The following is a 54112-nucleotide window of genomic DNA, read 5'->3' as shown; positions in this document are numbered from 1 at the left end:
CGCCACCACGACGGCGATCACGATTGCCGGCAAGACATTCATCGACAACAGTTTGAACATCCAGACCCCGGCATAAGACCCCGTGCCAAGAAACGCCGCGTGACCGAACGACAGATATCCGGTCAGTCCGAACAGAATGTTGAACCCGATGGCGAAGATCCCGAAGATCAGGAACCTTTGCATCAGATCGGGATAGCCCGCGTTGAACTGTGCCATCGGCGATGCGGCGGGAAACGGGTTCAGGATGAAAGGCGCGAAAACCACCATGGCGACGACAATCGCGAACAGGGCCGTGTCTCTTTTGGTCAGTCCGAGCATTGGTTTAGTCCTCCATCACGCCTTTGCGCCCCATCAGCCCGCGTGGCCGAACGAGCAGAATAACCATCGCCACCAGATAGATAATGACCTGATTGATCCCCGGGATTGCCTCAATCACCACGCTCATCGAGGCGAAACTTTGCAGGATTCCCAGCAGGAAACCGGCCAGTACCGCCCCCGGCAGCGACCCCATGCCGCCCACCACGACGACGACGAAGGACAGCACGAGAAAATCCATTCCCATATGATAATTCGGTGAAACAATCGGGGTATACATCACCCCGGCCAGACCGGCGACGGCGGCGGCGATGCCGAACATGATCGTGAATTTGCGGTCGATGTTGATGCCCAGCAACCCGACTGTCTCACGATCCGCCATACCTGCCCGGACAACCATGCCGAAGGTGGTGAATTGCAAAAAGGCAAAGACGGCGCCGATGACGATCATCGAGAACATGAAGTAGATCAACCGCCAGTACGGATAGAAGACGGTGAAGGGATCGAACCCCAGAAGAACTCCGAAATCGAAAGATCCGGCAAACATTTGTGGCGCGGCCGTAGGGATCGGATTGGCACCGAAGAACGCCTTGATGATCTCTTGCAAGACGATGGCCAGACCAAAGGTCACCAGAATCTGATCGGCATGGGGACGTTTATAGAAATGCTTGATCAGCCCCCGCTCCATGATCACACCAATCAGGATCATCACCGGAATGGTCACGATGATCGACAGTGGCACCGACCAGTCGATGATCGCTGCCCCCATGGTTTCACCCAGCCAGTCCTGAATATACGGCACCTCGATCTTTCTGGGGTTGCCCAGAAAATCGGTCTTGGTTTCGTCGAGAACCACATGTGAAACCTGCAACAGGCGGTTCAGGGTGACCGCGCAGAACGCGCCCAGCATGAACAGCGCGCCATGGGCAAAATTGACAACCCCGAGCGTGCCGAAAATCAGCGTCAGGCCTAGTGCGATCAACGCATAGGCCGCGCCCTTGTCCAGTCCATTGAGGATCTGGAGGATGAAGGATTCCATGGGTTATGTCCCCGGTGCTCTGATGATTTTCAGAAGGATGGACCGCGCGCCAGAACGGCGCGCGGTCCTGTCATGATGCGAATGTCAGGCGCCCGGGTTGCACGTGCCCAGAGAGCCGCCCTGAAAATCGGGATGGTCGACTGGATAGGTCGCCGTATCGCGCGGCGTGATGTCGACAATTTCGACCAGATCGAATTCGTTCTCGGGCTCTTCCTTGCCCTTCACCACGACGACATCCTTGAAGCACTGGTGATCGTCGGCGCGGTACAGGGTGGGACCATTGCCCATCCCGTCGAATTCGAACCCTTCCAGCGCCTCGGCCACGGAACAGGGGTTGAACGATTTGCCCCGGGTGACCGCATCGGCGTAAAGCAGCGCCTGAACATAGCAGGTCTGGGCCGCCTGCGATGGTGGAAAGCCGTATTTGGTGCCGAACGACTGAACAAAGGCGTTGGTGCCCTTGTAACGGTCGCCCTTTTCGTTCTCCAACTTCCAGTCCCAGTTTTGCGAACCGAAAATACCCTTGATGTTGGCACCCGCACCGCGGGCCATCAATTCGGAATACAGCGGCACGACGATGGTGAAATCCTTGCCGTTGGCCTGCATATCCTTCAGCCCGAACTGCACCGCCTGGGTCAGCGAATTCACCATGTCCCCGCCGTAGTGGTTCAGGATCAGCACATCCGCGCCCGATTGCGCGACGGGGGTGATGTAGGATGAAAAATCGCCCGCGCCGACCGGAGTAAGCACCGTGTTGACGGTCTCCCAACCCATCGCCTCGGTATAGGTGCGCATGGACTTTTCCTGGCTCCAGCCCCAGGTATAATCGGCGGTCAGGTGGTATGCTTTGCGGTCCTTGCCATAGTTGGCCTCAAGGATCGGAGCCAGCGCGCGGCCCGACATTTCGGTGTTGAAGAAGTGCCGGAAGCCATTGGCGCGGCGGTCCTTGCCGGTGGTGTCGTTCGAGTGGGTCAGTCCGGCCATGAAGATCAGGCCGGCCTCCTGACACAGCGCCTGAACCCCGACGGCAACGCCCGAGGACGAACCGCCAGAAATCATGATCACGCCGTCCTTCTCGATCATCGAACGGGCCGAAGAACGCGCGGTATCGGTGTTGGTGGCTGTGTCGCCGGTGACGAACTCCACTTTTTTGCCAAGGATGCCGGTGCCGTCCAGATTTTTTTCCGAGAACGTCTGCAGCATCCCGCCGTCGCCTTCACCATTCAGGTGCTCGACCGCCAGTTGGAAGGCGCGCAGCTCGTCCGCGCCCTCATCGGCATAGGCGCCGGTCTGGGGCACGTTGAACCCCAGCGTGACGGTGCCGCCCTCGGGCGCGTTGGTATAGCCAGAATGTGCGGCCGACCACGCGGAGCCGGTAAAGATGGTGGGCAGGGCAAGCCCGGCGCCGGTTGCGGCCCCGGTGCGCAGCAGCCCGCGGCGTGTAAAGTTCGATCGTGTCATGAAAACCTCCCGTTGCGTCAGGTGTCCGTGGGTTCTGGCCCCCGGACCGTCCCTTTGTCAGGACTACTGGCAGAGTGTTCCAAGGTGGAAATCCACTCAACTCAGCACTCGGGTACCGGGCAAGATATGTAAAAAACTTGACAGGATTGAGTGAAAATCTGTAAATAAATTGATATTTCGGAGTGGTAATGGCTGATGCGAAAGGTTTTCTCGCTTGGAAGATATGGCACCAATCGGCAGCCGGATCCGCGCGCGGCGCATTGATCTGGGATTGCGGCAGGTCGAACTGTCCCGGCGCATCGGAATTTCAGCGGCCTATCTGAACCTGATCGAACACAACCGCCGTCCGATCGCGGGTAAGCGGATGGCAGATCTGGCGCGTGAACTGGACACCGACGTTCAGGTGCTGACCGGCGCGGCGTTTGCGCCACTGACCGGTGGATTGCGCGATGTTGCGGCGCGAAGCCGGGGGGCGACAGCCGATCCGGCCAGCGCCGAGGATCTGGCGACAAAGTTTCCCGATTGGGCCGCGCTGATGATCGCGCAGGACCGGCGCATCATCGGGCTTGAAAGGGCGGTCGACAACCTGAGCGATCGGCTCGCCAACGACCCGTGGCTGTCCGCCGCGCTGCATGACATCTTGTCCAGCGTGACGGCGATCCATTCGGCCAGTGGCATCCTTGTCGACGACCCGGGGATCGAACCGGACTGGCAGGCGCGGTTCCTGCGCAACCTGCACGAGGACAGCCAGCGTCTGGCCGACAGCGCCAAAGGTTTGGTCGGGTATCTTGAAACCGGGGATGGTTTGGAACGCGGGTTGGCATCGCCGCAGGAGGAACTTGAGGCGTGGCTGTGCACCCGAGACTGGCACCTCTGCGAGGCCGAGACCGGCGGCGACCCTGAATTGCCTCCGGGACTTTCGTCAGGTGCGCTGGCCTTGGCCCGGGCCCATGTGGCGCAATACCAGCGAGACGCCGAAACGCTGCCGCTGGCTGGGCTGCGGGCAGGTCTTGCCGCCTGTGACGGCGACACTGCCTTTGATCCCGGGGCGCTGATCGCCTTGGCGGGCGGTGATCTGCTGTGCCTGTTTCGGCGTCTGGCCAGCCTGCCGGAAGGCGTGGCAGGCCGCCCCGTCGGGCTGGCGGTCTGTGACGGTTCGGGCGCGTTGACCCTGCGCAAGCCGATTGAGGGACTGGCGATGCCGCATCCCGGCGTCACCTGCCCGCTCTGGCCGCTTTACACGGCGCTGTCGCGTCCGATGACCCCGATCCGTCAGCGCATTGCGCCGCCCGGACGGGACGCGCAGTGCTTTGCCACCTTCGCGGTGTCCGTTCCAGATCTGACGGGTGGATTCGATCGCCCGCCGGTGACCACGGCGGCCATGCTTGTCCTGCCCGACGACACCCCCGGTCCGGCGCTTGGTGTTGGTCCGTATTGCCGCATCTGTCCGCGCAACGCTTGTCCGGCCCGGCGTGAACCATCGATTCTGGCCGATACCGGTCTTGGCTGACTGTGCCCCGGTCTGCCCGCATGACTCTGTGCGGATCGAAATGTCCGCCACCCTTTGACACAAGCCGGGAGCGGGGTGCATAGTTGACTAAGCCAGCGCCGAAAGGCCGGTCGCATCATCGATCTCGGGGGGGGAAGGGTGGTCAGACGAATCCTGCTGATCGAGGACGAGCCCAATATAATTGAGGCAGTACGCTATATACTGACCCGTGAGGGCTGGGCGGTCGACACCCACTCCGACGGCGCAACCGCGCTGTCACAGGTGGCCCGTCGGCGGCCCGATGTGATCATTCTGGACGCGATGTTGCCCAACCGTTCTGGGTTCGACATCCTGCGCGATCTCAGGGCCGATGCCGCAACGGCCGAAATTCCCGTCCTGATGCTGACCGCCCGCGGCCAGCAGAAAGACCGCGATCTGGCCGAAAGGCTGGGCGCTGACCGATTCATGACAAAACCGTTTTCCAATGCCGAGGTATTGGCCTGCGTTCAGGCTCTGGCCGGGGCAGATTAAATGCCGTTCCGCGATCAGCATCCGCAGGTACCGCCGCGTGTGTCCGGCAGGCAAACCATTGAGCCGTTGTTTCTGGAACGCCGCAGTTATCGCCGCCGCCGCCTTGCAGATGCGGCGCGTCTTCTGCCGCTGCTGGGTGCGGCGCTGTTTCTGTCGCCGGTCCTGTGGTTTGCCGAAGACGGAGCCGGCCCGGGCACTGCAGCGGGCGGTATCTATCTTTTCGCAGTCTGGACCGCTCTGATCCTTGGTGCCGCTGTGATGTCGCGCGGTTTGACCCGCAACGAGGCACCGCACCGGGATCCGATGGATTCCGGGCAGGATTCCTGATGCTGTCGTTCAATGTTCTGGCGCTGGCCTGTGGAATTTACGTCATATTTCTGTTCACCGTCGCTTTTGTGGCCGAAAAGCGTGCCGAGCGCGGGCGGTTGGGCATCCTGCGCTCGCCTCTCGTCTATACCCTGTCGCTGTCGATCTATTGCACCGCCTGGACGTTTTATGGCGCGGTTGGCTATGCGGCGCGCTCGGGGCTGGAATTTGTAACGATCTATCTGGGTCCGACGCTGGTGATGGTGGGGTGGTGGGCGCTGCTGCGCAAACTGGTCAGGATCGCCCGCACCCAGCGCATCACCAGCATCGCCGACCTGATATCCTCGCGCTATGGCAAGTCGAACCTGCTGGGCGTGTTGGTGACCCTGCTGGCGGTGATCGGCACTACGCCCTATATCGCGCTGCAATTGCAGTCGGTGACCCTGTCGTTCTCGGTCTTTGCACCCGACACACCCAATGGGCTGGACCGTTCGGGCGCGCTGAATTCCACTGCGCTTTGGGTGGCGGCGGGATTGGCAGTGTTCACCATCCTGTTCGGCACCCGCAACCTTGACGTGAATGAACGCCATCACGGCGTCGTCACGGCCATCGCGGTCGAGGCGGTGGTCAAACTGGTCGCGCTGCTGGCGGTGGGGGTGTTCGTGGTTTGGGGCGTGGCGGGTGGCCCGACCGGGGTTTACGAGATGATCGAAACCAGCCCGATCGCCGATTGGCGGATGGAGCATGGGCGCTGGGTCACGCTGACCTTTCTGTCGGCGGCGGCCTTTGTCTGTCTGCCAAGGATGTTTCACGTTTTGGTTGTCGAGAATTCCGACGAAGGCCATTTGGCCACCGCCGCCTGGGCGTTTCCGCTATATATGTTCGCGATGAGCCTGTTTGTCGTGCCCATCGCCGTTGTCGGGCTGGCGATGCTGCCCGGCGATGCCGACCCCGATCTGTTCGTTCTGACCGTGCCGCTGTTCTTTGACCGCGAGGGGTTGGCGATGCTGTCGTTCCTTGGCGGGTTTTCCTCGGCCACATCGATGGTGATTGTCGCATCAATCGCGCTGTCGACGATGGTCAGCAATCATATCGTGATGCCAATCTGGCTGTCATCGCGCAAGGGCGGTGCGACGATGTCGGGCGACGTGCGCAGCGTTGTTTTGCGGGCGCGGCGGATTTCAATCGTCGGGGTTCTCGCGCTCGGCTATATTTACTATCGCGCGCAGGGCGGTGGCACGGCGCTGGCCGCCATCGGGCTGATCGCTTTTGCGGGGATCGCGCAAGTTTTGCCGGCGTTGTTGGGCGCGATATACTGGCGCGGCGGCACCCGGGCCGGGGCGGCCAGCGGGCTTATCGTGGGGTTCGCCATCTGGGCCTGGACACTGTTGCTTCCCGGTTTCGGTACTGGCGCGGTGATCAGCGCCACGGTTCTGGCTGAAGGGCCGTTCGGACTTGGCTGGCTGCGCCCGCAAGCCCTGTTCGGCATATCCGGGATCGATCCGGTGGTGCATGCGACCCTGTGGTCCATTGGGCTAAACACGCTGGTTTTTATCACGGTGTCGCTGCTCGGCTTTCCCGGTCCGCTTGAACGGTTGCAGGGCGCCGAATTCGTCAACATCTTTCGCCACTCGGCGGGCGCGCGGGGCTGGGCGCCTGCGGGGGTCGAGCCTGAGGATCTGCTGATGATGTCACAGCGGATCCTGGGCGCCGCCGAGGCACAGGCGCTGTTTCAGGCAGCGGCCGCGCGACAGGGAAAAAAGGGTTATCTGCCTGATCCCACGCCGGAATTTCTTGAGCGGTTGGAGCGTGAACTGTCCGGATCGGTGGGGGCTGCCACCGCCCATGCGATGCTCGGCCAGATCACCGGCGGCAGGGCTGTTTCGGTCGAGGAATTGATGCAGGTCGCGGATGAAACCGCGCAGATCATGGAGTACTCCAGTCAGCTTGAAGCGAAATCAGAAGAACTGGGCCGCACCGCGCGCCAGCTGCGCGAGGCGAACGAAAAGCTGACCGCGCTGTCGATCCAGAAAGATTCGTTTCTCAGCCAGATCAGCCACGAGTTGCGCACGCCGATGACATCAATCCGCGCGTTTTCCGAAATCCTGCGCGATGGGGCGGATCTGGACTCCGAAACGCGTGCCCGGTTTTCGACGATTATCCACGAAGAGGCCCGGCGACTGACGCGTTTGCTGGACGAACTGCTGGATCTGGGTACGTTGGAAAGTGGTCGGGTGACGCTGAACGAGAGCCTTGTGGTGGTCGGGGATGTGATCGATCGCGCGGTGTTGGCAACGGCGAACGATACCGTCAGGGCCGTCGGCACTGTCAACGGATTGCGGATTGACCGTGCGCCCGGCGACGAGCGGTTCGTGATCTTCACCGACCCCGACCGTCTGGCGCAGGTGTTCATCAACCTTATCTCGAACGCGCAGAAATATTGCGATGCCGATTCTCCGGTGCTGCGGATCATCCTGCGCGGCAGTGAGGATCGGCTGAGCGTGGATTTCATCGACAACGGCAGTGGTATTTCTCAGGGAAATCAGCCGGTGATCTTCGAGAAATTCTTGCGTCTTGCCAATACCCGCTCGGTGGATGGGGCGGGCTTGGGTCTCGCGATCTGTCGCGAAATCATGATCCGTCTTGGCGGGCAGATCACCTATGTGCCCGGGCAGGGCGGGGCGGCGTTTCGCGTGGCGTTGCCGCGGCGTTTGCGACAGGTGGCCGGGGATCAGGGCGTTGCGGATTTGGCCTGATCCCCGGCGCGTCTGAACGCTGGTTCAGGCATCTACGAGATGGCGCGTGGAGTGATCCGGGTTTGAGTTGAACCCCGTGAACACATTTGGCGGCAAATTCAGGATTTGGTAACTTTGCTGGTCCACAACCGGCCTATGCAGTCAGAAGGTCGGCATCTATGACGCAGGGCGCGCGGTCCTCAACAATTCGGCGTAAGGTGGCATCTGCGGCGGCACCTGCGCCCATCGGGGCGATGACCTTGGAACGGGCATGGCGTCTGGCGCTGGTGCACGGGTTGTCAGGCGCGGCCGGGCTGGCCGTGACACTGGACAGCCTGTCGGGACGGGACGTCGAGCCGATTGATATGGGCGCGCTGATGGATACCGGCGATCTTGCCATCCTTCTGGAAGGCCCGAACGGGTTTGGCGTGGCGCTGTTTGACGTGCAAATGATGGCCGGGCTGTTGGAAGCACAGACCATGGGCCGGATTCTGGCCCGCCCGGCGCAGCCACGCACGCCGACGCCGACCGATGGCGCGATGATTGCCAATCCGCTGGACCGCGTGCTGACCCTGTTTGAAACCCACGGTCAGGGTGTTGCCGGGGCTGATCTCTGTTTCGGTCTGCGCTATGCCACGATGCTGACGGACGGTCGCACAGTGATGCTGGCGCTGCCCGATGAACCCCACCTGCTGAGCGAATTTATACTGGTTCTTGGCGCCGGCGAGCGGCGTGGCCGACTGCGCCTGATCCTGCCTCGTGCACTGCCGCCCAAGGCTGATACGACGGACACCGGGCCGGAATGGAATGCACAGCTGGAACATAATCTGATGGGGGCCACGGCGACCTTGCAGGCGGTACTGATCCGGCTGCAACTGCCGATCGAGGTTATCACCCGTCTGTCCAAGGGCGATCTTGTGCCGGTCCCTGCAACCGCCCTTGGGCATGTGGCCTTGAGCACCTGCACCGGGACGGTGATTGCGCAGGGGCGGCTCGGCCAGAAATCAGGGATGAAAGCGATACTCCTTGACGGAATGCCCGAACCTCCGCCTGCCGCACTGCCTCTCCCCGAGGCCGGGGAATGAAGAACGCGACGTGCCCGCGCTGTTGCAGGCCAATTGGCAGGGCATTCACACCCATGCGAACCCAGAGCGTCGCGCGTCTCGGGCCACTGACAGCGGGTTCAACCGCGGGCTGCAGCCTCGATTTGGTGGCGCAGGCCCGACAGGTCGTATCCACCTGCGGCTGCGGCGGCGATCAAGTCGTCTGTCGGCATCTTGCCCGACTGACTCATCGTCCAGACCACGGACGACCGCATGCCCGAGCGGCAATAGGCCAGCACCGGGCCGGTGGCCGAAGCGATCGCATCACCCTGCAGCGTGACGTTCTGCGGAGTCAGTCCACCGTTCGAGACCGGGTTATAGGTGAAGGACAGGCCCGCTGCCTCAGCCGCCGCACGAATCGTCTCGGCGTTCTCTCCCGGCCCGATTTCTTCGTCCGGTCTGTTGCAGATGATCGCGGTAAACCCGGCCTGTTTCGCCGCCGCGACATCGTCCGGCGAAATCTGGCCCGCAACCGAATATTCGGGGGTCAGGGTGTTAATCTGCATGTGTCATCCTTTTGCGGAGTCGGCGTGTCGGCGCACCGGTACGGCGGCCCACATACCGAACGCCATGGCGGCGAGGAAAACAACCCCTCCGGCGCCGTTGGCCGACATCGCGGCAAGTGCCGGACCGGGACAGAGGCCCGACAGCCCCCAGCCGATGCCGAACATCACCGATCCGGCCGCCAGACGCAGATCAATCCCGGGATCGGGGCGGGTGGGAAAGTCACCGCCCAATCTGGGCCGGCGACCGCGCGCAAAAGCCCAGGCGCCTGCCATGGGCAAAATCGCACCGCCCATCACGAAAATCAGCGTCGGATCCCATGCGCCCGCGACGTCGAGAAAACCGCGCACACGCGCGGTGTCGGTCATTCCCGACACGACCAGCCCCACGCCGAACAGCGCCCCGGCCACCAAGGCAATCAACAGCCGCGTCATACCACACCCAATCCGTGCCGGAACAACGCCACCGATGCCACACCCGCGCCGACATAGAGCAGCGTCGCGATGATGCCGCGCGGCGACAGGCGCGAGATGCCGCAGACCCCGTGCCCCGAGGTGCAGCCGTTGGCGATGCGCGTTCCCAGCCCCACCAAAAACCCGGCGGCGATCAGCACTGTCCAATTGTCTGTCAGGTGGGTGTCGGGCACTCCGATCAGTGCGGGCAGGGCGACAAGTCCCAGCAGAAACGCCGCGTATTCCGGCGCGCGCCCCCCCGCCGATCCGTCGATCAGACCGCCGAAGATGCCCGACGCGCCCATGATCCGGCCGTTGAACAAAAGGAAGACGGCCCCGGCACAGCCGATCATCAATCCGCCGATCAACCCATAAATCCAGCTTGTTTCCATAATGTTTACAACTTGTTGATTGGCAGTTTCAGAAAGACGTCGCCCTGGGCGTCGGGCTCTGGCATGTGGCCTGCGCGCATGTTGACCTGAAGCGACGGCACGATCAGTTTCGGCATCGACAGTTTGGCGTCGCGTTCATTGCGCATCCGCACGAATTCTTCGCCCGTCTTGCCAGCTATATGAACGTTCTTCGCTTTTGCTTCGGCCACGGTGGTTTCCCATGCAAAGCTGTCGCGCCCCGGCGCCTTGTAATCGTGACAGACGAAAATCCGCGTTTTGTCGGGCAGGGTCAGGATGCGCTGGATCGAATCGTACAGGTCCTGCGCCGAGCCGCCTGGGAAATCGCAGCGCGCCGTGCCAAAATCGGGCATGAACAGGGTGTCACCGACAAATGCCGCATCCGAGATCACATAGGTCAGGCAGGCGGGCGTGTGCCCCGGCGTGTGCATGACATCGCCGCGCATTTGTCCGATGTGAAAGCTGTCACCATCCTTGAACAGGGCGTCGAACTGCGATCCGTCACGCTGAAACTCACTGCCTTCGTTGAACACCTTGCCGAATGTGTCCTGCACCAAGGTGATCTGGTCGCCGATGCCGATCTTGCCGCCCAGTCGTTGTTGAAGATAGGGCGCGGCGGACAGATGGTCGGCATGGACATGGGTTTCGAGGATCCACTGAACATCCAGCCCCGCATCCTGAACAAAGGTGACGATCCGGTCGGCTGACGCGGTGTCGGTGCGCCCCGATGCATGGTCAAAGTCAAGAACCGAGTCGATCACAGCTGCCGCTGTTCCAGCAGGGTCTCGGATGACATAGGAGATGGTGTTGGTTGCCTCGTCAAAAAACGCAGTGACGTCGGGGGTCATGGTGGGTTCCTATCGCTTGTTGGGCCGTGTCTAGGCCCGGGACGGGCGGTTTGCAATTTAGACCGAACCTCACACAGACATAAGCATGGATAGCGCGGATAGCCCGGATTCAATCGCACAATCTGTCCCGGGCAACCTGTGCCGCGAGCCGGTTTGACCCATGGAACCGACGCCGCTGCCAGCGTCAGGCCAAGCAGAGAAAGTTTGGATAGTATGTCTTATGACACAACCCTATGGCGAAACGCGTGCTAGTGTCTGCTCTCACGCGGTTGGGGGGATGTTGACAATGCTTCGTGGCATGATGACAAAAAACGACGATGAACCGGTTGTTCACCGTCCCGGAACTGCGCCGGTGAATGAGTCTAACAGCAAGATTCGGCGGAATGTGACCCGGATCAAGCTAGTTCTGGAAGAGAAGGATTATCCTGCTCCCGCCTCCAAGCGCGATGAATGACTTCGGCCGTGACCCCTATTATTCCGGCGGCGCATATTTTCGCAGTTCTGCCCGGGCGACCTGTCGGCGATGCACGGCGTCCGGGCCATCGGCCAATCTGAGCGTGCGCAGATTGCACCACTGACGGGCCAGCGGCGTGTCCTGACTTATCCCTTCCGCTCCGAACATCTGGATCGCCTGATCGGTGATTTTCAGCGCGATCTGCGGCGCGACCACCTTGATCTGCGATATCCACGGTGCAGCGGCGCGGGCATCGCCCCGGTCCATCATCCATGCGGTCTTGAGGCAAAGCAGCCGCGCCTGTTCAATCTCCATCCGGGCATCAGCGATATGGTCGAAATTCGCCCCAAGGTGTGCCAGCGGCTTACCGAAAGCGGTGCGTGACAGAGACCGTTGACACATCAGCTCCAATGCTTTTTCCGCCTGACCGATGGCGCGCATACAGTGGTGAATCCGCCCCGGCCCGAGACGCGCCTGAGCGATTTCGAACCCCCGCCCAACCCCCAGCAAAAGATTTTCGCGCGGCACCCGCACATTGGCGAACTGGATGTGAAAATGCCCGTGCGGCGCGTCGTCATGGCCGAAGACAGTCATTGCGCGCAGCTTTTCGATCCCCGGAGTGGCGGAGTCGACCACGATCATCGAGTGGCGCGCATGTTTTGGCGCATCATCGCCGTCGGTGCGGACCATCACGATATAGACCGCACAGCGCGGATCGCCGGCGCCCGTCGCCCACCATTTTTCGCCGTTAAGCACGAAATCGTCACCATCGGCGACGCAAGACATGGCGATATTGGTGGCATCGGAACTGGCCACATCGGGTTCGGTCATTAGATAGGCGGATCGAATTTTGCCGTTCAGCAGCGGCGTCAGCCAGCGGTCTTTCATCTGCGGTGTCCCGTGGCGGCCCAATACCTCCATGTTGCCGGTGTCAGGGGCGTTGCAGTTGAAAACCTCGGCGGCAAGGTGGGATTTGCCCATCTCTTCCGCAAGATAGGCATATTCGACAGTGTTCAATTCCGGTCCATCGTCGCGGGACCACAGGTTCCACAGCCCCTGTTCGCGGGCGCGTTCCTTCAACCCCTCCAGAATTCGGGTCTGAAGCGGGGTAAACCGCCAGCGGTTGCCTTTTGGAACCTCGGACAGAAAATCGGCGTCCTGCGGCGCAATTTCATCGCGGATCATCGTGCGGACCCGGTCAAGCAGCGGCAGCAGGCGGTCGGATGGACCTAGGGACATGGTCATGTCGGGCGCCTTTCGTTTGCACCACTCTGTCAAGGAAAGCGGACCGGTTCAATCAAGGGATTGCGTGACGGCCCATGGTAGATACAAATTGCGCCATGACTTTGGGGCAGGCCGATGACATCTCCACGCTGAAGGACTGGCTGGGCGCCCATGTGCCCGGGCTGGGCGTTGTCACGCGGATCGACAAGTTTTCCGGTGGGCAATCGAATCCGACATATCTGGTCACCGGTACGCGCCGCGTCGTGCTGCGGTGCAAGCCGCCCGGAACATTACTCCCCTCCGCGCATATGGTCGAACGTGAATTCGCCGTGATGCAGGCGCTGGAGGGCAGCGGTGTGCCGGTGCCGAAAGTGGTTCTGCTGGCGCGCGACGATGACTCGCCACTGGGCCGGGCCTTTTTCGTGATGGAGCATCTGGACGGGCGGATCTTCTGGGATCCGGCACTGCCCGAACTGGCGCACGAGACAAGGGCGGTGGTGTATGACGGGATGAACGCGGTGCTGGCGGCGCTGCATTCGGTCGATCCGGTTGCCGTGGGTCTGGCCGATTTCGGTAAACCCGGAAGTTACTTTGCCCGCCAGACCGACCGCTGGACGCGGCAATATCTGGCGACGGCGGACACGCCGCTGGCGGATATGATCTATCTGGCGCGCTGGCTGGCAGATCATATGCCCGGCGATGACGGACAGACGGCCATCGTCCATGGGGATTTCCGGCTTGATAACATGATCTTTGAGTCCGGCGGATCGCGCATTCTGGGGTTGCTGGACTGGGAGTTGAGCACTCTGGGTCACCCGCTGGCCGATCTCGCCTATCAGTGCATGCAATGGCGTTTGCCATATGACGGTGGACCCCAGGGAATGCGCGGGCTGGGCGGTCTGGACCGTGCCGCGCTGGGATTGCCGGATGAGGCGGATTATGTCGCCGCCTATTGCGCAAGACGCGGGATTGCGGTGATTGGCGACTGGACCTTCTTTCTGGCCTTTTCCTTTTACCGGCTGGCGGCCATTCTGGAAGGTGTTGTGGCGCGGGCGCGGGGCGGCAATGCGTCGAACCCGGCGGCAGCGATGAAATATGCCGGGTCGATCCCGGTTCTGGCGGAAATGGCGGCGCGGTTGACGCGCGAAGGGACAGAGACATGAGGATCGAAACCGCGATTGACGGCGATGTGGCGGTGATCACCTTTGCCAATCCGCCGCTGAACGCGCTTGATGGTGCGCTGCGTGCCGGCTTGGCGCAGGCCATGACGCAGGCGATTGCGAACGGTGATGTGCGGGTTGTGGTTCTGGCGGCCTCGGGCCCGGATTTCTGCGCCGGAACCACCGCAGAGCAGACATCTCCGACCTTGGCCGAACTTTGCGAAATGATCGAGACGTCACGGAAACCTGTGATCGCGGTACTGACGGGTGCGGTTCTGGGCGACGGGCTCGACCTGGCATTGGCCTGTCATTATCGCACGGCATCGGTTGGGGTGCGGGTCGGGATGCCCGGCGTCCGTCTGGGCCTGCCGCCATCGGGCGGTGCGACCCAACGGTTGCCGCGGCTGGTCGGCGGTGCCGCGACGCTGTCGCTTTCGCTGGACGGGCAGGCGGTGCCACCGATGAACGGCCTGCTGGATGACCCCGCAGCCGATGGGATCGAAGCCGCGATGCGGCTGGCGACGCAACCGCTTTCCCGGCGTCCGACCGCAAACCGGATCGAGGGGCTGGCCGATCCCGCAGGATATATGACGGCGGTGAAAAAGGCGCGTGCGTCGATTGAAGGCTCGCCTCTGCTGGCCTCTGAAAAGATCGTCACCTGTGTCGAGGGCGCGATGCTGTTGCCGATGACGACAGGTCTGGAGATGGAGCGCGCCGCCTATGCGGATTGCGCCGCCACCCCGGCCAGCCGCGCGTTGCGCCATCTGGCCCGGGCCGAGGCTCAGGCTTGGCAGGTGCCGCAGGCGGCGGGCGGGCGGGCCGGTGCATTGGCGCGGATTGCGATTCTGGGTGGTACTGACCGGGCGGGGGAACTGGCGCTTAGCTGTCTTGACGCCGGGCTTGAGGTGCTGCTGATCGAACTTGATCCTGCCGGACAGGCCGCAGTGCTTGAGCGATTGCTGAGCCTTTATGACGACGCCGTGGCGCGCGGCACGCTGGGCGCAGAAGAGCGCGACAGACGCCTGATGCGGATCGTGCCGGATGCGGCGTTCGACGATCTTTCAGAGGTCGATGCAGTGTGGGAAGCGGGCGCCGACAGCCCAGAGGTGCGGAGCGAAACCTGGGCGGCCATCGGTCTGTTGGCGCGCCCCGGTGCGCTGTTGCTGGCCGATGGCGATACCGTACCTCTGGCACCGCTTGTGACTGCGGCGGGGCGTGCGGGCGACATGGCGGGGCTGCATGTGGTCGGGCCGGGGCACACCGGCGCGCTGGTCGAGCTGGTGCTGTCCAAGGACGCAACGCCCGACACGGCGGCGGCGGCACTGGCGTTGGTTCGGCGGCTGGGCCGTCGGGTCATTCTGGCGCAGGATCGCCCGGGACGTGTGGCCCATGCATTGTCCGAAGTGCTTGAGCGCACGATCGAAACCCTGCTGATCGGTGGCTGCCGTGCGGGTGACATCGACACCGAGCTGACCGGCTACGGATTTCGGATGCCGCCCTGCGAAACGCTTGACCGGCGGGGGATCGACCGGGTGTTGAACCATCGGCGCCGGGTGGCGGGGCAGGGCGTGGCCACTACGCCCGAGGTTGCTCTGCTGGACGCGCTGGCCGACAGCGGTCTGACCGGGCGTGCTGTGGGTGAGGGGCTGTATCTCTGGGCCAGTGATCGGGCCGGTGGTTTGGCCGGTGAGGAAGCAGACTCCGGCGAAGGTCCGCTTTCGGAATCCGACGAGGCGCGGGCGCTGATGCTCGCCCTGGCCGAGGATTGCGACATGGCGCCGCTGCGGTTGCGAGCGGGGAAAATTGCCGATATCTGCGCCGCGGCTTTGGCCAATGCGGGGGCCAAAATGATCGAGTCCGGCGCGGTGTTGCATCCCGGTGACGTCGATGTGGCTGCGGTGCATGCCCTTGGGTTTCCACGGTGGCGGGGCGGGCCGATGATCGCCGCCGATCTGCATGGATTGGTTCGGATCGGGCACGATCTGGCCTTGTTGGACACAGGTGGCGACCTGTCGCCGCTGTTTGATGAGTTGATCAAGAACGGGCGGGGATTTTGCGATATGGCAGAGATGGCAGACTGAGAAAGCAGCCCGACCCGCCGGTGGCGGGCCAGCGTCAGGCCGTTGATGGGCCAGCGTCAGGTCAGTGACTGGCCAGTCGCGTTCTATTGACCCGCCAGCGTCAGGCCAGGAAAATCCCGACGGTAATCATCATCAACCCAAGAACCGACAGCGCCAGCGCGCCCATGTTGACCGCCACCAGCCGTTGCAGTCTTGCGCGCATCGCCGCATCGTCAAGCCCTTCGCGCCGCACGCGCATCGCCGCGACGATGCACCAGATCAAGGCCACAAGGCCGGACAGCGACAGGGCCGCACCGCTCCAGATCAGGGCATCCATTCGTTCGCTCCGCGTTGCATAAAAGCCGCTCCTAACCCGGCCGGGCAGCCATGGCAACGTCCGTGCGGGGTTGCGATGGGCGGGCGGTCTGATTAGGGATTGTCGGCAAAACAGCCAAGAGGTCGAGCATGAGCGATATGTCATCCCAATCCCCCGCACATTCCCCCGCGCAACCGTCCGAAGGGGGCTATCACGTCGCCGCCGAGGAACTGCGCCAGTTCGTCGAGCGGTACGAACGGCTTGAGCAAGAAAAACAGGACATCGCCGAAGCCCAGAAAGAGGTGATGGCCGAGGCCAAGGGCCGTGGCTATGACACCAAAGTGATCCGCAAGATCATCGCCATGCGAAAACGCGACAAAGATGATCTGGCCGAGGAAGAAGCGGTGCTGGAGATGTATAAAGCTGCGCTGGGAATGGCGTAAAGACCTAATAAATATCAATGAACACAGGCGCTGTGCGGGCTTTGAAAGTGTTGTGCAGCGCCTGTTTCTATGGAAAACACCGCGTTTTTGAGCGTGACAATTCCGCGAATGCTCTGGTTTTGTGTGCCAGCGCGACTGCTGTCTGCGACATGATCCATGTGCCGTTGAGTGGTCCCGGACCATGCAAAAGAGATCTGACGACTACGTCAAGCATTTTTTATCAAATTTTAAATTTGGGCCTGCGCCATCGTGCCAGCCAACCGGTCAGCGGTGCGTACGTGTAGGGTCAGCTCAATCCCTGGGCCAAATGGTCCAGAAGCAACCCGCGCTTCGGTAACAGGTGACGGTTTTGCGGATAGATCGCCAAGATGCCATCGTCCGCTGCGCGATATGCATCAAGCACGGGCATCAGCCGTCCCGCCTGAAATTCAGCTTCGACGTATTAGTCCGGCAGCTGGACGATTCCGACGCCCTTTCGTGCGGCATCGACCAAAGACCACCCGCTGTTGCAGCGAATATTCCCGTTGACCGGGGTGAGGCGCGTCTTGTGACGTTCGTGAAAGCGCCACTACCGCAATCGTAATTTACCGAAATTTGGGATTATGGCGCAGCAAGTTTAGTGTAGACCCCTCGTATCAACCGCTGCACGAGCGGTTTTTCATCAAAGCAAAGTGAGTCCCCATGACCGAGATGATCAAATCCAAGGCAGCCGTTGCCTGGGCCGCCAACCAGCCGCTCTCGATCGAAGAGATTGACGTAATGCCGCCGCAAAAGGGCGAAGTGCGCGTGCGCATCATTGCCTCAGGTGTGTGCCATACCGACGCGTTCACCCTGTCCGGCGATGACCCCGAGGGGCTGTTCCCCGTCGTGCTGGGCCACGAGGGCGGCGGCATTGTCGAATCCATCGGCGAAGGTGTGACCAGCGTTGCCGTGGGCGACCATGTTATCCCGCTCTACACGCCCGAATGTGGCGAGTGCAAATTCTGCAAGTCCGGCAAGACCAACCTGTGCCAGAAGATCCGCGAAACTCAAGGCAAGGGATTGATGCCCGACGGAACCACACGGTTCTTCAAGGACGGCAAACCGATCCTGCACTATATGGGCTGTTCGACATTCTCGGAATACACCGTGCTGCCGGAAATCTCGCTGGCCAAGGTAAACCCCGAGGCGCCGCTTGAAGAGGTGTGCCTCCTGGGCTGTGGCGTCACCACTGGCATCGGTGCCGTGATGAACACCGCCAAGGTCGAAGAAGGCGCCACCGTCGCGATCTTCGGCATGGGCGGCATCGGTCTGTCGGCTGTGATCGGCGCGACAATGGCCAAAGCCAGCCGGATCATCGTGATCGATATCAACGAAAGCAAATTCGATCTGGCCCGCAAGCTGGGCGCGACCGATTTCATCAACCCCAAGAACTACGACAAGCCGATCCAGGATGTGATTGTCGAACTGACCGACGGCGGCGTTGATTATTCATTCGAGTGTATCGGCAACGTCAATGTCATGCGCTCGGCGCTGGAATGTTGCCACAAGGGCTGGGGTGAATCCGTGATCATCGGTGTGGCCGGTGCGGGGCAGGAGATCTCGACCCGTCCGTTCCAGCTGGTTACTGGCCGTGTCTGGCGCGGATCGGCCTTTGGCGGCGTCAAAGGCCGCTCGGAACTCCCCGACTATGTCGAGCGGTATTTGCAGGGTGAATTCAAGTTAAGCGACTTCATCACCCACACCATGGGACTTGAGGACATCAACGAAGCATTCGAGCTGATGCACGAAGGCAAAAGCATCCGCAGCGTCATCCACTTCGACAAGTAATTACACTCGACCGGGCGGCGGCGCGCAACATCGCGCCGCTGCTCCTTTGTTTTCAGGCCTGCGTCCGCAATTCGTCTGGCCCAAACCCGCATAGGCTGCCCGGCTGGCAAACGGTTCTGCCGGGGTTCGCCAAAAGGCGCGTGAGTTGCGACAACTCACCGATATCCAGCCGTGCAAATTCTACCGAAAGCGACCCGCGCCGCAGTTTTTGCCGTCGCAGTCCGGGGACACTGAAATCTGCCCCCGAGATACCCGTAAAGACGACAAGCGCATTGTGCGGCAATCGACGTCGATATTCTTGCTGTTATGGACACGCGCACCCCGCAGCTGAATGCAGTGGTTAGGATCACACAGGATATCTTTGGGCCGTGATTGAGGTGATTGTTCAGATCCCGCCTTGCGATGGCACCAAAGCTATTTTGCAGAACGGCTTTGCACAGTACTGCTCGGCAAAATCTTGTGGCATGCCTGAGATGTTCAGGTCCGCGCAAGCTCAGGCCTGAAGGTTAAGCCCCCGGCCACGAATTCAGGCATGCAACAGGGTTACCCCGTGCTGCGCGGCAATGGTATCCAGATCTGCCTCATAGGTTTCGGTCATCCGCGCGACCAGATCTTCGGTCCAGCCGGGAAGGTCGATCTCTTCCTCCATTTCATCCTCAAGCCCGAACTTGTCCAGAAACGCCCCCATCACCCGGCGGCGCGCTGTCTGGTTGGACGGCGGATGGCCCTTGGTATAGGCGCGCAGTCGCTGCATCCCCTCGTTCGACATGATCTGACGCAGCAAATCGAATCCGCCGTGCAATCCGGCATCTTCATCGACACCGGCCAACGCCTGTGAAATCTCGCCCCAGATCAGCGGAGAGTCTTCGTGACACCACACGGTCAGCGGACAGTCGGGGCAGGCGGCCCGGATTCGTGCCACGGTTTCTGACCAGCGCATGTCACTTGGGCGAAACCCGGACGAAAAATCCTCGAAAGATGCGGCACCCTGCATGGAACCGTACAGCGCGGGAATGAAGGTGGCCGGGTTGCGGATGGCAAGATACAGAGCCACCGGATTGTCGGGAAAAACGTTGCGCAGCCAAGCGATTTTGTGCGCCTTTGGATAAAGGTGCCGCCCATCGACCGCCATCGCGGGCATCGAAATGAAATTCGGATTCGACAGGATCAGCCGCGCGGGTTCGTCGCCTTCCAGCACCGATTCAAGCACCACATCGCGTGTGTCGCCGGTGGCCGGTTCACCGCGCAGCACGTTCATCACCTGACCCAGAACATCGCGATACCGGCCGGGTCCGGGCACGCTGACGCCATAGGGCGACAGATGGTCGCGATTGCGCAACAAAGTGCGCAGCAACCGCGTGCTGTCGGTGCAATGGGCGCCGAGGTGTATCGCTATATCCATGAAGGGAATTGTCTCCGAGTTTATGGCGATTTTCGGTGCAGGATTGTCCGGGGCCATTCTGCGATCAATATATAGGCGGTTTGATGGACAGGGAAACGTCAAAGGTCTATGCGGGCGCAATGACCAACCAAAACGCTCAGAGTCCCGCCGCGCCGCGGTCACGATTTCGCTGGCGGCCCGATCCGTGGTCGGCGACCGCGCTTGTTATTGCCGCGCTGGTGCTGCTGCCGCTGATATCGGTGTTTTGGCTGGCGCTGCATCCGTCCGAGAATATCTGGCCGCACCTGATGGCCACGACGCTGCCCCGGTATCTGGGCAACTCGCTGTTTCTGATGATCGGCACCGGGCTTTTGGCCGGGTCAATCGGCGCGGGGGCGGCATGGGTGGTGGTGATGTACCGCTTTCCGGGCGTGCGCTGGCTGGAATGGCTGTTGCTGCTGCCGTTGGCGATTCCGGCCTATGTCGGGGCCTATGCGCTGGTTGATTTTCTGGATTACGCCGGGCCGGTGCAGACCTCGCTGCGCGCCATGATGGGTTGGACATCCGCTGCGGATTACTTTTTCCCCCGGGTGCGTTCCCGCGAGGCGGCGGTTCTGGTGCTTGCGGCATCGCTCTATCCCTATGTCTATTTGCTGACCCGGGCCGGATTGCGCGAACTTTCGGGCGCGTCTTTCGATGTGGCACGGGCGCTGGGTGCGGGGCCGTTTGCGCGGTTCTGGCGGGTAGGCCTGCCGTTGACCCGGCCTGCGGTCGCCGCCGGTGTGGCCATCGTGATGATGGAAACGGTGAATGATTTCGGCGTCGTCGATTATTTCGCGGTGCAGACCCTGACCACGGGGATCTTCACCGTCTGGCTGGAGGCACGCAATACGGGGGGAGCGGCGCAGATCGCGCTGGTCATACTGGCGCTGGTTCTGGGGCTGGTGATGATCGAGCGGCTGTCGCGCCGGCGTTCGCGGTTTCATCAGATGTCACGCCAGCAGCGCGGCGTCGTTCCGACAGAGTTGACGGGATGGCGCGGCTGGGCGGCGACGGTGGCCTGTGCGCTGCCTTTCGCATTCGGTTTTGTGCTGCCGGTCGGAGTGATTCTGTCCCACGCAGTCGAAAAACCCGACCGCTGGGTCGATCCCGGGTTGCTTCGCGCGTTCTGGCATACGGTTGCGACGGGCGGGCTGGCTGCTTTGCTGACCGTCGGGGCGGCGCTGATTCTGGTTTACGGAGTGCGGCTGACCGGACGCGCGCTGCCGCGCGCCCTGCTGCCGGTGACGACCATCGGCTATGCCGCGCCGGGGGCGGTTCTGGGGTTGGGATTGCTGATTCCGCTGGCGGCTTTTGACAACCGGCTGGCCGATGTCTGGACCGCGATCAGCGGCACGGATCCGGGGCTGTTGCTGACCGGCGGCGCAACGGCGATCGTGCTGGCCTATTCCGTGCGGTTCTTTGCGATCGCACAGGGCGCGACGGATGCGGCGATGGGGCGTGTGTCGCCCAACCTGCCGATGGCTGCGCGCGCATTGGGGCGCAGTGCGGGGGGCACGCTGACCAGCGTCTATGTGCCGCTGATCCGCGGGTCGGTGGGCACCGCGCTGTTGCTGGTCTTTGTCGATTGCGTCAAGGAACTGCCGGCCACCTTGTTGCTGCGGCCGTTCAATTACAACACCTTGGCGACACGGGTGCATGAACAGGCATCGCTTGAGCGTTTGGGCGACGCAGCACCTGCCGCCCTGCTGGTGATGGCGGTGGGTCTGGTTGCGGTGGCAATTCTGGCGCGGGCAAACCGGGCCTGATCGGGACCGGGTCGCACGGATAACAGCGGGCGCAAATGTCTAGCGAGCCAGCAGCGCCGTGATCTCGTCCAGCCCGGGCATCGAGGCGGCGGCGCCGGGGCGGGTAACCGAAATTCCGGCTGTCGCACAACCGAACCGCGCTGCCGTGACCGGATCATCACCCCGGGCCAGTGCCGCCGCAAATCCACCGTTGAACGCATCGCCCGCGCCGGTGGTTTCGACCACGGGGCCGGGCGCCACAGCGGGCAGATGCACCGCGTCACCGTCGCCGGCGCAGACCAGTACGCCCAGCGCGCCAAGGGTGATTATCACGTTGCCGACGCCCCGGGCCTGCAATGCGCGGGCGGCTGCTTCGGCCTCGGTCGTGGTGGTGACGGGCAGGCCGGTCAACGCCTCGGATTCGGATTCATTGGGGGTGATCCAGTCGCACAGCGCCAGCATGGCGTCCGACAGATCGGCGGCGGGCGCGGGATTGAGAATCGTCGTTACCCCGCCCTCACGCGCGATTTCAAGACCACGCTGCGCCGCATCCAGCGGTTGCTCCAGCTGGGTCAGAAAGACGTCGGCACCAGAAATCAATTCCTGTTGCGCGTCCATATCGGCGGGGCCCATGGTGCCTGCCGCGCCGGGGCAGACGATGATCGCATTGTTTCCGGTGCCCGCCTCAAGAAAGATGAACGCAGCGCCGGTATGGGATTCGGGATGGTGGGTGACGGCCGGGATCACGCCCGCGTCGCGCCACAGGTCAAGCGCCATATCGGCAAAAGTGTCCTGCCCAAGACGGGTGATGAAATAGGTCTCGGCTCCGGTTTTCGACCCGCCACTGGCGCGGGCACAGGCAACCGCCTGATTGCTGCCCTTGCCGCCTGGGCCAAGCGCAAATCCCTGACCCAATATGGTTTCGCCAATCACAGGCAAACGCCCGGCGCGGAATGTGGAATCGGCGGCAAAAATGCCGGTGATGACAACGCGACCTGCCATCTCAGACGCCCCGGCGAGGGGTGAAGCCGCAAGACACCTGCTGTTTGTCAGCGAATACGGTGACGAAACCCGGCAAGGGTGCAGTGGGGCCAATCGAATTCGGGAACGGCATTTTCACACCATTCATGAGCCTTGATGTGACGAGTGATTTACAGATGGCCAACATAGTCAAGAACTCCTCCCAGACCGCGCCGAAAGCTGGGATCGGCGCGGGCCTTTGTCAATTTGGACGTCGTTTATTAAGAACGGGTCAACGGCGGTGCGTTTGAACACCGCCGCGAACCGCTGACTAGAACGGAATTTCGTCGTCCATGTCGCTGGCCGAACCGCGCCCGCCGCTGTCGCCCCGGTCGTTTCCGCCTCGGTCATTCCCGCCGCGGTCGTTGTCGCCGCCATAGCCGCGATCCGGACCGCCCTGATCATAGCCGGTGTCACGGTCGCTGGAGGAACGGTCACCCGATCCGCCATCGCGCCCGTCCAGCATGGTCAGAACGCCATCAAACCCCTGAAGCACGACTTCCGTGCTGTACTTGTCCTGGCCCGATTGATCCTGCCATTTGCGGGTCTGAAGCTTGCCCTCGATGTAGACCTTCGAGCCTTTTTTCAGGTACTGCTCGGCGATGCGCACCAGACCTTCCTGAAAGATCGCGACCGAATGCCATTCGGTCCGTTCCTTGCGTTCGCCGGTGTTCTTGTCTTTCCAGTTTTCCGATGTGGCGATGCGAAGATTGCATACCTTGCCACCATTCTGGAAGGACCGGACTTCGGGGTCACGGCCCAGATTGCCGATCAGGATAACCTTGTTCACTGAACCTGCCATTGTGCCTTTTCCCTTTTGATTGCGCTGATTCCCGCGTTCGCGCCCGGTGTTATACCGCAGCCGTCCCGGTTTAACAGTTGTAGTCGTCGCGCCAAGGGTGGATTTCATTCCGGCTTGGAGTATAGTCGCGACGAAATATCGATTGGGCTAAGCGAATGATAGGCAAAACCTCGCTGATTCTGGCGGTTGTCGTGACATTTCCCGGGTTGGGTGCGGCAGATACCCTGACCGTGTCATCCAAGAGTCGGCTCAAGCTGTTCAGCTCGCAAACCCGGGTTCTGGATGATCGTGCGTCAAAGCAATATGCCAATTCAGCCCGACTGCGCCCTGAAACGGTAAGTATTCCGTCGCGCGGTTCCGACGAAACGGCGCCGCGTTATGTGGGCAAGTACAACGGTCCTTATCTGACGATGGCACGCGCAGCGGCACGTATGCACAACGTGCCCGAAGAACTGTTCCTGCGACTTGTCCAGCAGGAATCGGGCTGGAACCCGGGTGCGGTGTCGCACAAGGGCGCCATCGGGTTGGCACAGCTTATGCCGGGCACCGCCCAGCGACTGCGGGTCGATCCAAACAACCCGAAACAAAATCTGGAAGGCGGCGCGAAATATCTGCGCCAGCAGTTCGAGACGTTCAAGACATGGCGTCTTGCACTGGCCGCATACAACGCCGGGCCGGGGGCGGTGGAAAAGCACGGTGGGGTTCCGCCGTACAAGGAAACCCGCAATTATGTGCTTACGATCTGGGGCAACTGACCGGCGATCCGGCGGTTGCAGAACCCCGGCACCCGCATGGCCATTGGCCGGAAACGGGTGCCCGGGTAATCGCGCTTCAGACCTGACGCACCGCGCCCTTTGCGGCGCTGGTGGTCAGCGCGGCATAGGCCCTCAGCGCGGTCGTGATCTTGCGCGGGCGGGGCTTGTCGGGGTTCCAGCCTTTGATCTCGCGCGCGGCGCGGCGTTCAGCCAATGTTGCCTCGTCCACATCCAGCCGGATGATCCGGTTGGGGATATCGATGACGATTGCATCGCCTTCCTCGACCAGACCGATGGTGCCGCCTTCGGCTGCTTCGGGCGAGACATGGCCAATGGACAACCCGCTTGATCCGCCCGAAAACCGCCCGTCGGTGATCAGGGCACAGTCTTTGCCCAGCCCCTTGGATTTCAAATAGCTGGTGGGATAGAGCATTTCCTGCATCCCCGGACCGCCGCGCGGCCCCTCGTAGCGGATGAGTACGACATCGCCGCGGTGCACCTTGTTGGTCAGGATCGCGGATACGGCATCGTCCTGTGATTCAAACACCCGCGCCGGGCCGGTGAAGGTGAGGATCGATTCGTCCACACCTGCGGTTTTGACGATGCAGCCTTCCTCGGCCAGATTGCCATAGAGCACAGCCAGCCCGCCATCCTTGCTGAACGCATGGTCGGCACTGCGGATCACGCCATTCTCGCGGTCAAGATCAACGGAAGCGTAACGTTGCGACTGGGAAAACGCGGTCTGGGTCGGCACACCGCCGGGGGCGGCGGCATAGAATTCATGCACCGAATTCGCCGTTGTCTGTTTCACATCCCAGCGTTCCAGCGCCGCCTTGAGATCGGCGGAATGGATTGATTTGACGGATGTATCCAGCAGCCCGGCGCGGTCAAGTTCGCCGAGGATCGCCATGATGCCGCCGGCGCGGTGAATATCCTCCATATGCACATCGGCCTTGGCAGGCGCGACCTTGCACAGCACCGGCACGCCGCGCGACAGGCGGTCGATGGCGGCCATGGTGAAATCCACCTCGCCCTCATGGGCAGCAGCCAGCAGGTGGAGCACGGTGTTGGTCGATCCGCCCATGGAGATGTCCAGTGTCATCGCGTTTTCGAACGCGGCGAAAGTGGCGATGTTGCGTGGCAGGACCGATGCGTCATCACCTTCGTAATACCGTTTCGCCAGATCGACGATCAGATGCCCGGCCTCGACAAACAGCCGTTTGCGATCCGAATGGGTGGCAAGGACCGAACCGTTGCCGGGCAGGGCCAGACCCAGCGCCTCGGTCAGGCAATTCATCGAATTGGCGGTGAACATGCCGCTGCAGGACCCACAGGTCGGGCAGGCCGAACGTTCGATCGCCGTGACATCCGCATCCGACACGCTGTCATCGGCGGCGGCGACCATGGCATCGACCAGATCCAGCACCTTTTCCACGCCGTTTTCCAACACGACCTTGCCCGCCTCCATCGGTCCGCCCGACACGAACACCACGGGGATGTTCAGCCGCATGGCGGCATTCAGCATCCCGGGCGTGATCTTGTCGCAGTTGGAGATACAGACCATCGCATCGGCGCAATGGGCGTTGACCATATATTCGACCGAATCGGCGATGATTTCGCGCGAGGGCAGGGAATAGAGCATTCCGTCATGGCCCATGGCGATTCCGTCATCCACGGCGATGGTGTTGAATTCCTTGGCCACACCGCCTGCCGCCTCGACTTCGCGCGCCACCATTTGCCCCAGATCCTTCAGGTGGACATGGCCGGGAACGAACTGGGTAAAGCTGTTGACGATGGCGATGATCGGTTTGCCAAAGTCGCTGTCGGTCATTCCGGTCGCACGCCAGAGCCCACGGGCCCCCGCCATATTGCGTCCATGGGTGGTGGTGCGTGAGCGATAGACGGGCATGGGTGCGGTTCCTTTCCAAGGTACGAGTCGCCCCTGCATACTCTGGTTTCGCAGGGGGCGGAAAGGGCCGGAAGCGGTGCAGGCAATGGCCCAGTCGGCGGGATCAGCCGGCGCGGCGGAACGCCGATGGTGTCTGCCCAGTCTTCAGGTGGAACGCGCGGGTGAAATAGGCAGCCGAGCGGAAGCCGAGCGATTGCGCCACATCCTTGATCGGCACCCGGGTTTCACGCAGCAGCCTGCGAGCCTCGAAATGCACGCGGTCTTGCAACAGGGCCGACGCGGTGCGCCCGGATGTGATCTTGCAACAGCGCGACAGATGGGTCGCGGTGACACCCAGTTGGGCGGCATAGTCGGACACGCCATGGCCCGTGCGGAAATCCCGCTCAATCAAGGCGGTGAACGCGGCTGATATCCGGTCTGCGGCGCATTGGTCGGTGCCGTCGTCAAGGGCTGCGGGGCCGGCCTGACGCTCCATCCAGACCGTCAGCAACCCGGCGTGGTGCTGCAACGCACGCTCCATCGCTTCGGCGCCAAGTTGCAGTTCCCGTTGCACGCTTTCCAGTTGGTGCGCCATTTCCGACTGTGACTGGGAATCGCGCAGCCGCAGGTGCAGCGCATTGACCGGCATGTCGATTCCACTGTCGCGCGGAAAGAACAATGCGACCCCCGAAACCTGCCCCATCATGTCGAACCCGTGCATCGTGCCCGCAGGCAGCAGAATCGCGTTGTGCGGGCCATAGCCACGGGTCACACCGTTTACCGTGATTCGCCCCTGACCCCGGGTGAACCAGTACAGGACCGGGCCGGAATAGCTGCGCATCGCTTCGGTGCGCCACCGGTCCCCCAGCGCGAAACGCTGAAGCGGAACAAGGCGGAAGCCCAAAAGGGCGGTTTCGGCAAATGTCATGTCTGATCGGACCCTGGCAGAGGAACGTCGGTCGGCAGTGCCCCGGCATTGCTGAACGGGGCTGGATGAAAGCGTCATGGTAAACGGGCGAGGAGTCAAACGGAGTCTGTGGTGAGGGCGCGATTGTTCTCAATCGCCGGACAGTTCCACCGCCTGCCAGTGTTTCATTCGATTGCGAAACCAGGTGCGCTGGCGTTTGGCATATTGTCGGCTGGCGATCACGGCGCGGGTGCGTGCCTGATCCAATGTCATGGTGCCCTGCAGGTGCGCGATGAGTTCGGGCGCCCCGATGGCGCGCGATGACGGGCGGCGCTGGTCCCAGCCGGGCAGGTTTTCGCGCGCTTCGTCCAGTGCACCCTGCTCCAGCATCGTGTCGAACCGCCGCGAGATCCTTTCAGTCAGCCAGTCGCGCCCGGGGTTCAGCACCAGCGGCAGGCAATCGGCCAGCGCCAGCAGGGGCGGGGGGGTCGTATCCTGCCAATCGGCCAGCCCGCGCCCGGTGGTTTGCAGCACCTCCCATGCACGCTGAACGCGGGCGGGATTGGCGCGGTCGATCCTGCGCGCGGTTTCCGGGTCGATCGCGGCCAGCAGCGCCTCTATACCCTCGTCCGCCATTATCGCGTCACCCCGCGCCCGAATCGCCGAGGGCGTCAGCGGAATCTCGGCCATCCCCTCGGTCAGAGCGGTAAAATTCAACCCCGTCCCACCGACGATCACCGGACGTGGCCCGCTCAGAACTGGCGCCACATCGCGCAACCAGTGCCCGGTAGAGTAGGGCGCATCAAATGCGATGTGGCCGTACAGAAGATGCGGGGCCGCGCGTTCCTCGGCCAGCGACGGGCGGGCCGTCAGGACGCGCCAGTTGCCATAGACCTGCAAGGCATCGGCATTGACGATCACCCCGCCATGGCGCGCAACGATCTCCAGCGCGAGCGCCGACTTGCCGCTGGCGGTTGGTCCGGCGATCAACACCGGACGATCCGGCCCTACCTCGGCGATGATCCGTCTAAAGGGCATGTGCAGCCTTTGCGCCGTTGAAACCCGTCGGCTTTTGCGCCATTTGTCGCCCCGATACAATCACAGCGCAGGAGCACCCCGATGGCCGACGATTCCGAATCGATGCCGCAGGTCACGTACGACCGTGTCCTGCTCAAGATATCCGGTGAGGCGTTGATGGGCGACCAGGGCTTCGGGCTGCACCCGCCCACGGTTCAGCGCATCGCCTCCGAGGTGAAATCCGTGCGCGACCTAGGCGTCGAGATCTGCATGGTGATCGGCGGCGGCAACATCTTTCGCGGCCTTCAGGGCAGCGCACAGGGGATGGAGCGCACAACCGCCGATTACATGGGCATGCTGGCCACGGTGATGAACGCCCTTGCGATGCAAAGCGCGCTGGAAGAACTGGGCATCCACACCCGGGTGATCAGCGCGATTCCGATGGATCAGGTCTGCGAACCCTATATCCGCCGTCGTGCCGTGCGCCACCTTGAGAAAAAACGGGTGGTGATCTTTGCTGCCGGCACCGGCAACCCGTATTTCACAACCGATACCGCAGCGACCCTGCGCGCAAATGAAATGGCCTGTCAGGCGATCTTTAAAGGCACCAAGGTCGATGGCATATATGACAAGGATCCGATGACCAATCCGGATGCAAAACGCTATGACAGAGTCAGCTATGACGAGGTGCTGAGAAAGAACCTCAAGGTAATGGATGCCAGCGCAATTGCACTCGCCCGCGACAACAGACTGCCTATTGTGGTGTTTTCCTTGGATGAACCGGGCGGTTTCCGTGGAATTCTGGCGGGGCAAGGCACCTATACAATCGTGCACGCTTGACGTTATAAACTGAAAAAACCGCGCGGGCGGGAATTGCCCGGCGTAATATCGTACGCGAGGTGTGACAATGGCCGACGAATTAGAGCTGGATACAGCTGATCTGCAACGACGGATGGACGGGGCGCTGGACGCACTGCGCCACGAATTCGCATCGCTGCGCACAGGGCGCGCCTCGTCCTCGATGGTCGAGCCGATCATGGTTGATGCCTATGGACAGCTGACGCCGATCAATCAGGTGGGTACGATCAACGTGCCCGAACCGCGTATGGTCACCGTCACCGTCTGGGACAAGTCACTGATGGGCAAGACGGAAAAGGCGATCCGTGAATCCGGTCTGGGGATCAATCCGGTGATTGACGGTATGACGATCCGCTTGCCGATCCCGGAACTGAACGAAGAGCGCCGCACCCATCTGGCCAAAGTGGCCGGAGCCCGCTCGGAAGATGCCCGCGTCGCCATCCGCAACGTGCGGCGCGACGGGATGGACCAGTTGAAAAAGCTGAAGGCCGCCGGTATGTCCGAAGACGATCACAAGGTCTGGACCGCCGAAGTGCAGGATCTGACCGATGCGGCGATCGCGCGCATCGACGCCACTTTGATCACCAAACAGGAAGAAATCATGCAGGTTTGACCTGCGCGGGTGCGAAACCTTTCGCGCCCGTTCTCCGTGCTTGTCCCCAGGGGCGTCGCGCGGCAATGCCCACCGAGTGAGGAGAGGCAGTTTGACCACCGCAGTGACAACACCCGAAACGAAATCCGGCGGACCCCGCCATGTTGCGATTATCATGGACGGCAATGGCCGCTGGGCGCAATCCCGCGGCCAGCCGCGCCTGTTCGGCCACCATGCCGGGGTGAAGCGGGTGAAAGAGATCGTGCGCGCCAGTCCCGACCATGGCGTAAAATACCTGACCGTCTTTGCCTTTTCGACCGAGAACTGGAAACGCACCCAGGTTGAGGTTTCCGGACTGATGAAGCTGTTCCGTCGCTATATCCAGTCCGAGGCCCGCGATCTGCTGGCCGAAGGCGTGCGGGTCCGGTTTATCGGGGACCGGCTGCAGCTCGACGCCAAACTGCGCAAGGTGATGGACGAGATCGAGCTTTTGACCTCGAAGAACGACCGGGTGCATCTGACCGTCGCGCTGAACTATGGCGGACGCGACGAAGTGGCGCGGGCGACAAAACGGCTTGCGATCGAAGTGGCGGCCGGGCGGATCGATCCGCATTCCGTCGACGAAACGACACTGGCGCGGTTCCTTGACACCTGTTTTCTGCCCGACCCGGATCTGGTGATCCGCACCAGCGGCGAAGCACGGATTTCAAACTTTCTGCTGTGGCAGTCGGCCTATGCCGAATATGAATTCATCAACACGCTCTGGCCGGATTTCAGCGCGGCGGAATTCGCCACGGTTCTGGCTGGATTCGGCAGGCGCGAACGTCGGTTCGGCGCCGTATCTGCATGACCGCCAAGCCCGGACAGTGGGACGACCTGATCGTCCGCATGGGCTCGGGGGCGGCGATCGCAGTGGTCGGGCTGGCCTGTGTCTGGGCCGGTGGCGTATTGTTTCTGGCGCTGACTGTTGTGATTTCCACCGTGATGGTGTGGGAGCTGACCCGCATGCTGGACGTGGACGCGCCGGCGCTGCTGATTGCCGGGTTTGCCGGTCTGGCGCTGTTGATCGCTGACCAGATGCCGCCCGGTTACGCGCTGCCGTTGTTGATCGTGCCTGCCTTTGTGGGGTTCGGTCAGCTCAAGCTTCGCCGCGTCACGTTTATGCTTTATACGGTGATGATCCTGTTGGCCGGGTATGGACTGTTCATCCTGCGACAGGATTTCGGCTTTGTCTGGATGCTGTGGCTGGCGCTGATCGTGATCGCCTCGGACGTTGCCGGATATTTCGCGGGCCGGTTCATCGGCGGGCCAAAGTTCTGGCCCCGCGTAAGCCCGAAAAAGACATGGTCGGGCACCATTGCCGGTTGGATCGGAGCGGCGGCTGTCGGGTGGCTGTTCGTGGCATCCACCGGTGCCGGGCCTCAACTGATCGGCATTTCAATCGCGCTGGCCATGGCGGCGCAGATGGGCGACATCGCGGAATCCGCAGTGAAAAGGCGCGTCGGGGTCAAAGACAGTTCCAACCTGCTGCCCGGCCACGGCGGGTTGTTCGACCGGTTCGACGGGATGCTAGGCGCGGCGATATTCCTGCTGCTGGTCTGGCAGCTTGTGGATTTTCCGCCGGGCCTTTCATGAGGCATCTGCAGATATGAGGCGGATCTCGGTTTTCGGCGCCACGGGATCCATCGGCGGCAACACTCTGGATCTGATCGGGCGCGATCCAGGTGCATACCGGGTGGTCGCGCTGACCGGAGGTCGCAACGTGGCGCGACTGGCCGAACTTGCGCGTCTGCACCGGGCCGAAATCGCTGTGACCGCGAATGAGGACTGTCTTGACGATCTGCGTGATCGCCTGTCGGGATCGGGCATCGAAGCGGCGGCGGGGCAGGGTGCTTTGGTCGATGCCGCGCGCCGGCCTGCCGACTGGATCATGTCCGCCATCGTCGGCGCGGCGGGGCTGGCCCCGGGCATGGCGGCGCTGGAGCAAGGCACCACTCTGGCACTGGCCAACAAAGAATCGCTGGTCTGTGCCGGGCCGCTTTTGCTGGCCACGGCAAGGCGGCACGGCGCGACAATCCTGCCTGTGGACAGCGAACATTCCGCCGTCTTTCAGGCGTTGATCGGTGAAGACGTGGGCGCGGTCGAACGGGTGATCATCACCGCATCGGGGGGCGCATTCCGGGACTGGCCGCTGGAGCGTCTGGCGCGTGCCACACCCGAACAGGCGGCTTGCCATCCCAACTGGTCCATGGGCCAGCGGATCACGATCGACAGCGCCAGCATGTTCAACAAGGCGCTGGAACTGATCGAAACCCACGAGTTCTTTGGCATAGCGCCGGAAAAGATCGAGCCGCTGATCCATCCGGAATCGATGATTCACGCTATGGTCGGTTTTGTCGATGGCGCGCTGATGGCGCATGTGGGGCCACCCGATATGCGCCACGCCATCGGCTTCGCGCTCAACTGGCCGCACCGTCAAGCGCTGCCGGTCGAGAGGCTGGATTTCGCGGCGCTGGGGCAGTTCACCTTTGCCGCACCGGACGAGATACGGTATCCCGCGCTGCGCCTTGCGCGCGAGGTGATGCAGGCCGGCGGATTGGCCGGGGCGGTGTTCAACGGCGCAAAGGAACGGGCGCTTGATGCGTTCATCGCCGGGCGGATCGGGTTCACCGATATGGCGGTGGTGGTCGAGGGCGTGTTGACGAAGATGTCAGCCGACCGCCTGATGAATGACACGATTGCGCTTGATACGGTCGCAGCGGCAGACCATCTGGCACGCAGACGGACAGACGAGATCATCGTCGCAAGACACTAAGGCAGGTATATCATGGATTTTCTCGGGCTGATCCCGTCCTTCGGCAGCTTCTTCTGGTCGGTTGCCGCGTTTATCGTGGCACTTTCGATCATCGTCGCGGTGCATGAATACGGCCATTACATCGTTGGGCGCTGGTCTGGCATCCATGCGGATGTGTTTTCGCTGGGGTTTGGGCCGGTCCTCTACACCCGGACCGACAAGCGCGGCACCCAATGGCAGATCGCCGCACTGCCCTTCGGCGGCTATGTGAAATTTGCCGGAGACGCCGATGCGGCCAGTGTCGAAACCGCCGATGTCACCCGGCTGAGCGCGGCCGAGCGTCGGCGCACCATGTCCGGCGCACCGCTTTGGGCGCGGGCAGCCACGGTTGCGGCCGGGCCGGGGTTCAACTTTGTGTTCTCGATCCTGATTTTTACCGCGGTGATGATGTTTCGCGGCGTGGCCAGCGACCCGCTGACCGTGGACCAGGTGATGCCGCTGCCCTATCAGGTGCAGGGGCTGCAATCGGGTGATGAGGTTCTGGCGATTGCCGGGCGCGATACGCCCGCACTTGCCGGGCTGGACGGTTATATCGAAACGCTGCCGAAGGAGCCGCAGGTCGATTATCTTGTCCGACGCGGCGACGAAACGCTGACCGTGCAGGGGCCGCATCCTTATCCACCGCTGGTCAACGGCGTGAATCTGCAATCGGCGGCGATGGATGCAGGATTGCAGACCGGCGATGTCATCCTGTCGGTTGATGGTGATCCGATCTTTGCCTTCGATCAACTGCCCGCCAAGGTGGCCGCGGCCGAGGGCAATCCACTGACACTTGAGATCTGGCGCGATGTGGCGGGCGACGGACAGACCGAAACCATCGTTTTGTCGCCCCGTCGCGTGGATTTGCCCGGTGCCGGTGGTGGTTTCGAAACCCGTTGGCTGATCGGCATTTCCGGCGGGCTGTTCTTTACCCCGCAGACCGAAACGCCGGGACCGTTCACGGCCATCGGGCAAGCGGCGACACAGACGCTTCGCATCGCGCAGATGAGCATTTCGGGCATGTATAACATGGCAGTCGGCGCGATCAGCAGCTGCAATATGCAGGGCCCCATCGGCATCGCCCAGACCAGTGGCGCGGCAGCATCGCAGGGCGGGCTGACCTTTATCTGGTTCATCGCCGTCCTGTCCACGGCTGTCGGATTGCTGAACCTGTTTCCGATTCCCGTGCTGGATGGCGGCCATCTGGTGTTTCACGCCTATGAGGCGGTGACCGGCCGCCCGCCCAGTGAAGGTGCGTTGCGGATCCTGATGATCGTCGGGCTGTCGTTGCTTGGAGCGCTGATGCTCTTTGCGCTGACGAACGATCTGTTCTGCCCCTGATTTCCCGGATTTGCGCCAAATTGCGGCCACAATCCGTGGGTATGACCGAGCGAACAGCGAACCTGCCATGTGAAAGGGCCATCGGACATGCAACATATTCAAGCCGGAGCGCGGAGCTTTTCCCTGCTGGTTTCGCTTGGTTTCGACCGGATCGTATTTTTTGGCGTGCTCGGTGCGGCCCTGATGACGGCGGCATTTCTGGCGTCCCTGTGACCCCGAAGCATCGATAATCTGACAACATCTATGGTTTTAAGGCCCGGAATGCATAAATAAGCGATTCCGGGCCTTGTGCGTTTTGACAAGCCCCTTTGTTGCCGGTACTCAGGCACTACTGGAAGTCGGCATCGGATTGGGGCACATGGGCATCGTGAATACAGGCGTTCGGCGCCGGGCACAGACGGCAACCTGGATCAAGGGTTTCTGCCTTGTCTTTCTTTTGGCCCTTGGTGGATTTGCGGGTCTTTCCGCTTCCCCCGCTCAGGCGCAGGCATTTCAATTCAATTCGGTTACGATCGAAGGCAACCAGCGGATCGAGCCGGGAACGATTCTGTCCTATGCCGCGATCAGCCGCGGAGAAGCGGTATCGGGCGCAGAGTTGAACGACGCCTATCAGCGGATCGTAAATTCCGGTCTGTTTGAAACTGTGGAATTGGTGCCCGGCGGTTCGACGCTGGTGATCCGGGTCAAGGAATGGCCGACGATCAACCGGATCAACATCGAAGGCAATGCGCGCATCAAGGACGAGCCACTTCTGACCTTGGTCAAGTCGCAGCCGCGCCGCGTCTATAACCCTACGGTGGCCGAACAGGATGCGGCATCCATGGTCGAGATGTACGAAGCGCGCGGGCGTCTTGCCGCGACGATCACCCCCAAGATCATCCGCCGGTCCGACAATCGCGTCGATCTTGTGTTTGAGGTGGTTGAGGGCAAGGTCGTCGAGATCGAGCGTCTGTCGTTTGTCGGCAACCGCTCATTTTCTGACAATCGGCTGCGCCGTGTGCTGGAAACAAAACAGGCGGGGCTGCTGCGTTCCGTGATCCAACGCGACACCTTCGTGGCTGACCGGCTGGAACTGGACAAGCAGCTGTTGCGCGACTTTTACGCAACCCGTGGCTTTATCGATTTCCAGACTTTGAGCGTGAACAGCGAATTCAGCCGTGAACGCAATGCCTTCTTTGTCACTTTCTCGGTGCAAGAGGGCCAGGCTTACAAGTTTGGCGAAATCAGCGCCTCAAGCGTTCTTCCGGGCGTCGATGCGCAGGAATTTCTTGGCGTCACCAAAACCCGTGTCGGTCAGACCTATTCACCTGTCGCGCTTGAGAACGATATCAATCGGATGGAACGGCTGGCGTTGAAAAAAGGACTGACCTTCATTCGGGTAACGCCTCAGGTTAATCGCGATGACCGCAACCTGATCCTGAACATTGATTACGTGATCGAACGCGGTCCGCGGATCTTTGTCGAGCGTATCGATATTGAGGGCAACCAGACAACGCTTGACCGTGTCATCCGGCGGCAGTTTGACTCGGTCGAGGGCGATCCGTTCAACCCGCGCCAGATCCGGCAGGCGGCAGAACGCATCCGTGCGCTGGGATATTTCGGCACGGCTGATGTGAACACCCGCGAGGGAACGGCCCCGGATCAGGTGGTCGTTGGCGTTAACGTCGAGGAACAACCCACCGGCAGCCTGTCTTTTGGCGGCAGCTACTCAGCCGACTCGGGCGCGGGACTGAATGTTTCGTTCTCGGAGCGTAACTTTCTGGGTCGTGGTCAGACGTTGAGTTTCTCGGTGACCTCGGGCACCGATTCCACCTCGTCGAACTTTACGTTCATCGAGCCTGCCATTCTTGGGCGTGATTTGGCCTTTTCGTTCCGGGCATTCTATTCGGTGACTGAGCAGGACAATTCGTTCTATGACACCCGGGTTGTCGGCGTTTCGCCGGGGCTTGATTTTCCAGTGTCCGAATTTGGGCGGCTCGGGGTTCGGTATTCCGGATCGAAAGATACCATCCTGAACGTAGACGCAGGTACGGACGACGGTACGCCGACCGGGAAACCGCTCAACTCTCCGATTCTGCTGGATGAAGTGGGATCGAAGGAGACCAGTTCGCTTGGCTATACCTATACCTATGACACGCGGCGCGGCGGGCTGAGCCCGAACACCGGCATCCTGTTGCAGTTCGGGCAGGATTTCGCGGGTCTGGGCGGCGATACCAAATATGTAAAGTCGACGGCCAAGGCGATTGTCCAGACCAAGGTGATGAACGAAGAGGTGACTCTGCGCGCCACGGTGGAAGGCGGCGCTGTGCATTCCCTGAACGGCAACACCACCCGATTGACCGACCGGTATTTCCTTGGGCCGAACCTGTTGCGCGGATTCTCGTCCCGTGGCGTCGGCCCGCGCGATCTGGAAACAGTCAATCAGGACGTTCTGGGCGGCAACATGTACGCAGTCAGCCGATTGGAAGCTGAATTTCCTGTGGGACTTCCCGAAGAATACGGCATTTCCGGCGGTGTGTTTCTTGACGCAGGATCGGTCTGGAGCTTGGACAATACCGCAGGCGCGGGCGGGGTTGAGGTTGACGATGCGTTCAAACTGCGGGTCGCGGCCGGGGTTTCGGTGTTCTGGGACACGCCGATTGGCCCGCTGCGTTTCAACTTCTCCAAGGCGTTGAAAAAGGAAGATTACGACGATGAGCAGAACTTCAACCTGACGATCTCGACCCAGTTCTGATATGGTGGGCGGTGGTCTGCGCAACGGTGTTTTACCGTTTTGTCTGGCGGCCCTGCTGGCGATGACGCCGGTGGGCGGTCGCGCAGTGGCGCAGCAGGTCACCCCCGTTCTGACGGTCAATCAGGAAGCTCTGTTTCTGCGTTCGGCTTTTGGGCAGCGTATCCGCGACGACATTGCCCGGGCATCAGAGGAACTGGCCGCTGAAAACCGCGTGATCGAAGCCGATCTGATGGCCGAGGAACAGTCTTTGACCGAACGCCGTCGGTCCATGTCGATCGAGGATTTCAGCGCCGAGGCCGAAGCATTCGACAGCCGTGTCGTTGCGATCCGCAGTGAACAGGATGCCAAGACCCGCGCCATCAACCGCGCAGGCGATGAAGGCCAGCAGGTGTTTTTTGCCCGCGTTGCCGAAATCTTGAGCCAGTTGATGCGCGAACGCGGTGCCGTGGCAATTCTGGATGAGCGCGTGGTTTTTCTCGCCGCTGATGTAATCGACATCACCGAAGCCGCGATCGCGAGGATTGATGCGGCCATCGGCAGCGGCGTGAACGAAGCCACCGAACCGCCTGCGCCCGTTCCCGACCAAGACTGACCGGCAGGATTCGACAGCGTCATCAACCGAACATATCGGTGCCGATCGACCAACTTGCGGCGGGGCGGCGCAGTTGCTAGTCAGGACCGACACGAGAGGATCGCCCAATGACCGACAAGACCAGCGCCGATATCCAGCTGATCCAGCGGATTATCCCCCATCGTTATCCGTTTCTTTTGGTCGACAAGGTGCGCGATATCGACGGATCGAAATCTGCGGTCGGGATCAAGAATGTTTCCTTCAACGAACCGCATTTCCAGGGCCATTTTCCCGGCGCGCCGATCATGCCCGGCGTAACCATCGTCGAGGCGATGGCACAGACGGCGGCGGTGATGGTCGGGGTTGATCTCGATCTCGCCGACAAGGCGTTTCTGGTGTATTTCATGTCCATCGACAGCGCCAAGTTCCGCCGCAAGGTGGTTCCGGGTGATGTTCTGGAACTCTTCATCACGACCAAACGCGGCGGCGGCAAAGTGTGGAAATTCCATGGTCGCGCCGAAGTGGCAGGTGAACTGGCCTGCGAGGCGGAGTTCACCGCGATGATGGATCTGCCCAAGTGAGCGGCGGCGCGGCGGAGGGCATCCACCCCGGCGCGACCATCCACGCCTCGGCCATCATCGAGCCGGGCGCGCGGATCGGTGCAGGCGCCAGTATCGGGCCGTTTTCGGTGATCGGCGCGGATGTGACACTGGGCGAGCGCGTGGTGGTGAAATCCCATGGGGTGATCACCGGATTGACGCGCATCGGCGCGGACACCGTGATCTTTCCCTTTGCGATCATTGGCGAAATTCCTCAGGATCTGAAATTTGCGGGCGAGGCGACGCGGCTGGAAATCGGCGCCCGCTGCCGTATCCGCGAACATGTGACGATGAACACCGGCACCGACGGCGGCGGTGGCGTGACGCGGGTGGGCGACGACTGCCTGTTCATGGCGGGTTCGCATGTTGCCCATGACGCGCAGGTCGGCAACCGGGTCATCATGGTGAACAATTCGGCACTCGCCGGCCATTGTGTCGTTGGTGACGACGTGATCATCGGCGGTCTGTCGGGTGTACACCAATGGGTGCGGATCGGTGAGGGCGCGATTATCGGTGCGGTCACGATGGTGACCCATGACGTGATCCCCCATGCTTTGGTGCAGGGCCCGCGCGGAGAGCTGGACGGGCTGAACCTTGTCGGACTGAAGCGCAAAGGCGTCAGCCGTGCCGACATCACCGCCCTGCGCGCCGCATTCCAGATGCTCAAACAGGGCGAGGGCGCGTTCGTCGACCGCGCCCGGCGGTTGCAGCACGACACCGACAGCGACTATGTGCGCAAGATTGTCGATTTCATTCTGGTCGACAGTGACCGTGGCTTTCTGACTCCGTCATGAGCCGGACATGAATCCCCGATGACACTGGCACTGATTGCAGGCCGCGGGCGGCTTCCGGGGCTGATTCTAAGCGCGCTGGAGGCAAGGGGTGACCCGGTGCTGGTGGCCCGGCTTGCCGATGATCCGCCGGATTTCGCGTGCGATGACGCGGTGATTTTCCGGCTGGAAACTCTGGGCACGCTGATCAAGACATTGCTGGAACGTGGGGTGACACGCGCCTGTTTTGCCGGAGCCGTGCGCCGCCCGCTGATCGATCCGGCACGCATTGATGCCGCAACCCTGCCTTTGGTCCCGCGCCTGATGTCCGCGCTAGAACAGGGGGATGATGGCGCATTGCGTACAGTTCTGGCGCTATTTGAAGCGGCGGGGATTGAGATTGTCGCCGCAACCGATCTGGTGCCAGACCTGCTGGCCGATGACGGCGTTCTGACCCGTGCGACACCTTCGGACCGGTCGCGCCAAGATGCCACCCGCGCTGCCGGCATCCTTGCCGCCATGGCGCCGGCAGATATCGGACAGGGCGTTGTTGTTGCCCGGGGTCAGGCGCTGGCGATCGAGGCGCAGGCGGGCACCGATTGGATGCTGCGCAGTCTGGCTCTGATGGCCGGGGCCGATGACGTGAGTGAATTGCCGGCGACCAAAGGCGGGTTGTTGTTCAAAGCTCCGAAACTGGGGCAGGATTGGCGGATCGACCTGCCCGCCATCGGCCCGGACACTGTGGCGCTGGCGGCATCTCTGGGATTGGCCGGGATCGTCACCGAGGCGCGTGGGATCGTCATGCTTGAGCGTGACCTGCTGCTGCGCATGGCCGACGACGCGGGGATTTTCGTCTGGTCGCGAGCGCCGGAATGAAGGTGTTTCTGGTCGCGGGCGAGGCATCGGGCGACCGGTTGGGTGCTGCGCTGATGGCCGGGCTAAAGACGCTTGATCCCGGCATGGCGTTTCAGGGTGTCGGCGGTCCGCTGATGGCGGAACAGGGCATGACCAGCCTGTTTCCCATGGATGAGCTCAGCGTCATGGGTATTGCCGAGGTGCTCCCCAAATACCGCCAGTTGCGTGCGCGGATGATCCAGACCGCAGATGCGGTTCTGGCGGCCGATCCGGATGTTCTGATCACCATCGACAGTCCTGATTTCTGTCTGCGTGTTGCCGCCCGTGTGCGGGCCGCGCGCAGGATCCGCACCGTGCATTATGTCGCGCCGTCGGTCTGGGCCTGGCGTCCGGGGCGGGCGGCAAAGATGGCGCCCCATGTGGATCAGGTGCTGGCCCTGTTGCCGTTCGAGCCACCGCTGATGGAGGCGGCGGGCATGCGCTGTGATTTCGTTGGTCATCCGGTGGTCGCTGAACCCATCGTATCGCCTGCGCAGATCGCCGCGTTCCGCTCAGACAATGACATCGGGGCAGCGCCGCTTTTGCTGGTGTTGCCGGGATCACGTCAAGGCGAGGTGGGGCGTCTTTTGCCGGTCTTCGGGGAAACCGTCGCGCAGCTTGTCCAGCGCCGTCCCGATCTGCGCGTCGTCGTGCCGGTTGCGCCCGGCGTTGCCGACCGGGTGACCCAAGCGGTGCAGGGTTGGCCGGGAGGCCCGGTGGTCGTCGACCCCCGGGGCGCGGCGTCGGATCGGGCGCAGGGCATGAAACCCGTGGCCTTCGCCGCTGCCGATGTGGCGCTGGCCGCATCCGGCACGGTTTCGCTGGAACTGGCGGCGGCCGATACGCCGATGATTGTCGGATACGACATGAACTGGCTCAGCTGGCAGATCATGTCGCGAATGGCGCTGATCGATACGGTGACGCTGGTCAATCTGGTCACGCAAACCCGACTGGTGCCTGAATTTCTCGGCCCCGCCTGCCGCCCCGGGCCGATGGCGGCTGCACTGGACGCATTGCTTGCCGCGCCGGACGCCCAGCGGGCGGTTCTGGCTCAGACGATGCAGGCACTCGGCAAGGGCGGCGATGCGCCGGGTCTGCGCGCCGCCCGTGCTGTTCTCGATGGGATCGACGGCGCCTGAACCGGCAGCTACTGAACCGATGGCCGCGTTAACCTTTGGTGATCCAGCCGCCACCGAACACGCGGCTGCTTTCGGGATCGTAAAACACGCAGGCCTGCCCGGGTGAAACCCCTTCTTCAGGCGTCAGCAACTCGACAGTGCCGGTGGTGTCGGAAAGCGGGCGTAGGATTGCCGACCGGGGTGGGCGGGTCGAACGAACGCGCACCTCAACCGGCCATTCCGCACGCGAGGTCAGCGGCGCATCCCCCAACCAGTTGATTTCCTTCAGCGGCACGGTGCGGGTGGCAAGCAATTCCTTGGGGCCAACGATCACTTCGCGCCGGTCGACGTCCAGCCGCACGACATAAAGCGGCGTCTCCAGGCCGCCGATACCAAGACCCCGCCGTTGTCCCACGGTATAATGGATCACGCCGCGATGTTCGCCCAGATCATTCCCTTCGGTGTCGACAATCCGTCCCGGATCAGCCGCACCTGGGCGCAGTTTTTTGATAACCGCGGCATAATCGCCGTTCGGAACGAAACAGATATCCTGACTGTCAGGCTTGTCGGCGACGCTCAGCCCATGTTTGGTGGCAAGGGCGCGGGTCTCGGCCTTGCTGTGGAGATGGCCGAGCGGAAAGCGCAAAAAGGCCAGTTGTTCGGGGCTGGTGGAAAACAGGAAATACGACTGGTCGCGATCGGCATCCGCTGCCGAATGCAATTCGGGACCATTCTCGCCGTCCTTGCGCTGGATATAATGGCCAGTGGCCATGCAGTCGGCGTCAAGATCGCGGGCCGTTTCCAGCAGATCGCGGAATTTGACCCGCTCGTTGCAGCGGATGCAGGGCACAGGAGTCGCTCCGGCCAAATAGCTGTCGGCGAATTCGTCGATCACCGCCGCGCGAAATGTGTCCTCATAATCAAGAACATAGTGGGGAAATCCCATGGTTTCCGCGACGCGCCGCGCATCGTGAATGTCACGTCCAGCACAGCAGGCCCCCTTTTTCGCCAATGCCGCGCCATGATCGTAAAGTTGCAGGGTTACGCCGACCACGTCGTAGCCTTCGGCGGCCAGTTCTGCAGCCACGACCGAACTGTCGACACCGCCCGACATCGCCACGACGACGCGGGTTTCGGCAGGCGGTTTTGCAAAGCCCAGTGAATTGATCGGATGCGGACGGTCGAGCGGCATGGTGCGCCCTTTCAGGTTTGGCGGATTTGGCGGCGGTCCTGTCGGACGTTCTGACAGTCACCCATAAGTTCAGAATATAGGAAAATTGCCACCACTCTCAAGGCCGGGTTTCACCCCGGATTAAGATCGTGCGCCCAATGTGTCCACAGGGGGCGAAAGGGGTGAGTAGATGTATCTTAAAAAGGTTGGCGGTCCACGGGCCGTCAAACTGCCGGGAGGGCAGATGATGACGCGTGCCGATCTGCCTGATCCAAAAATCAAACGCTGGGTGGCCAGTCGCAAAGCGGCCGTCGTCCGGGCGGTCATCGGTGGCCTGTTGTTGCAAGAGGAGGCGCTGGCAATCTATGGGCTGACGGAGGAAGAATTCACAGCCTGGAAAAGGGCAGTTGACCGGCATGGGGTGGCTGGGCTGAAAGCCACCAGATTGCAAAAGTATAGACAACTTTAACGGGAGCGTGGTAATTGACGTTAAGCGTAACCTCGAATTAACCATTTGCCACAAGGGTGGGGTCAATCGCGTTAAACGGCGGAGAGATTTATGCGCATCCTGCTTGTCGAAGATGACCCCACCACGTCTCGCAGTATCGAATTGATGCTGACCCATGCCAACCTCAACGTCTATTGCACTGATACGGGCGAAGAGGCTGTCGATCTGGCGAAGCTGTATGATTACGATCTTATACTGCTGGATCTTAATCTACCGGATATGCATGGGCATGAGGTATTGCGCCAGTTGCGCCTCGCACGGGTCGATACGCCAATCCTGATCCTGTCGGGCGCAGATGATACCGACAATAAAATCAAAGGCTTCGGATTTGGTGCTGACGACTATCTGACCAAACCTTTTCATCGCGAAGAACTTGTCGCCCGGATTCATGCAATCATCCGCAGATCAAAAGGCCACGCGCAATCGATGATCCGGACGGGAAAAATTGCGGTAAACCTCGATGCAAAAACTGTCGAAGTTGATGGGAAAACGGTGCATCTGACCGGAAAGGAATATCAGATGCTGGAACTGTTGAGTCTGCGCAAAGGCACGACCCTGACCAAAGAGATGTTTCTGAACCATCTTTATTGACCGTTAACTAACTGAAATATATTAACTTATTTTTTGCATTTCCAATGCGATTCAAAATTCTCGTTTCGTTTTCGTTCCGTTCACTGTCGGTCTTCCTGTGCTTTCTTGGCCCGTGCCCGCTGAGCTGCCTTGCCCGCATAGAGTCGTACCATGCCGCTGGATGTGTGCCCGGTGATGCTCATTATGTGCTGATCATCCAGCCCCAGCGCGGCAAGCTCAGATGCGGCCGTGTGGCGCAAGCTGTGGATATCCCAAGCCTCGGCGCCAATCACGTCGCGTATCTCTTTGATCCACTTCCACGCCAAGTTGTATCCAACCGGCTGTCCTGATGACTGTGTGACGATGTGCAGCCCGCGCTTTGGTGTCACGGCAATCGCGTCAGACAGGCGGGATGTGAATGGTATCCAGACCTCAGCTTTAGTCTTGCCCTGTCTTACCAGTATTCCACGGTCCTCGACGTGTCCCCATTGCATTTTCAACACGTCGCCAATGCGCTGGCCTGTGCCGATCAACATTTCAAACAGCAACAGCGGCATTCCTCCGGCCTCGCGCCGGAAGGCCTCAACCATATCGGCAGGCCAAGGGTGGCGGGTTTTTGTGCCCTGGAGCGACCCGACGCCCTTCGCCGGGTTCCGCTCTATCCAGTCGATATCAATTGCGTGTTCCATAAGCGTTGACAGGATCGCTACGCGCCTATTGGCGGTGGTGGGAGTGGACGATAGAGCATCGCGCATTTCGATCACATTGCGGCGTCGGATGCTCGCCGGATCGACCAGGGCTATCTTGTCCTCAAAGTATCTGAATCCTTGCATGTAGCTTTTCTGTGTATTCTTTGCCAGCTGCCCCCATTTATGTGAGCGCATATAATGGGCAATCAGTTTCTTAATCGTCCGGGCAGGATCGCCGGAAATATTGCCATTCAATATACCGTTGTATTCTGCCCAAAAGGCATTTGTACCGGGTTCTGACGTGATGCGCTGGCACACATTGCCGCGCACAAAGTATGGGTATCGGTTCTTGCCCTTAAAATAGACGAATTTCGGAAGGTCGGATTTCACCACTTCACTCCGTCGATTTTCTGCGGCGCGGCTTGCTGTACTATCTCGATCTCGATCTTGCGACCTTCTACAATGACGCGGGCGACGTCTAGGCCTTCGCTCCGAAGTTGGCGCACCATTTCCAGCGCTCGGGCGTTGGACGAAGTGGGCGCCCGGCGGGTGGGTTTAACGCTGGCAGGGATGGGCTGAGATGCGGTCATGTCTCCCCCTTCACAATCTCGTGCAATGGGCGCCGGTCCATGTTTAGCATCCGCATCATCGCTCGGTATGCTTCCTTGCCGGTGTGTTCGGCGGAAAGCTCATCCTCGGCCCATACCATGGCGAAAAACAACCCCATCACATCTCCCTCCTGTTCTGCATCGCGCGGTATGTGATGAGCCGTGCCTTGCAGGCGTTGATGAGCATATCGGCGGCGTACATCTTCTTGGGCAGTTGGACTGCCGCTTGCATCCGCTTGGCTTCGGCCAAACTGATCTCCTCGGCGGCGATGAGCACGCGCAGACATTCCTGCAAATCCGTCACCTCTATCACGGCAAGGATCGCGTCGGCTGTTTCGCTGACGGACTTTTCCAAATGTCGAGACGCTGCGATCTCGATCATGAGTTTGTCGCGCAGGTCAGTCATGCTGCGATCCTTTCTTCGACCAGGTGCTTGCAGTTCGCTCGCACCAGTGCTTCGGCGAGTGGCGGGCAGACGCTGTTGCCGCAGCAGCTGACCTGGACGCTTTTGGAAAACGGGTGCCATACCCACTTGTCGGCGGTTTCAGTCCAATGGCCCTCAATCACATAATCGGGCGGGAAACCTTGTGCGTGGAACAGCTCGCGCGGGGTCAGCATGCGCATGCCGATATCGGTGATCACATAGGTCGCATCACCAATGTCGAGGGTGACGAACTCACGATCATCCCATGCATCGTGTGCGCGCATAAAATCAGCCACTTCGCGCGCCCGTTTCGCATGGTCTGCGGTGAAAGGCGGGGCGCTCAGCGCGGCCTGCATGTGACCCATGCGATCCTTGACGGTGATCGTGTGCATCGGGTCGTCGGTGCGGGCGCCGTCGCCGGTGCCGTAGTATTTCGCGAACCATGCTGCGACAGGTGTCTGATGGCTGCCTGTGGCGGCGACGGTCGAGAACGGGTCGCGGGCATCGTGACCGGTGGCTCCGGTGTGGTGCTGGGCGAGAAACGCAGCGGCGGCCGCATGTTTGACGCCGCCCGCGACGACTGTGCCCAAAGGTGCGCCAATGTCGAGCGATCGCGGTGCCTGGCCGGGAGCCTCGCCATAGCCGGTCTGTATCAGCATCGGGGCGATCACTGCATTCTGATCTTTCGAGCTGGCGCAGATCGTGTGGTGCGGGTCATCGACTGAACGGCACCGGCCACCTTGCTGCGCATATGTTAGGACAGGCGCGATCACAGTAAGTCCCGCACCGCCGGCGGTGATCGTGTGGGCTGGCTGGTTGCATCCCTGCCATGGCTTCTGGCTGTTGCGCATCGTCGCCATAAGGGGTGCGATCAATGCCGAATGCCCGCCGCCCGCCAGAACAGTTGGGTGTGGGGTGTCTGCACCGCTCGCCCGCCGCGCAGTTCCTTTGAGGCTCATCAAGCAGGGCGCGATAAGCGCGTGCCTGTTCCCGACAGTCACGGCACGCAGCGGTTCCGACAGGTCCGCAGTCCGCGTCCCACGTGGGCCGCCATGCCCGTAGTAGGTGGCGAGAGAGGGCGCGATCAGGCCCAGAGGGGCCGCGCCACCAGGGCGCTTGATGAAGCTGTTCGCGGTTACGGTTGCCATCGGTTCACGCAGATCCTGCCCGGTCGCTCCGCCGTTGAAGCGGGTGATCGACGGAGCGACAACGGCCTTCTCGCCACGGTTGGCGCCGGTGATTGTGCGGAACGGATCGGCGATGTCTTCGGTTCGCGCGCCGTGGGTCAAATTCACGATGAATGGTCGTTCGGAATCCAGAACATAACGCTTCATGCCGCGCGCAACCCGCGCCATCGTGTTCTTGGCCAGCGGACGCACAGCGCGCAGGCCGTGCTTTTCCATGATCTGGGGGCCAGTGTCGAAGATCGACGGGCAGGGCAGTGACCAGTCGATGCAATCAGCCGCGGTGCGCCACGGTAGAAGTTTGCCACACTTGACAGGGGCTGACTTCGGATCCCCGTGGGTTGGTTTGGGCCAGGTTATGGGCAATCCATCACGCCGCGCCACCATGAAGAACCGCTTTCGGATTGTCGGAGCGCCATAGTCGCATGCGCGCAGCTCTCGCCACTGGACCCGGTAACCGGCCTTGCGCAGCCGCTTGATCCAGAGTTCGAACGTCATGCCTGCGAACTCCTTCATCGGCTGGCCGTCTTCACCCAGCGGACCCCATGTCAGAAACTCCTCGACGTTCTCCATCAGGATCACATCCGGCTTTACCTGTTCGGCCCAGTCGACGACGACCCACGCCAGATCGCGGACGTTGCGGTCTTTCGGCGCGCCGCCCTTCGCTTTCGAGAAGTGCTTGCAGTCCGGGCTGGCCCAGAGCAATCCGACGTGCCGGCCCTTGGTGACGTCCAGTGGTGCGACGTCCCAGATATTGCTGTCGAGATGCAGCGTTTCCGGGTGATTGACCGCATGCAGCGCCAACGCGGCGGCGTTGTGGTTGATGGCCACGTCAGGGCTGCGGCCAAGTGCCAGCTCAATGCCGGTGCTTGCTCCGCCGCCACCGGCGAAGCTGTCGATGATCATGGGTTGGGTTGCGTCAAGCATCAGTCTGTCCGCCCAGCAGATCCCGCTCGGCGTAATCGTCTGCGATGGCCTGCATCACGGCGATTTCGTGATCGGCGTCGGCCTGTTTCATCCGCCGCGACTTGATCTGCCGGGGATAGACCTTGCGGCGCATCCGCAGCTCGCGAAGGGCGGCGGCGTGTTTCATTTTGGGGGTGATGTCAGTCATCGCGGACCTCTTGGCTCTTTGCCTCATCGGCGGTGGCTGGTCGGGCGAAGCCATAGGCTTTGCAGTATACGGCCCATCCGGTTGGCGTGTGGGCGCGGTAAAGGCCGGTCTTGGCCCAGGGCGTGGCGTTGTTGGTCGACATATTTCCTCCTGCAGTCCGTCGCTGGCCCCTGCGCGCAGGGACCAGAAAGAGGCTGCAGGTCAGGTGTTGGTTTCGGGTTGGCCGAGGAACAGTGGTAGTTCAGTTCCATCGCGCGCGGTGGTCAGCGCTTCGTCGAAGGCGGCATCGAACGCTTTTTCGGGGCTGTAAATCGACATGATGAACTTCACGGCGCTGCCGGACTTGCGATAGCGAAACCGAACCGGCATCCGGTATGCGGCGCCATTCTCGAAAACGGGAATGCCGATGATGATCAGATTGGGGATCTTGATCGGCGCGCCGTCCTTGTCGTTGTGTTCGTTCAAGAACTGGATCGAGGATTCGCCGGTGTCACGGTTGCTGGTCACGGCAAGGTTGCTGGTTTCATAGACCTGAAACTGACGTGACATCGCCAGCAGTTGGCCCAACTGCCCGTAGCGCCCTTCGATGTGGCGGGCAGTCTGGATCAGGCGGGTTTCCCACGACTGATTGCTGTCGGCGTCTTCCAGCTTCAGCAGGGCCGGGGTCGGATCCATAACATCCTTGGCGTTGGCTTCGATGAACTCGCCCATTTCGTCCTTGTCGAGCGGTTTGCCCGAGATCGCCATCCAGCGCTTCCATTCCTTCGACAGCGGAAAGGCATATCGACCCCGATGGGCGCAATGGCGTGCGGTGGTGTCGTTGCCGAATGGCACTCCCGGGCCTTCGGCGTGGTAATCAGCGATGCATTCCAGCGTCGGGCGTTCCATGTCGGGATTGGCGTAGAGTGCAGAGTTTTCGCCTTTGAACCGGTTGGTCCAGTCAATCAGGCTCTGCAGATCGGCAAGGCGCGCGGTGCCACGACGGCGCTGGGGTGCGAAGTATTCAGCGGCGGCGATGCGCAAGCTGGTAAGGTTCTCGATCTTGCGACCTTCGGGAACGGACACCAGCCACGCAGTGTCGATATCGCCAATGTCGATATCGGGCACTGAGTCGACCGTGCCCAGTTCGGTCATCAGTTTCTGGACAGTCTGTCCGGGGTTTTCCATCGGGCCGATGATGAGATTGTCGTCTTTCATGCGAGTGTTCCTTCTTCGCGGTCGTGGATGGATCAGATGGCGTCGCGCACTTCGCCGGTATCGGGGTCGTGCGCAGACTCGGCGGTGTCGCGGACCGGGTGCTGCATGCGGGCCAGCAACGGGCTGTACAGGGTCAGATCGCCGTTCTCGTTGATGAAGGCGGCGGCGCTGCTGGGCGGCTTTTTGGGCGATTTGAAATCAGCCTGAGCGCCCATGGCAACGTCACCCTGTTTGCCGAGCGCATATTGGATCTTGATCGTCATAGACCCTTCGGTCTTTCCGCCGTGTTCGGCGCGGTGGTCCATCAGATCGATCTGCAGTTGCCGGTGATCGGCCAGCAATTTTTCAAGAAAGTCGCCACCGTCAAACAGTGCGAGAATCTGTTCGACCGTGCGCATCTTGTAGGGATCGTGGATCATGGGGCTGTTCACTGTTGGTCCTTTCGAAGGATTGCGGGGCGCCCGGGGGGTATTTCGTGAGCGGTGGGCGCCCCTTGGCGCGTTGGGCGGGATGCCCTGCGCGCGGTGTTAAAGGGTGGGCGGCAGGGGAGTGCCGCCCGCAGGTGCGCCCGGGGCGGGAGGAAGGAGCCTCCGCGCGTGTGGCAACGGGTTGGCCGGGTCAGCCATGGAACGGCTCGACCCAGATTGCGTCATGGGCTGCCTGGGCGATGGCGCGGCTGGCAAAGGTTCCGGCGACGAAGGCGAGCAACAGGGCGATTGCGATCATCATACCGCTCAGAAGCGCGCGACGGCTGCGGGCCGTGGCTTCGCGATCGAAGTGGCTTTGGGGCATGGACCGAAAAGCGTGGGCGGCGCGACCGGCGGGGCAGTGATCGACCGGATGTGTCATGCAGGATCTCCGGCGGCTTTGCGGGCTTCGGCGCGGGCGAGATCATCCAGTGCGCCATCGAACGCCTGTGTCAGGGTTTCGTGGGTCAGGCAGGATTGCGGCGCGATCAGGTCGAGATAGGACAGCAGCAGTTGTTCGGTCGCCGGGCGGTCGAGCACATGGAGGCGGGCGATCAGGGCACAGATCGTGCGGCCGAGAAGTTGCGCGCGGCTGCTATTGAAAGCGGGCGCCGTCTTGTCGACCAGATCGCCGGTGTCATCCGCGATGGCCTCGGCGATGTTCTGTTCGACAAGACTGGCCGCATGGATCGGGGTGAGAATGTTCATGTCGTCTCTCCATCGAGTGATGAAGATCATTAATGATGGGGAACTTTCACCACGTCAAGAAAAAAAGGTGAAACTTCCCCATCGTGCCGTCGACAGATGCGCGAATCACGTGGTAGTTTCCCGCTGTGCGCGCAAAGGTGGCGAGCTTTTACTGAAAGGAATTGGCGTGGAGTTGGGATTTTTCGGCCAATCGCTGGCGGTGCAGGTGGCTCTGGCCGCAGGATATTTGGGGTATTGCACGGCCTATGCCGGCTACCGTCGCGGGCATCTCGCGCGGGATGCAATTTTCATTTCGCTGGTTTTCGCTTCTATCGCATCAGTTGCGTTCGTCCTTGGCGAAGCGTGGGGCACCGTTGCTGCGGGCCTCGTGGCGCTGCTTACTAGCCTTGCGTGTGCTTGCCTGTGGCGGATGGTGGGGCGCAAGGTTTGGCTCTGGCAATGCGCGCATCCGGAGTTCATCGCGAGGATGGGGTGCACTCAGCTTGGGACGGGTTGTTGCAATCGGGTCGTGCCGTAACTCAATTGACTGTGCACACTCGAGGTGGCGACATTCTGTACCTTACGGATCGCGCGCCGTTCAAGCATGCGCCATGGGAAGGAATATATCTTGGTGGTGACGGCAGTATCGTTATGGCGGTCGATGAAGAAGTGGTCGGAGATGGAAAGCTCACGGTGCGAGATGGGATTCTGAGCGACGGCTGGGGTGCCCGTATGACTTATCTGCCGCCATCCGAAATCGCGCGCATTGAGATTCGGCTGAAATAATTAGATTGGCGTGCGCCGTCACTTGGGTGGCTTGCCACCGGTGGTGGGTGTGCTGCTGGGTTGGACGCTGGCCCCGGCCCCGCCTGGCCGGACGCTCGGTCGGGTGATGCTCGGGGGTTTGAAAATAGGAGGGGCGGCAGGTTTCTTGGCCATTCATGCTTTCCTTGCAAATCTATCGTGTTTTCAACGGTCGCTGCGCAATGCGGGTTCTCGGCGTGAAGTGCCACTTTGGCGAGGTAGAGCCTGAGGCCCCGTCTGGTTTTGAGAAATGAGCTGTGCAAGGCGGTCGCTTATCTGGAACAAGACGGCAGCAAAGCCAGCAGTGGCCAGTAGGCCGACTCCGCCGCCTGCCATGGCAATCATCTGCCACATGGTGACAGTGCCTGTGAGGCTCAATATCAAGACCAGGCCGATAAACAACGAACCCCCGACGATCACCTGGACCACGAGGAAGAATTTTGCGAATGCAACCAGTGCGTTAATCATTTCTTTGCCTTTTTGAAAGCCCTGGAGCGACCATAGGTTGGTGGAAAGTGGTCTGGCAAGCGCGGCTGTTCAATCGCCCGCTGGTTCGATGCGTTCAGCAAATGCCCTTTGCTGATGCATCAGGATCGGTGCAGCCCAGTGTAGCGCGCAATCATACATTGGTGGGTGATCGGCGTGGAAGCTGACCAGATCGAACAGACCTTCGGGCTGTCCTTCGCGGCGGCGCACCAGTTTGACCCATGCCATGCCCTTTTCGTCTTCGACGATGCAGCGCGCACCCACTGCTTCGGAAGGAACACCCATCGAGGGCCGGGAATAGAAAAGAAGGTCGCCGTCAAGATAGGCAGGCTCCATGGAGTCGCCACAGATTTCTACGCAGGCCAGACCTTTGGGTGAAAGCTGTGGCGGGCAGACGACGTGATAATGGCCATCGCCCTTGGCGTAGCTGTCGGATAGCGGGACGCGGGCTCCAGCGCCGACATGTCCGACAACAGCAATGGGGCTGCGGTGGTCGTTGTAGGTGGTCCCTGCGGCAATGATGTCGTCGATCGATAATCCTAAAGTATCGGCCAATTTTTGAGCATTGGATATTTTCGGTGAGCTGTCGGGATTGGACGCAAGGTCGCGGATGAACGACTCGCCAAGGCCTGCCGCCTTGGACAGCGGGGAAGCCTTTAATTTTCGAGCGGCCATTACTCGAAGTAGCCCTTCGACAAAGGGATCAACGTGCTTATCCATAACAGGCTTATGCAATGTGCACCTGTTTGCATGGAACCGGGAAGTTTCCCCTTGAAGTTTTGGGGAAGTTTCACCAATACTGATTGGCATGGAAAACCTGATCCGCGAAATCGAGGCCTATGCGGCCTCTGTCGACAAACTTCCGCAGAAGGTCCTGCGCGATGCCATTGGAGCGGGATGGGGCCAATGGGCGGGCTGGAAGGCCCGCGCGTCCAGTCCGACTATGGCATCTGTTGACCGGCTCCGCGCCTTTATGGCGGCCAATCCGCCCGAACAGAAACGGGATGCAGCATGACCGCCGCACCCCATCTCCTGTCCTTTGTTGCTCCAAACGATCCCTCACAGGTCAAGCATGGAGCATCGAGAGTGGAAAAGTCTTATCCAAAATCGCGACGGATGAAAAAAACTGTCGTCGCGGAAGATGAGCAGCGCCGGATGTTCGCCGCGCTGCTTTGGCGCGCGTTTCCCGAAGCACGATCCGAGGCTGATCTGGCTGCACTGGTCGCGGGGCAACTGACAACCGAAGACCGGCCTGTGCACCCGAAGACGGTGCGCAACTGGTTGAGCACAGATAATGCGCCATCGTTCCGGTATTACCTGCCGGTGCTGATGATGGCCGGAGGTGAGGCGGTTCTGGACCTGATTTATGGTGGGGCGCCATGACGCGCCATCGGCGTGTCGATATCCCCGAGTTCGTTGTTCTCGCTCCCTGGCACAGATTGCGGCTGATCCGACTGGCCTGCTGGCGGATGGCAGCTCGGTATTATGACCGGCGGTTTCGCGCGACCTATGCGCGGGCGTCAAGTTACGAGGATTTCCACAGGGCCGCCCGGTTCAAGCAACAGAGAGAAAAGTTTTTCCGTCGCGTCAAGGGGGCGAAATGACAACCCATTATCCCGTTCTCGTTTCCGATGGTCCTGCGCGCCCGGTCTATGACGACAGCGACATCGATCCCGTCGCCTGCCGCCGATTGTGGTGTGCGCGGGTCTTGGCCGAACTGCATGTGGCAAGTCCGGTCAGCACGATGACCGGGCGCACTGACCTCAAGGGGCGCAAGCGCCAGTTTGAACGCGAGCGGGCTTTGAGCTGGCTGCAAGGGCGGGAATGCCGCGCGATTTTCGACATGCTGGGACTGGAGCATGACGCATTCTGTGAGCGTTTGGCGCAGGGGGTTCCCGATATCCGCGGCATCAGCCTGGGCAACGTGACAAACGCCCGCAAGGGCCGGGGTGCGGCCGTGGCCGTCGCGCGAATATCTCTGGGGCAGGGCGCGGAATGAGCCGTCGTATGAAAATACCGCTGGATGTCCAGAAGCGGATCATCGCGATGGCCGCAGCGGGCGAGTGCCTTGAGAAGATTTCGCGAGAGACCAAGATCGGGCGCGATCCGCTGCAGACCTTTTGTCGTTGGGCAATGGTCAAGGTCCAGAAGGACAGTTTGGCAGCGCAGGGGCTGACAGTCGCGCAGGCCGCAGATGTAAAGCTGCTGGTGACCCGGGCCCGCTATAGTCGCAAACAGGCGCTTGAGGTGGTGATGCGCGAGCGCACTCCGGTTCGGGCTGTTCCGCGGGGGATGGCGTGATGGGCGGCATCGTCGATCATGCCGTGATTGGCGATGTCACGCTGTATCTGGGCGATATGCGGGAAGTGCTGCCTGAGCTGGGGCGGATGCGCGCCGATTGCGTGGTCAGCGATCCGCCTTATCCGCTGACCTCGGGCGGCAATGCCACCGAAGTGATGGGCGGGCTGTTCTCGCAAGATGTCTATGACAACAGCGGCGATCTGATGCCGAGCGTGCCCTGGCACCACATGGGCGGACCGATCTTCCGGGCCTGCGCTGACGATGCCGATTGTTACATCATGGCAAACGACAAAAACGTCTGGGCTGCCCATGCCGCGTTCACCGGCGCCGGGTTCGCGTTTCACAACCTGCTGGTCTGGGACAAGATCCGCGCCACGCGCAACCGCTGGTACATGAAGAACTGCGAGTTCACGCTCTATCTGTTCAAGGGGCTCGCGGCACCGCAGGGCATCGCCGATTGCGGATCAAAGCAGCTGTTCACACTGAACGCCGCGCGCACGTCCGGTCATAAAACTGAAAAGCCGGTCGCGCTGATGCAGCATTACATCGCCAATTCCTGCCCGCCGGGGGGTCTGGTTCTCGATCCTTTCGCGGGTTCGGGATCGACGCTGTTGGCCGCCGCCGCACTTGGCCGGCGGGCCGTGGGGATTGAGCTGGAACGCAAATGGTTCGACGTGGCCTGTGCGCGACTGGAAAGTGCCCTCTGCGTCGGCGCTGAGCTTGGATATGGGAGCGTATGATGATGGACCTCAAGGCGATCTTTCGTGCGGGCTGTGTTCTTCGCTGGCATACCAATCCCGATCTGGCCACCACAGGCGATCGGATCGACGGGCACAGCGCACGGGTCGCTCGGATCCTGATCGCGCTGCATCCGTCGCCTTCAGTATCCCTGCTGTGCCACGCGCTGATCCATGATGACGGCGAGAGCGCGGTAGGCGACGTTCCTGCGCCCGCGAAAGATTCCACGCCTGAACTGGCTGAGTGGTTGGAGGTTGCCGAAGAGGCCGAGCGCCGCCGTCTGTGGTCTGGTGCGGCTGGCCCAGATAGTGGCGCTAGTTTGACTGATTCCGACCAGCTCTGGCTGCGGTTCGCTGACCGTCTCGACGCGTTTCAGTGGGCGGCGCATCATGGGCCATGGGTGATGAGCGGCGATGGTTGGCCCGAGGCGCGAGGGTGGCTGTTAGCCACGGCCTACGCTCTGGATTGCTACAATTCGGTTGCGCGGCTGGTCGACGGATCAGGCAGGGGAGATGTCGCATGAATGCCTCCGCTGCACTAATCCCGGTTGATACCTCTTCTCTGCCCGAATACCCGATCTCATCATCGGTGCGGCTGGACAGTCACGGCTTCGTCGCCTGGGAGTTCCGCCGCTATCT

General features: G+C 61.5%; 64 protein-coding genes and 1 pseudogene (1 of these 65 cut by a window edge). 36 read left to right on the top strand and 29 right to left on the bottom strand.

Going from position 1 to position 54112, the window contains the following annotated elements:
- The 3 genes from FQ320_RS06235 to FQ320_RS06225 form a co-directional block, all read right to left on the bottom strand.
- Nucleotides 1-318, bottom strand: partial view of a branched-chain amino acid ABC transporter permease gene (locus FQ320_RS06235; RefSeq protein ID WP_148470817.1) — the 5' portion only. It extends 879 nt beyond the left edge of the window; only the first 318 of its 1197 coding nucleotides appear in the window; it begins with the start codon at nt 316-318; its stop codon lies off the left edge, out of view.
- A 4-nt stretch (nt 319-322) separates the two neighbouring features.
- Nucleotides 323-1354, bottom strand: a complete 1032-nt coding sequence (locus FQ320_RS06230; RefSeq protein WP_148470815.1) for a branched-chain amino acid ABC transporter permease — start codon at nt 1352-1354, stop codon at nt 323-325.
- 84 nt (nt 1355-1438) lie between these two features.
- Nucleotides 1439-2815 (bottom strand): substrate-binding protein, encoded by a 1377-nt coding sequence (locus FQ320_RS06225; RefSeq protein ID WP_148470813.1) that lies wholly within the window; start codon nt 2813-2815, stop codon nt 1439-1441.
- Nucleotides 2816-3038: 223 nt separating this feature from the next.
- Between FQ320_RS06225 and FQ320_RS06220 the strand changes: the two genes are divergently transcribed.
- The 5 genes from FQ320_RS06220 to FQ320_RS06200 all read left to right on the top strand — a co-directional run bounded on the left by FQ320_RS06220 (nt 3039) and on the right by FQ320_RS06200 (nt 8961).
- Nucleotides 3039-4325, top strand: coding sequence for a short-chain fatty acyl-CoA regulator family protein (locus FQ320_RS06220; protein WP_255509407.1), 1287 nt, complete (start codon nt 3039-3041; stop codon nt 4323-4325).
- A 138-nt stretch (nt 4326-4463) separates the two neighbouring features.
- On the top strand, nt 4464-4835 hold the full coding sequence (locus FQ320_RS06215; protein ID WP_148470809.1) for a response regulator transcription factor: 372 nt from the start codon (nt 4464-4466) through the stop codon (nt 4833-4835).
- On the top strand, nt 4836-5162 hold the full coding sequence (locus FQ320_RS06210; RefSeq protein WP_370513026.1) for a hypothetical protein: 327 nt from the start codon (nt 4836-4838) through the stop codon (nt 5160-5162).
- Nucleotides 5162-7897, top strand: coding sequence for an ATP-binding protein (locus tag FQ320_RS06205; RefSeq protein ID WP_148470807.1), 2736 nt, complete (start codon nt 5162-5164; stop codon nt 7895-7897). The genes FQ320_RS06210 and FQ320_RS06205 overlap by 1 nt, the downstream gene beginning before the upstream one ends.
- Nucleotides 7898-8055: 158 nt before the next feature.
- Nucleotides 8056-8961 carry a FliM/FliN family flagellar motor switch protein gene (locus FQ320_RS06200; RefSeq protein WP_148470805.1) on the top strand — a complete coding sequence of 302 codons (906 nt, stop codon included), beginning with the start codon at nt 8056-8058 and terminating at the stop codon, nt 8959-8961.
- Between the two features lie 98 nt (nt 8962-9059).
- On the opposite strand, the gene FQ320_RS06195 is transcribed toward FQ320_RS06200, so the two are convergent.
- The 4 genes from FQ320_RS06195 to FQ320_RS06180 are packed head-to-tail and all read right to left on the bottom strand — an operon-like array spanning nt 9060 to nt 11193.
- Entirely contained in the window at nt 9060-9485 is a 426-nt protein-coding gene (locus FQ320_RS06195; RefSeq protein WP_148470803.1) for a TIGR01244 family sulfur transferase, read from the bottom strand.
- A gap of 3 nt (nt 9486-9488) precedes the next feature.
- Nucleotides 9489-9917: a DUF6691 family protein gene (locus FQ320_RS06190; RefSeq protein ID WP_148470801.1), complete on the bottom strand. Its 429-nt coding sequence runs from the start codon at nt 9915-9917 to the stop codon at nt 9489-9491.
- Complete coding sequence (locus tag FQ320_RS06185) at nt 9914-10327, bottom strand: YeeE/YedE family protein (protein ID WP_148470799.1); 414 nt, start codon at nt 10325-10327, stop codon at nt 9914-9916. The genes FQ320_RS06190 and FQ320_RS06185 overlap by 4 nt, the downstream gene beginning before the upstream one ends.
- 5 nt (nt 10328-10332) lie before the next feature.
- Complete coding sequence (locus tag FQ320_RS06180; RefSeq protein ID WP_148470797.1) at nt 10333-11193, bottom strand: MBL fold metallo-hydrolase; 861 nt, start codon at nt 11191-11193, stop codon at nt 10333-10335.
- 286 nt (nt 11194-11479) lie between these two features.
- Here FQ320_RS06180 and FQ320_RS25550 point away from each other — a divergent pair, with 286 nt between their 5' ends.
- On the top strand, nt 11480-11647 hold the full coding sequence (locus FQ320_RS25550; RefSeq protein ID WP_187393791.1) for a hypothetical protein: 168 nt from the start codon (nt 11480-11482) through the stop codon (nt 11645-11647).
- Between the two features lie 18 nt (nt 11648-11665).
- Here FQ320_RS25550 and FQ320_RS06175 read toward each other — a convergent pair whose 3' ends face one another.
- Nucleotides 11666-12892: an acyl-CoA dehydrogenase family protein gene (locus FQ320_RS06175; RefSeq protein ID WP_370513025.1), complete on the bottom strand. Its 1227-nt coding sequence runs from the start codon at nt 12890-12892 to the stop codon at nt 11666-11668.
- Between the two features lie 74 nt (nt 12893-12966).
- Between FQ320_RS06175 and FQ320_RS06170 the strand changes: the two genes are divergently transcribed.
- The gene (locus FQ320_RS06170; protein WP_222861576.1) at nt 12967-14034 is read left to right on the top strand and encodes a phosphotransferase family protein; all 1068 of its coding nucleotides are present in this window, start codon (nt 12967-12969) and stop codon (nt 14032-14034) included.
- Nucleotides 14031-16112 carry an enoyl-CoA hydratase-related protein gene (locus FQ320_RS06165; protein WP_148470795.1) on the top strand — a complete coding sequence of 694 codons (2082 nt, stop codon included), beginning with the start codon at nt 14031-14033 and terminating at the stop codon, nt 16110-16112. The genes FQ320_RS06170 and FQ320_RS06165 overlap by 4 nt, the downstream gene beginning before the upstream one ends.
- 100 nt (nt 16113-16212) lie before the next feature.
- Here FQ320_RS06165 and FQ320_RS06160 read toward each other — a convergent pair whose 3' ends face one another.
- A complete protein-coding gene (locus FQ320_RS06160; RefSeq protein ID WP_148470794.1) occupies nt 16213-16428 on the bottom strand; it encodes a hypothetical protein in 216 nt (71 codons plus the stop codon).
- 137 nt (nt 16429-16565) lie between these two features.
- On the opposite strand from FQ320_RS06160, the gene FQ320_RS06155 reads away from it, so the two are divergent.
- Together FQ320_RS06155 and FQ320_RS06145 are read left to right on the top strand one after the other, a co-directional pair.
- Nucleotides 16566-16850: a DUF2312 domain-containing protein gene (locus FQ320_RS06155; RefSeq protein ID WP_148471097.1), complete on the top strand. Its 285-nt coding sequence runs from the start codon at nt 16566-16568 to the stop codon at nt 16848-16850.
- Nucleotides 16851-17540: 690 nt separating this feature from the next.
- Nucleotides 17541-18659, top strand: coding sequence for an S-(hydroxymethyl)glutathione dehydrogenase/class III alcohol dehydrogenase (locus FQ320_RS06145; RefSeq protein ID WP_370513036.1), 1119 nt, complete (start codon nt 17541-17543; stop codon nt 18657-18659).
- A gap of 526 nt (nt 18660-19185) precedes the next feature.
- On the opposite strand, the gene FQ320_RS06140 is transcribed toward FQ320_RS06145, so the two are convergent.
- The gene (locus FQ320_RS06140; RefSeq protein ID WP_148470790.1) at nt 19186-20061 is read right to left on the bottom strand and encodes a hypothetical protein; all 876 of its coding nucleotides are present in this window, start codon (nt 20059-20061) and stop codon (nt 19186-19188) included.
- A gap of 119 nt (nt 20062-20180) precedes the next feature.
- Here FQ320_RS06140 and FQ320_RS06135 point away from each other — a divergent pair, with 119 nt between their 5' ends.
- Complete coding sequence (locus tag FQ320_RS06135; protein WP_148471096.1) at nt 20181-21848, top strand: iron ABC transporter permease; 1668 nt, start codon at nt 20181-20183, stop codon at nt 21846-21848.
- A 39-nt stretch (nt 21849-21887) separates the two neighbouring features.
- On the opposite strand, the gene FQ320_RS06130 is transcribed toward FQ320_RS06135, so the two are convergent.
- Entirely contained in the window at nt 21888-22829 is a 942-nt protein-coding gene (locus FQ320_RS06130) for a ribokinase (RefSeq protein ID WP_148470788.1), read from the bottom strand.
- 289 nt (nt 22830-23118) lie between these two features.
- Nucleotides 23119-23649: a single-stranded DNA-binding protein gene (ssb, locus tag FQ320_RS06125; RefSeq protein WP_148470787.1), complete on the bottom strand. Its 531-nt coding sequence runs from the start codon at nt 23647-23649 to the stop codon at nt 23119-23121.
- 155 nt (nt 23650-23804) lie between these two features.
- Between ssb and FQ320_RS06120 the strand changes: the two genes are divergently transcribed.
- Nucleotides 23805-24404: a lytic transglycosylase domain-containing protein gene (locus FQ320_RS06120; RefSeq protein WP_148470785.1), complete on the top strand. Its 600-nt coding sequence runs from the start codon at nt 23805-23807 to the stop codon at nt 24402-24404.
- Between the two features lie 76 nt (nt 24405-24480).
- Here the strand turns inward: FQ320_RS06120 and ilvD are convergent, their stop codons facing one another.
- The 3 genes from ilvD to miaA all read right to left on the bottom strand — a co-directional run bounded on the left by ilvD (nt 24481) and on the right by miaA (nt 28237).
- The gene (gene ilvD, locus FQ320_RS06115; protein WP_148470783.1) at nt 24481-26313 is read right to left on the bottom strand and encodes a dihydroxy-acid dehydratase; all 1833 of its coding nucleotides are present in this window, start codon (nt 26311-26313) and stop codon (nt 24481-24483) included.
- Between the two features lie 103 nt (nt 26314-26416).
- A complete protein-coding gene (locus tag FQ320_RS06110) occupies nt 26417-27220 on the bottom strand; it encodes an AraC family transcriptional regulator (protein ID WP_148470781.1) in 804 nt (267 codons plus the stop codon).
- A 129-nt stretch (nt 27221-27349) separates the two neighbouring features.
- Nucleotides 27350-28237 (bottom strand): tRNA (adenosine(37)-N6)-dimethylallyltransferase MiaA, encoded by an 888-nt coding sequence (miaA, locus tag FQ320_RS06105; RefSeq protein WP_148470779.1) that lies wholly within the window; start codon nt 28235-28237, stop codon nt 27350-27352.
- 81 nt (nt 28238-28318) lie between these two features.
- On the opposite strand from miaA, the gene pyrH reads away from it, so the two are divergent.
- From pyrH to lpxB, 13 genes are all read left to right on the top strand, one after another.
- Complete coding sequence (gene pyrH, locus FQ320_RS06100; RefSeq protein WP_148470777.1) at nt 28319-29056, top strand: UMP kinase; 738 nt, start codon at nt 28319-28321, stop codon at nt 29054-29056.
- Between the two features lie 67 nt (nt 29057-29123).
- Complete coding sequence (gene frr, locus FQ320_RS06095) at nt 29124-29687, top strand: ribosome recycling factor (RefSeq protein ID WP_148470776.1); 564 nt, start codon at nt 29124-29126, stop codon at nt 29685-29687.
- A 91-nt stretch (nt 29688-29778) separates the two neighbouring features.
- Complete coding sequence (gene uppS, locus FQ320_RS06090) at nt 29779-30516, top strand: polyprenyl diphosphate synthase (protein WP_255509391.1); 738 nt, start codon at nt 29779-29781, stop codon at nt 30514-30516.
- Nucleotides 30513-31301 (top strand): phosphatidate cytidylyltransferase, encoded by a 789-nt coding sequence (locus tag FQ320_RS06085; protein ID WP_148470774.1) that lies wholly within the window; start codon nt 30513-30515, stop codon nt 31299-31301. Before uppS ends, FQ320_RS06085 begins: the two co-directional genes overlap by 4 nt.
- A 13-nt stretch (nt 31302-31314) precedes the next feature.
- Nucleotides 31315-32481, top strand: a complete 1167-nt coding sequence (dxr, locus tag FQ320_RS06080; RefSeq protein WP_148470772.1) for a 1-deoxy-D-xylulose-5-phosphate reductoisomerase — start codon at nt 31315-31317, stop codon at nt 32479-32481.
- 12 nt (nt 32482-32493) lie between these two features.
- Nucleotides 32494-33840 carry an RIP metalloprotease RseP gene (gene rseP / locus FQ320_RS06075; protein WP_148470770.1) on the top strand — a complete coding sequence of 449 codons (1347 nt, stop codon included), beginning with the start codon at nt 32494-32496 and terminating at the stop codon, nt 33838-33840.
- A gap of 87 nt (nt 33841-33927) precedes the next feature.
- Nucleotides 33928-34053, top strand: coding sequence for a hypothetical protein (locus FQ320_RS26310; protein WP_255509390.1), 126 nt, complete (start codon nt 33928-33930; stop codon nt 34051-34053).
- A 145-nt stretch (nt 34054-34198) separates the two neighbouring features.
- Nucleotides 34199-36574, top strand: a complete 2376-nt coding sequence (gene bamA / locus FQ320_RS06070) for an outer membrane protein assembly factor BamA (protein ID WP_148470769.1) — start codon at nt 34199-34201, stop codon at nt 36572-36574.
- Between the two features lies 1 nt (nt 36575).
- The gene (locus FQ320_RS06065; RefSeq protein ID WP_148470767.1) at nt 36576-37166 is read left to right on the top strand and encodes an OmpH family outer membrane protein; all 591 of its coding nucleotides are present in this window, start codon (nt 36576-36578) and stop codon (nt 37164-37166) included.
- 107 nt (nt 37167-37273) lie between these two features.
- Nucleotides 37274-37726, top strand: coding sequence for a 3-hydroxyacyl-ACP dehydratase FabZ (gene fabZ / locus FQ320_RS06060; RefSeq protein WP_148470765.1), 453 nt, complete (start codon nt 37274-37276; stop codon nt 37724-37726).
- Nucleotides 37723-38538, top strand: a complete 816-nt coding sequence (gene lpxA, locus FQ320_RS06055) for an acyl-ACP--UDP-N-acetylglucosamine O-acyltransferase (RefSeq protein ID WP_255509389.1) — start codon at nt 37723-37725, stop codon at nt 38536-38538. The genes fabZ and lpxA overlap by 4 nt, the downstream gene beginning before the upstream one ends.
- Nucleotides 38539-38556: 18 nt before the next feature.
- Nucleotides 38557-39390: an LpxI family protein gene (locus FQ320_RS06050; protein ID WP_148470763.1), complete on the top strand. Its 834-nt coding sequence runs from the start codon at nt 38557-38559 to the stop codon at nt 39388-39390.
- A complete protein-coding gene (gene lpxB, locus FQ320_RS06045) occupies nt 39387-40547 on the top strand; it encodes a lipid-A-disaccharide synthase (protein WP_148470761.1) in 1161 nt (386 codons plus the stop codon). The genes FQ320_RS06050 and lpxB overlap by 4 nt, the downstream gene beginning before the upstream one ends.
- Nucleotides 40548-40575: 28 nt before the next feature.
- On the opposite strand, the gene mnmA is transcribed toward lpxB, so the two are convergent.
- On the bottom strand, nt 40576-41718 hold the full coding sequence (gene mnmA, locus FQ320_RS06040) for a tRNA 2-thiouridine(34) synthase MnmA (protein ID WP_148470760.1): 1143 nt from the start codon (nt 41716-41718) through the stop codon (nt 40576-40578).
- A 169-nt stretch (nt 41719-41887) separates the two neighbouring features.
- On the opposite strand from mnmA, the gene FQ320_RS06035 reads away from it, so the two are divergent.
- Nucleotides 41888-42166, top strand: a complete 279-nt coding sequence (locus FQ320_RS06035; protein WP_148470758.1) for a DUF1153 domain-containing protein — start codon at nt 41888-41890, stop codon at nt 42164-42166.
- 90 nt (nt 42167-42256) lie between these two features.
- Nucleotides 42257-42793, top strand: a pseudogene (locus FQ320_RS06030) (response regulator transcription factor); the annotation flags it as partial.
- Between the two features lie 83 nt (nt 42794-42876).
- On the opposite strand, the gene FQ320_RS06025 reads toward FQ320_RS06030, so the two are convergent.
- From FQ320_RS06025 to FQ320_RS05985, 11 genes are all read right to left on the bottom strand, one after another.
- A complete protein-coding gene (locus tag FQ320_RS06025) occupies nt 42877-43854 on the bottom strand; it encodes a tyrosine-type recombinase/integrase (protein ID WP_255509388.1) in 978 nt (325 codons plus the stop codon).
- Complete coding sequence (locus FQ320_RS06020; RefSeq protein WP_148470755.1) at nt 43851-44054, bottom strand: hypothetical protein; 204 nt, start codon at nt 44052-44054, stop codon at nt 43851-43853. The genes FQ320_RS06025 and FQ320_RS06020 overlap by 4 nt, the downstream gene beginning before the upstream one ends.
- Nucleotides 44051-44191 (bottom strand): hypothetical protein, encoded by a 141-nt coding sequence (locus FQ320_RS25545; RefSeq protein WP_187393790.1) that lies wholly within the window; start codon nt 44189-44191, stop codon nt 44051-44053. The genes FQ320_RS06020 and FQ320_RS25545 overlap by 4 nt, the downstream gene beginning before the upstream one ends.
- Nucleotides 44191-44478 (bottom strand): hypothetical protein, encoded by a 288-nt coding sequence (locus FQ320_RS06015; RefSeq protein WP_148470753.1) that lies wholly within the window; start codon nt 44476-44478, stop codon nt 44191-44193. Before FQ320_RS06015 ends, FQ320_RS25545 begins: the two co-directional genes overlap by 1 nt.
- Nucleotides 44475-46607, bottom strand: a complete 2133-nt coding sequence (locus tag FQ320_RS06010) for a DNA cytosine methyltransferase (protein WP_148470751.1) — start codon at nt 46605-46607, stop codon at nt 44475-44477. The genes FQ320_RS06015 and FQ320_RS06010 overlap by 4 nt, the downstream gene beginning before the upstream one ends.
- Nucleotides 46600-46794, bottom strand: a complete 195-nt coding sequence (locus FQ320_RS06005) for a hypothetical protein (protein ID WP_148470750.1) — start codon at nt 46792-46794, stop codon at nt 46600-46602. Before FQ320_RS06005 ends, FQ320_RS06010 begins: the two co-directional genes overlap by 8 nt.
- Complete coding sequence (locus FQ320_RS25540; protein WP_187393789.1) at nt 46787-46936, bottom strand: hypothetical protein; 150 nt, start codon at nt 46934-46936, stop codon at nt 46787-46789. The genes FQ320_RS06005 and FQ320_RS25540 overlap by 8 nt, the downstream gene beginning before the upstream one ends.
- 59 nt (nt 46937-46995) lie before the next feature.
- Nucleotides 46996-47991 carry a DUF2303 family protein gene (locus tag FQ320_RS06000; protein ID WP_148470748.1) on the bottom strand — a complete coding sequence of 332 codons (996 nt, stop codon included), beginning with the start codon at nt 47989-47991 and terminating at the stop codon, nt 46996-46998.
- A gap of 32 nt (nt 47992-48023) precedes the next feature.
- Complete coding sequence (locus tag FQ320_RS05995; protein ID WP_148470746.1) at nt 48024-48422, bottom strand: hypothetical protein; 399 nt, start codon at nt 48420-48422, stop codon at nt 48024-48026.
- 187 nt (nt 48423-48609) lie between these two features.
- On the bottom strand, nt 48610-48840 hold the full coding sequence (locus FQ320_RS05990) for a hypothetical protein (protein ID WP_148470744.1): 231 nt from the start codon (nt 48838-48840) through the stop codon (nt 48610-48612).
- Nucleotides 48837-49166, bottom strand: a complete 330-nt coding sequence (locus tag FQ320_RS05985) for a hypothetical protein (protein WP_148470742.1) — start codon at nt 49164-49166, stop codon at nt 48837-48839. The genes FQ320_RS05990 and FQ320_RS05985 overlap by 4 nt, the downstream gene beginning before the upstream one ends.
- Between FQ320_RS05985 and FQ320_RS05980 the strand changes: the two genes are divergently transcribed.
- Together FQ320_RS05980 and FQ320_RS26305 are read left to right on the top strand one after the other, a co-directional pair.
- Complete coding sequence (locus FQ320_RS05980) at nt 49159-49683, top strand: hypothetical protein (protein WP_187393788.1); 525 nt, start codon at nt 49159-49161, stop codon at nt 49681-49683. The two genes, FQ320_RS05985 and FQ320_RS05980, sit on opposite strands and share 8 nt — an antisense overlap.
- A 113-nt stretch (nt 49684-49796) precedes the next feature.
- The gene (locus FQ320_RS26305; RefSeq protein WP_255509387.1) at nt 49797-49931 is read left to right on the top strand and encodes a hypothetical protein; all 135 of its coding nucleotides are present in this window, start codon (nt 49797-49799) and stop codon (nt 49929-49931) included.
- A gap of 183 nt (nt 49932-50114) precedes the next feature.
- On the opposite strand, the gene FQ320_RS05975 is transcribed toward FQ320_RS26305, so the two are convergent.
- Entirely contained in the window at nt 50115-50417 is a 303-nt protein-coding gene (locus FQ320_RS05975) for a hypothetical protein (protein WP_148470739.1), read from the bottom strand.
- A gap of 69 nt (nt 50418-50486) precedes the next feature.
- Complete coding sequence (locus tag FQ320_RS05970; RefSeq protein WP_148470738.1) at nt 50487-51155, bottom strand: S24 family peptidase; 669 nt, start codon at nt 51153-51155, stop codon at nt 50487-50489.
- 88 nt (nt 51156-51243) lie between these two features.
- Here FQ320_RS05970 and FQ320_RS05965 point away from each other — a divergent pair, with 88 nt between their 5' ends.
- The 7 genes from FQ320_RS05965 (at nt 51244) to FQ320_RS05935 (ending at nt 53997) form a co-directional block, all read left to right on the top strand.
- On the top strand, nt 51244-51450 hold the full coding sequence (locus FQ320_RS05965) for a hypothetical protein (RefSeq protein ID WP_148470736.1): 207 nt from the start codon (nt 51244-51246) through the stop codon (nt 51448-51450).
- A gap of 71 nt (nt 51451-51521) precedes the next feature.
- Nucleotides 51522-51818 carry a hypothetical protein gene (locus FQ320_RS05960; protein WP_148470735.1) on the top strand — a complete coding sequence of 99 codons (297 nt, stop codon included), beginning with the start codon at nt 51522-51524 and terminating at the stop codon, nt 51816-51818.
- A complete protein-coding gene (locus FQ320_RS05955) occupies nt 51815-52039 on the top strand; it encodes a hypothetical protein (RefSeq protein ID WP_148470733.1) in 225 nt (74 codons plus the stop codon). The genes FQ320_RS05960 and FQ320_RS05955 overlap by 4 nt, the downstream gene beginning before the upstream one ends.
- On the top strand, nt 52036-52434 hold the full coding sequence (locus FQ320_RS05950) for a hypothetical protein (protein ID WP_148470731.1): 399 nt from the start codon (nt 52036-52038) through the stop codon (nt 52432-52434). Before FQ320_RS05955 ends, FQ320_RS05950 begins: the two co-directional genes overlap by 4 nt.
- Before the next feature lie 8 nt (nt 52435-52442).
- Nucleotides 52443-52736 carry a hypothetical protein gene (locus FQ320_RS05945; RefSeq protein ID WP_148470729.1) on the top strand — a complete coding sequence of 98 codons (294 nt, stop codon included), beginning with the start codon at nt 52443-52445 and terminating at the stop codon, nt 52734-52736.
- Nucleotides 52736-53476, top strand: coding sequence for a DNA methyltransferase (locus FQ320_RS05940; protein WP_222861575.1), 741 nt, complete (start codon nt 52736-52738; stop codon nt 53474-53476). Before FQ320_RS05945 ends, FQ320_RS05940 begins: the two co-directional genes overlap by 1 nt.
- Nucleotides 53476-53997, top strand: coding sequence for a hypothetical protein (locus FQ320_RS05935; RefSeq protein ID WP_148470727.1), 522 nt, complete (start codon nt 53476-53478; stop codon nt 53995-53997). The genes FQ320_RS05940 and FQ320_RS05935 overlap by 1 nt, the downstream gene beginning before the upstream one ends.
- The last annotated feature ends 115 nt before the right edge of the window (nt 53998-54112 follow it).

The sequence above is a fragment of the Oceaniovalibus sp. ACAM 378 genome, assembly GCF_008085915.1.
Taxonomy (GTDB): domain Bacteria; phylum Pseudomonadota; class Alphaproteobacteria; order Rhodobacterales; family Rhodobacteraceae; genus Oceaniglobus.
The sequence above is the reverse complement of the archived record's forward strand: the minus strand, read 5'-3'. Positions and strand labels throughout refer to the sequence as shown.

Excerpts from the sequence above, each read along its gene's own strand:
- FQ320_RS05985 (WP_148470742.1), bottom strand. The coding sequence starts at position 49,166 with ATGAACATTCTCACCCCGATCCATGCGGCCAGTCTTGTCGAACAGAAC.
- FQ320_RS25545 (WP_187393790.1), bottom strand. The coding sequence starts at position 44,191 with ATGGGGTTGTTTTTCGCCATGGTATGGGCCGAGGATGAGCTTTCCGCC.
- ssb (WP_148470787.1), bottom strand. The coding sequence starts at position 23,649 with ATGGCAGGTTCAGTGAACAAGGTTATCCTGATCGGCAATCTGGGCCGT.
- rseP (WP_148470770.1), top strand. The coding sequence starts at position 32,494 with ATGGATTTTCTCGGGCTGATCCCGTCCTTCGGCAGCTTCTTCTGGTCG.
- FQ320_RS06135 (WP_148471096.1), top strand. The coding sequence starts at position 20,181 with ATGACCAACCAAAACGCTCAGAGTCCCGCCGCGCCGCGGTCACGATTT.
- FQ320_RS06165 (WP_148470795.1), top strand. The coding sequence starts at position 14,031 with ATGAGGATCGAAACCGCGATTGACGGCGATGTGGCGGTGATCACCTTT.
- FQ320_RS05980 (WP_187393788.1), top strand. The coding sequence starts at position 49,159 with ATGTTCATGTCGTCTCTCCATCGAGTGATGAAGATCATTAATGATGGG.
- pyrH (WP_148470777.1), top strand. The coding sequence starts at position 28,319 with ATGGCCGACGATTCCGAATCGATGCCGCAGGTCACGTACGACCGTGTC.
- frr (WP_148470776.1), top strand. The coding sequence starts at position 29,124 with ATGGCCGACGAATTAGAGCTGGATACAGCTGATCTGCAACGACGGATG.
- FQ320_RS25540 (WP_187393789.1), bottom strand. The coding sequence starts at position 46,936 with ATGTCGACCAACAACGCCACGCCCTGGGCCAAGACCGGCCTTTACCGC.
- FQ320_RS06000 (WP_148470748.1), bottom strand. The coding sequence starts at position 47,991 with ATGAAAGACGACAATCTCATCATCGGCCCGATGGAAAACCCCGGACAG.
- FQ320_RS06175 (WP_370513025.1), bottom strand. The coding sequence starts at position 12,892 with ATGACCATGTCCCTAGGTCCATCCGACCGCCTGCTGCCGCTGCTTGAC.
- FQ320_RS05940 (WP_222861575.1), top strand. The coding sequence starts at position 52,736 with ATGGGCGGCATCGTCGATCATGCCGTGATTGGCGATGTCACGCTGTAT.
- FQ320_RS05965 (WP_148470736.1), top strand. The coding sequence starts at position 51,244 with ATGGAAAACCTGATCCGCGAAATCGAGGCCTATGCGGCCTCTGTCGAC.
- FQ320_RS06035 (WP_148470758.1), top strand. The coding sequence starts at position 41,888 with ATGTATCTTAAAAAGGTTGGCGGTCCACGGGCCGTCAAACTGCCGGGA.
- FQ320_RS05950 (WP_148470731.1), top strand. The coding sequence starts at position 52,036 with ATGACAACCCATTATCCCGTTCTCGTTTCCGATGGTCCTGCGCGCCCG.
- FQ320_RS06225 (WP_148470813.1), bottom strand. The coding sequence starts at position 2,815 with ATGACACGATCGAACTTTACACGCCGCGGGCTGCTGCGCACCGGGGCC.
- FQ320_RS06155 (WP_148471097.1), top strand. The coding sequence starts at position 16,566 with ATGTCATCCCAATCCCCCGCACATTCCCCCGCGCAACCGTCCGAAGGG.
- FQ320_RS06180 (WP_148470797.1), bottom strand. The coding sequence starts at position 11,193 with ATGACCCCCGACGTCACTGCGTTTTTTGACGAGGCAACCAACACCATC.
- FQ320_RS06210 (WP_370513026.1), top strand. The coding sequence starts at position 4,836 with ATGCCGTTCCGCGATCAGCATCCGCAGGTACCGCCGCGTGTGTCCGGC.
- FQ320_RS06230 (WP_148470815.1), bottom strand. The coding sequence starts at position 1,354 with ATGGAATCCTTCATCCTCCAGATCCTCAATGGACTGGACAAGGGCGCG.
- FQ320_RS06205 (WP_148470807.1), top strand. The coding sequence starts at position 5,162 with ATGCTGTCGTTCAATGTTCTGGCGCTGGCCTGTGGAATTTACGTCATA.
- fabZ (WP_148470765.1), top strand. The coding sequence starts at position 37,274 with ATGACCGACAAGACCAGCGCCGATATCCAGCTGATCCAGCGGATTATC.
- FQ320_RS06020 (WP_148470755.1), bottom strand. The coding sequence starts at position 44,054 with ATGACCGCATCTCAGCCCATCCCTGCCAGCGTTAAACCCACCCGCCGG.
- FQ320_RS26305 (WP_255509387.1), top strand. The coding sequence starts at position 49,797 with ATGGCGGTCGATGAAGAAGTGGTCGGAGATGGAAAGCTCACGGTGCGA.
- FQ320_RS06130 (WP_148470788.1), bottom strand. The coding sequence starts at position 22,829 with ATGGCAGGTCGCGTTGTCATCACCGGCATTTTTGCCGCCGATTCCACA.
- FQ320_RS06110 (WP_148470781.1), bottom strand. The coding sequence starts at position 27,220 with ATGACATTTGCCGAAACCGCCCTTTTGGGCTTCCGCCTTGTTCCGCTT.
- FQ320_RS06010 (WP_148470751.1), bottom strand. The coding sequence starts at position 46,607 with ATGCTTGACGCAACCCAACCCATGATCATCGACAGCTTCGCCGGTGGC.
- miaA (WP_148470779.1), bottom strand. The coding sequence starts at position 28,237 with ATGCCCTTTAGACGGATCATCGCCGAGGTAGGGCCGGATCGTCCGGTG.
- FQ320_RS06195 (WP_148470803.1), bottom strand. The coding sequence starts at position 9,485 with ATGCAGATTAACACCCTGACCCCCGAATATTCGGTTGCGGGCCAGATT.
- FQ320_RS25550 (WP_187393791.1), top strand. The coding sequence starts at position 11,480 with ATGCTTCGTGGCATGATGACAAAAAACGACGATGAACCGGTTGTTCAC.
- lpxB (WP_148470761.1), top strand. The coding sequence starts at position 39,387 with ATGAAGGTGTTTCTGGTCGCGGGCGAGGCATCGGGCGACCGGTTGGGT.
- FQ320_RS06050 (WP_148470763.1), top strand. The coding sequence starts at position 38,557 with ATGACACTGGCACTGATTGCAGGCCGCGGGCGGCTTCCGGGGCTGATT.
- FQ320_RS26310 (WP_255509390.1), top strand. The coding sequence starts at position 33,928 with ATGCAACATATTCAAGCCGGAGCGCGGAGCTTTTCCCTGCTGGTTTCG.
- FQ320_RS06220 (WP_255509407.1), top strand. The coding sequence starts at position 3,039 with ATGGCACCAATCGGCAGCCGGATCCGCGCGCGGCGCATTGATCTGGGA.
- FQ320_RS05975 (WP_148470739.1), bottom strand. The coding sequence starts at position 50,417 with ATGATTAACGCACTGGTTGCATTCGCAAAATTCTTCCTCGTGGTCCAG.
- ilvD (WP_148470783.1), bottom strand. The coding sequence starts at position 26,313 with ATGCCCGTCTATCGCTCACGCACCACCACCCATGGACGCAATATGGCG.
- FQ320_RS06200 (WP_148470805.1), top strand. The coding sequence starts at position 8,056 with ATGACGCAGGGCGCGCGGTCCTCAACAATTCGGCGTAAGGTGGCATCT.
- bamA (WP_148470769.1), top strand. The coding sequence starts at position 34,199 with ATGGGCATCGTGAATACAGGCGTTCGGCGCCGGGCACAGACGGCAACC.
- dxr (WP_148470772.1), top strand. The coding sequence starts at position 31,315 with ATGAGGCGGATCTCGGTTTTCGGCGCCACGGGATCCATCGGCGGCAAC.
- FQ320_RS05935 (WP_148470727.1), top strand. The coding sequence starts at position 53,476 with ATGATGGACCTCAAGGCGATCTTTCGTGCGGGCTGTGTTCTTCGCTGG.
- FQ320_RS06170 (WP_222861576.1), top strand. The coding sequence starts at position 12,967 with ATGGTAGATACAAATTGCGCCATGACTTTGGGGCAGGCCGATGACATC.
- FQ320_RS05970 (WP_148470738.1), bottom strand. The coding sequence starts at position 51,155 with ATGGATAAGCACGTTGATCCCTTTGTCGAAGGGCTACTTCGAGTAATG.
- FQ320_RS06185 (WP_148470799.1), bottom strand. The coding sequence starts at position 10,327 with ATGGAAACAAGCTGGATTTATGGGTTGATCGGCGGATTGATGATCGGC.
- mnmA (WP_148470760.1), bottom strand. The coding sequence starts at position 41,718 with ATGCCGCTCGACCGTCCGCATCCGATCAATTCACTGGGCTTTGCAAAA.
- FQ320_RS06065 (WP_148470767.1), top strand. The coding sequence starts at position 36,576 with ATGGTGGGCGGTGGTCTGCGCAACGGTGTTTTACCGTTTTGTCTGGCG.
- FQ320_RS06120 (WP_148470785.1), top strand. The coding sequence starts at position 23,805 with ATGATAGGCAAAACCTCGCTGATTCTGGCGGTTGTCGTGACATTTCCC.
- FQ320_RS06145 (WP_370513036.1), top strand. The coding sequence starts at position 17,541 with ATGATCAAATCCAAGGCAGCCGTTGCCTGGGCCGCCAACCAGCCGCTC.
- FQ320_RS06005 (WP_148470750.1), bottom strand. The coding sequence starts at position 46,794 with ATGACTGACATCACCCCCAAAATGAAACACGCCGCCGCCCTTCGCGAG.
- FQ320_RS06190 (WP_148470801.1), bottom strand. The coding sequence starts at position 9,917 with ATGACGCGGCTGTTGATTGCCTTGGTGGCCGGGGCGCTGTTCGGCGTG.
- FQ320_RS05945 (WP_148470729.1), top strand. The coding sequence starts at position 52,443 with ATGAAAATACCGCTGGATGTCCAGAAGCGGATCATCGCGATGGCCGCA.
- FQ320_RS06015 (WP_148470753.1), bottom strand. The coding sequence starts at position 44,478 with ATGACTGACCTGCGCGACAAACTCATGATCGAGATCGCAGCGTCTCGA.
- FQ320_RS06085 (WP_148470774.1), top strand. The coding sequence starts at position 30,513 with ATGACCGCCAAGCCCGGACAGTGGGACGACCTGATCGTCCGCATGGGC.
- FQ320_RS05990 (WP_148470744.1), bottom strand. The coding sequence starts at position 48,840 with ATGACACATCCGGTCGATCACTGCCCCGCCGGTCGCGCCGCCCACGCT.
- FQ320_RS05955 (WP_148470733.1), top strand. The coding sequence starts at position 51,815 with ATGACGCGCCATCGGCGTGTCGATATCCCCGAGTTCGTTGTTCTCGCT.
- FQ320_RS06160 (WP_148470794.1), bottom strand. The coding sequence starts at position 16,428 with ATGGATGCCCTGATCTGGAGCGGTGCGGCCCTGTCGCTGTCCGGCCTT.
- FQ320_RS06140 (WP_148470790.1), bottom strand. The coding sequence starts at position 20,061 with ATGGATATAGCGATACACCTCGGCGCCCATTGCACCGACAGCACGCGG.